Source organism: Hymenobacter aerilatus (assembly GCF_022921095.1).
GTDB classification, from domain to species: Bacteria; Bacteroidota; Bacteroidia; order Cytophagales; family Hymenobacteraceae; genus Hymenobacter; species Hymenobacter aerilatus.
Genome location: NZ_CP095053.1, coordinates 4,927,713 through 4,985,383 on the forward strand (window position 1 = coordinate 4,927,713; position 57,671 = coordinate 4,985,383).

Here is a 57,671-nt window from a genome sequence, read left to right on the forward strand (position 1 = left end):
GAACTTGCTGCACTGGCAGCGCCGCAACTCCCGCGCAGGCAGTGGCACGCGCACCTTGCAATTTGCGCCGCTGAGCTTCGACGTGTCGTTTCAGGAAATCATGACGACGCTCACCACGGGCGGGACGCTGGTGCTGGTAACCAACGAGTTGCGGCTGGATTTTGAGCGATTACTGTCTTTTATTCAGAAACAGGGTATCAACCGGCTGTTCCTACCCTTTGTGGCGTTGCAATACTTGGTGGAGGCTGCCACGCACACCAAGCAGTTTCCGGCGTGCATACAGGAGGTGATGACGGCCGGAGAACAGCTGAAATGCACACCGCAGCTGGTGAAGTTCTTCGAAGCTCTACCCGATTGCACGCTTTACAATCAGTATGGCCCCACGGAGTGTCACGTTATTATCACGCAGCTTCAGCTGAGCGGGCCTCCTGCTACATGGCCAGCACTGCCTACCATTGGTCGGCCCATTGATAACGTCCGCATCCTACTCACCGATGAGGCACTCCGGACAGTGCCTGATGGAGAGGTAGGCGAAATCTGTGTAACCGGCAATTGCCTGGCTGAAGGCTACCTGCATCAGCCTGCCCTGACGGCCGAAAAGTTTGTGGCCTGCACCGACGAAGCCGGCCAACCCATGCGCCTCTACCATACCGGCGACCTGGGACGCTACCTACCCGATGGCACCATCGAATTCTTGGGTCGCCGCGACGACCAGGTGAAAATTCGCGGGCACCGTATCGAGCTGGGCGAGGTGGAAGTAGCGTTGAATAGTATCGAAGGCGTGCAGCAAGCCGTGGTAGTAGCCCGCGAAACCACGGAGGGGTACAAGCAACTCGTAGCCTACCTTGTGGCAACTGGAGCCGACGAGCCTACCGCCGCCGTGCGGGCAGCCCTGGAGCAGCAACTACCCGACTACATGGTGCCCGCAGCTTTTGTGTGGCTGCGGGAGCTACCCCGCACCACCAGCGGCAAAGTAGACAAGAAGGCCCTGCCCGCGCCCGGCAGCGGGCGGCCCGCGCTGGCAGCTTTGTACCGCAAGCCCGCCACACCCGCCGAGAAGAATATTGCGGCTACCTGGAGTGAGCTGCTGCATATAGAGCCCGTTGGGGCCGACGACAATTTCTTTGAGCTGGGTGGTAATTCGCTGTTGGCGCAGAAAACGGTGGCGTTGCTGCGGCAGCGCTTTCACTACCAAGTACCCATCACGCGGCTGTACCAGCACCCTACGGTTGCCGGGCTAGCTCGCTTCCTCACACCCCAAGCTAAGGCCGCACCGGTGGCTGCCACTGCGCCTAGCGCACTACCTGCTGCCACCGAGCAGCCCGACGTAGCTGTAATCGGCATGGCCGGGCGCTTCCCGGGCGCTAACACCATAGCCGAGCTGTGGGACGTGCTGCGAGAGGGTAGGGAAACCATTCGGTTTTTCACCGAGGAAGAGTTGGACGCCAGCATTCCAAACGAAATGCGCCACGACCCTACTTACGTGCGGGCGCGGGGTATCATCGAAGAGCCGGGACAGTTTGATGCGGCTTTCTTTGGTGTTTCGCCCAAGCTGGCGCAGGTGCTAGACCCTCAACAGCGGCTATTTCTGGAAATTGCTTGGGAAGCGCTGGAACAAGCCGGCTATCCGCCCGCCACGCACGGGGCTAAGGTAGGGGTATACGCCGGCGTAGGCACCAATACGTACCTGCTGCACAACGTGCTCGGCAATGCAGCCGTGATGGAACAGGTGGGTGCCTTTCAGGTGATGACGGCCAACGAGAAGGATTATGTGGCTTCCCGTACTGCCTACCAGCTCAACCTGCAAGGACCGGCCGTGAGCGTGCACTCGGCGTGCTCTACTTCGCTGCTAGCTATTGCGGAGGCGGTGAAGAGTATTCGGGCGGGGCAGTGCGAGCTGGCACTGGCTGGCGGCGCTAGCATCACGTCGCCTACACGCAGCGGCCACCGCTACCAAGAGGGTGCCATGCTCAGCTCGGATGGTCACTGCCGCTCCTTCGACGCACAAGGCAAGGGCACGGTGTTTAGCGACGGGGCCGGTGTGGTACTGCTGAAGAGCCTAGCGGCCGCCCAGCGCGACGGCGACACCATTTATGCCGTTATCAAAGGCATTGGCGTTAATAATGATGGGTCGGCTAAGGGCAGCTTCACGGCTCCCAATGCCGAGGGACAGGCGCAGGCCATTCGGGCAGCCTTGCACAATGCCGGCGTAGACCCTGCTACCATCAGCTACGTGGAGGCCCACGGCACCGCTACCCCCCTCGGCGACCCAATTGAACTGGAAGGCTTGTCGATGGCTTTCGGGCCACAGGCGCAAAACCAGTTCTGTGCGATAGGCTCCATTAAAAGCAACATGGGCCACCTCACGGCGGCGGCGGGCGTGGCGGGCTTCATCAAAACGGCGCTGGCCCTGCACTACCGACAATTGCCACCTTCGTTGCACTTTGAGCAGGCCAACCCCAGTATCGACTTCGCCAACAGTCCATTCTTCGTGAACACCACGCTTCGGGATTGGACCGCTTCTACTGTGCGCCGGGCCGGCATCAGCTCGTTTGGGGTAGGGGGTACCAATGTGCACGTGGTAGTAGAAGAAGCGCCCGTGACAGAACCGCTACCCACCTCTGCCCGCCCGGTGCAGCTGCTGGCGTGGTCGGCCAAAACGGCGACTAGCCGTGAGAGCTACGCGGGCCAGTTGGCCCACTACCTGGAGCGGGATGCAGCCGAACTGGCCGACGTAGCTTACACGCTACACACCGTCCGCACCGACTTCGCGCAGCGTCGTTTTGTGGTAGCCTCTACCCCCGCCGAAGCCCGCACGGCGCTGCAAGACGCAAGCAAGGTAGGCCAAGCCAATACGCTGCAAGCAGCACCCGGCGAATTGGTTTTCCTGTTTCCGGGCCAAGGAGCGCAATACCTAGGCATGGGCCAGACGCTCTACGCCGAGGAGCCCGCCTACCGGCAGGCCGTAGACGAATGCGCCACGTTGCTGCTGCCGTATCTGGCGCTGGACATCCGCACGGTGCTGTACGCCGTGCCCGGCGCCGCGGCCGAAGCGCAGTTGCGCCAGACGTGCTACACCCAGCCTGCCCTGTTCGTGACGGAATATGCGCTGGCCCGGCTTTGGATGAGTTGGGGCATAGTGCCCTCAGTGTTGTGCGGCCATAGCATCGGCGAGTTTGTAGCGGCGCACTTAGCGGGCGTGTTTTCGCTGGCTGATGCGCTGCGGCTGGTGGCCGTGCGCGGGCAGTTAGTGGGCGCGTTGCCGGACGGCAGTATGCTGGCTGTGCGCCACGGCGCCGCCGAGGTAGAAAGTCTGTTACCTGAGTCGCTGTCGATAGCCGCCGTGAACAGTCGCGCCTTGTGTGTGGTGGCTGGGCCAGAAGCAGCCGTTGCGGCCTTTGCCGAAACACTGGCCGCCCGCCAGGTTCCGTGTCGTCTGTTGGCTACCAGCCACGCGTTTCACTCGGCCATGATGGAGCCGGCCGTGGCTGACTTTCAGCAAGTGGTATCTACGGTGACACTGCATCGGCCACAAAAACCAGTGGTATCCACCGTGAGCGGTACTTGGCTGACCGATGCCCAAGCCACCGACCCCATCTACTGGGCCAAGCACCTGCGCCTACCCGTGCAGTTTGCCGATGCCCTGGATACACTGCTAGCGCTGGGTAATCCGTTGTTGCTGGAGGTAGGACCCGGCAGCACCGCCACCACGCTGGCCCGCCAGCAGGCTGGCACCCGCACCGTAGTGGCCCTGCCAGGGCTGCCGCCTACCCAAGGTAGCCAGACCGACGTGCACGCTGTGCTTCAGACCCTAGGGCAACTCTGGCTGCACGGCGCCACGCCCGACTGGACCGCCTTCTATGCCGGCCAGAACCGGCGCAAAGTGCCCTTGCCTACCTATGTCTTCGACCGGCAACTGCACTGGCTGGAGCCCCCCGTAACGGTACCAGTTGCTACCCAGCTAGCTATGGCCCCGCCATCTATCCCAATTACCACCAGTGTTGCCCCCGCCGCTGCTCTCTCCACTCAGCCTATGCGACTACCTATACTTCTGCAAAAGATTACCGATATTCTAGAAAACGCTTCTGGCATTGAGATGAGCGGTACCACGCCCGACCAGACCTTCTTAGAAATAGGGCTCGACTCGTTGTTGCTTACGCAAGTGGCTCTCACGCTGCGCAAGGAATTCGACCTACTGATTACCTTCCGCCAACTCAACGAAGCTTACGCTACCCCCGCCGCACTGGCCGCCTACCTCGATCAGGCATTGCCCGCCGAGCGCTACCAGCCAGTGGCGGTGCCAGCACCTTCTACAACATCAGCACCCCTACCCTTTGCGCCGGTGTCGGCTCCTGTTGCGGCACCCGTACCAATGGCGGCACACGTCGCGGTAGCCAGCCCCGATTCAGCGTTGGGGTTGATATCCCAGCAGCTGCAGCTACTGGCTCGGCAAATTGCTTTGCTGCAAGGCACCCCCGAGCCACCAGTAGCAACACCCGCACCAGTGGCCCTACCCGCACCGGTACCCGCGCCCACTGCACCTGCGCCAGTTGCTTCGGCGGCGGCCGAGCTAACGCTGGAGGAGCAGGCGGAGCTGAAGAAGCCGTTTGGCGCTACGGCACGCATCGAACGGCAGGCCACCGGCCTCAGCCAGTCGCAGCAAAGCTTTCTGCACCAGTTCACGCAACGCTACAATCAAAAAACGGCCGGCAGCAAAGCCTACGCCCAGCAGCACCGCACCCACATGGCCGATCCGCGCGTAGTATCCGGCTTCCGGCCACTAACCAAAGAGCTGGTTTACCCACTCGTGGTAAATAAATCCAAGGGTAGCCGGCTGTGGGATATTGATGGCAACGAGTACATCGACGTACTCAACGGCTTCGGCTCCACCATGCTCGGCTACCAGCCCGACAGCATCAAGCAGGCTCTGCACGAGCAGGTGGAGCGCGGCTACGAGATAGGCCCGCAGCACGTGTTGGCCGGCGAGGTCAGCCAGTTGATTTGCGAGTTCACCGGCTTCGACCGGGCTGCCTTGTGCAACACCGGCTCGGAGGCCGTGCTGGGCGCCATGCGCATTGCGCGCACCGTTACGGGCCGCTCGCTCATTGTAGCCTTCTCGGGCTCCTACCACGGTATTGCCGACGAAGTGCTGGTACGTGGTACCAAAAAGCTGAAGTCGTTTCCGGCAGCATCGGGTATCATGCCCGAAGCTGTGCAAAATATGCTGATTCTGGACTACGGTACCGAGGAAAGCCTGCGCATCATCCGGGAGCGGGCCCACGAGCTAGCCGCGGTGTTGGTAGAGCCCGTGCAGAGCCGCCGGCCCGAGTTTCGGCCCATCGCCTTCCTGCGGGAAGTGCGCGCCATCACGGCTGCCGCCGATGTAGCGCTGATTTTCGACGAAGTAATTACTGGTTTCCGGATGCATCCCGGTGGCGCGCAGGCCCTGTTCGGCATCAAAGCCGACTTGGCTACTTACGGCAAAGTAGTAGGCGGCGGCCTACCCATTGGGGCCATTGCGGGCCGCCGAGAACTGATGGATGCCTTGGACGGCGGCTTCTGGCAGTACGGCGACGATTCGTTCCCAACTGTAGGTGTTACGTACTTCGCCGGCACCTTTGTGCGCCACCCGCTGGCGTTGGCGGCCGCCAAGGCATCGTTGCACTACATGAAAGAGCAAGGCCCCGCATTGCAGCAGCGCCTCACGGCGAAAGCCGAGCGCCTGGCAGGGGCTCTGAACCCCGAGCTGGAGCGCCGACAGTTGCCTTTCTTCGTGGCGCATTTCGGCTCGCTCTGGAAGATAAAGTTTCACGAAGAAATACCCTACGCAGAGCTGCTTTTTACGCTGCTACGTGAGAAAGGCGTGCACATCTGGGATGGTTTTCCCTGCTTCATGACCGAAGCGCACACCACAGAAGAGGTAGACCGCGTGGTAGCCCTGTGCCTGAAGAGCATTGATGAGCTAGTAGCGGCCGGCTTCCTACCGGCCAGCCCGGCCCACGTGGTAGCGCCTGCCCCGGCAGGTACCACGCGCGCGCTCAACCAGCCCCCCGTATCTGGTGCCCGCCTGGGCCGCGACCAGCTAGGCAACCCGGCGTGGTTCATCTCCGACCCCGAACAGCCCGACCATTACCTGCAAATCAACTTAAACTGATTTCCGATGGTGCAAATCTCTACTCTTGTTGCTCCCGCTAAGTCGGTTCCAGAAGCCCCCGCATTCAACCCGTTCGCGGGGCCGGAAATGGTACGGGTAGTGCCCATCACGGAGGCGCAAGCAGAAATCTGGGTCGCTTGCATAGTAGGTGGCGACGACGCCAGCCGCGCCTACAACGAGTCGGTATCGTTGCGGCTCACGGGCGTGCTCGATCGGGCGGCGCTACGTCAAGCCCTGCACCAACTGGTGCGCCGGCACGAGGCGCTGCGCTCGGCCTTCAGCGCCGATGGCCAGTATATGTGCGTGTTCCGTGAGGTGCCCATTGAGTTATCTTTTCAAAATGTGGCCCACCACACCGCTGCCGAGCAGATCGAGCTGGTAGCGGCCTACGTACGGCAGGACGCTCGGCATTTGTTTGATCTGCTGGATGGCCCTCTCCTGAAAGCCGGACTGCTACAGCTGGCCCCCGCTGAGCACGAGCTGGTGCTCACGGCCCACCATATCATTTGCGATGGGTGGTCGTTGGCTATTTTGTTGCAGGAGCTGGGGCATCTCTATTCTGCCCACGTGCAGGGTTTGTTTCCAGACCTGCCCGCGGCTCCGCTGTTCAGCGACTATGCCGATGAGCAACTGCTGTTTAATCGAAGTGCAGATTATCAGGCTGTGGAGTCGTATTGGCTGGGGCAGTACGCCGACGTGGTGCCTGCCGTGACCCTACCCACCGATGCACCCCGCCCCACTACGCGCACCTACAAAAGCAGCCGCGCCGATTACCCCCTGGCTCCAGACCTGGTAGCCGGGTTGAAAGCCCTGGGCCAGCGCCACGGGTGCAGCTTCGTGACGACGCTGCTGGCGGCTTTCGAAGTGTGGCTGCACCGCCAAACCGGCCAGCAAGACCTGGTAGTAGGGCTGCCCGCCGCCGGACAAGCGCTGCTGGAAAAGCAGAACCTAATAGGGCACTGCGTGAATCTGCTGCCGCTCCGCAGCCATCCTACCCCCACGGCCCAGTTCACCGACTATCTCCAACAGCGCAAAATGGCCCTGTTCGATGCTTACGAGCAGCAGCAACTCACCTTTGGTAGTCTACTCAAGAAGCTCAATATCCCGCGCAATCTGGGCCGCATACCGCTGGTGCCGGTGATGTTCAACGTGGATCTGGGCATGGCCAACGGCGTGCAATTCCAGGGCCTGAACTACACACTGCGCAGCAATCCCCGGGTGTACGAGGCGTTTGAGCTGTTTCTGAATATCAGCGGCACCGAGCAGGCCTTGGTGCTAGAGTGGTCGTACAATACCACGCTGTTTGAGGCGGCTACTATTGCCCGCATGATGACGGAGTTTGAGGAGCTGGTACAGGCCATCGTTCAGAACCCTACCATGCCTCTGGGCAGGCCGGCGCCCGCCAGCACAGTGTCGGATGCGGCTTACCGGCAGTTGAATGCTACCGCGCAGCCCTACCCCAGCGAGGCTACGCTGTTTCAGTTGATTACCGCGCAGGCCCAGGCCACGCCCCAACAAACCGCTATTCGCTTTGGCGATACGGAGGTATCGTACGCGGCACTATTGCGCCGCGCAGAGCAGGTGGCCGGCTACCTCATGGCCCAGGGGGTATGCACTGGTGATGTGGTAGGCCTAGCCGTAGAACGCTCGCCTGAGCTACTGGTGGCCCTGTTGGCTATTATGCGGTGCGGGGCCGCTTACGTTTCGCTCGATGTGGCCTACCCCGCCGAGCGGTTGGCCTTTATGCTCACGGACTCGGGAGCGGCATTTGTGCTCACGGCGGGTAGCGTTGTGCTGGATTTAGCAACTTCGGCCACCGTATTGCGGCTGGAGGATGCTGATACCAGTCGGACGCCGCTGCCTGCTCTGGACTTACCCAGCGATACGCTGCTCTATATTCTCTACACCTCTGGTTCCACTGGCCGGCCCAAAGGAGTAGCTGTTACGCACCGCAACGTGGTCAACTTCCTGCTCAGCATGCAGCAGCAGCCGGGCATCACGGCCGCCGATACGTTGCTGGCGCTCACCACCATCTCCTTCGATATTGCGGGGCTGGAGCTGTTCCTGCCGCTCATCAGTGGCGCCACCATCTTGCTGGCAGACACCGAAACCGCCCGCGACGGTCGTGCTCTACTTCAGCTCATGCAAACAGCCGGTGTTACGCTGATGCAAGCTACCCCCGCCACTTGGCGCATGGTATTGGAGGCCGGTTGGGAGCAGCCCCTACCCCTCACGGCCCTGTGTGGGGGCGAAGCACTATTGCCAGAGCTGGCGGCCCGCCTGGCAGCGAAGTGCCAGGCAGTTTGGAACATGTATGGCCCTACCGAAACCACCATCTGGTCGTCGGTGCAGCAGGTGACAGGCTCGGAAGAGGTAATTACCATTGGGAGGCCCATTGCTAACACGCAATTTTATGTGCTAGATGAGCAACAGCAATTGGTGCCGGCCGGGGAGGTAGGCGAGCTGTGCATTGCCGGCGACGGCGTAGCCTGCGGCTACTGGCACCGCCCTGATTTAACGGCTGAACGCTTTATCGCGGACCCGTTTGCGGCTACCCCCGGCGCCCTCCTGTACCGCACCGGCGACCTGGGCTGCCTGCTGCCTACCGGCGAGTTGCAATGCCTGGGCCGACTGGATCAGCAGGTGAAAATCCGCGGCTACCGCATCGAGCTGGGTGAGATTGAGCAGTTGCTTCTTTCCTGCCCCGATGTGCAGGCCGCTGCTATAGTTGCCCAAGGAGCACGCCCCGGCGACGAGCGGCTGGTAGCGTACGTGGTACCCAAAGGTGCAGCGGATAGTCGGCGTGCCTCGGCTGCGCAGCTTGCCACCTGGAAGCAGCTTCTGGCTACTCGCCTACCCGCCTACATGGTGCCCGACGCCTACGTGACGCTGCCCGCCCTACCCCTAACGCTCAACAGCAAAGTAGATCGCAAAGCCCTGGCGCAGTTTGCGCCTGAAATGCCTTATCTGCCAGTATCCACGGCCCCGCGCACGGCTATGGAAAAGCGCATTGCTGATATTTGGCAAACCTGCTTAGGCCTGGAGCAGGTTGATATTTTTGCCGACTTCTTCGCGCTGGGTGGGCACTCCCTGCTGGCGGTACGCGTGATGGCTGCCATCGAAAAAGAAACCGGCCAGCGCCTACCCCTGGCTACCCTCTTCGAGCACTCCACAGTAGAGAAGCTGGCCCGGCTATTGGAGTACGACAGCCAATTTATCACTTGGGATTCGCTGGTACCCATCAAGTCACAGGGCTCCAAAACGCCGCTCTACCTTGTGCACGGCGCCGGCCTGAACGTGCTGCTGTACCAGGCCATGAGCAGATACATGGACCCCGAGCAGCCTATTTACGGTCTGCAAGCCTGCGGCCTCAATGGTGCCGACAAACCCCTCGAAACCATTGAGGAAATAGCGGCGCACTACATCAAATGCATCGAGAAGACAAACCCGAACGGGCCTTATGCGCTGGCTGGCTATTCCTTTGGGGGTATCATCGCGTATGAAATGGCGCGCCAGTTGCTGGCCTGCGGCAAAGAGGTGCGGTTTCTGGGGCTATTTGATACCTATGCACACGAAGGGGAGGTGCCAGCTTCTCAGACGGGCAGGGCAGTGCGTAACCTAAAGCTATTTGCTATGAAGTGGCTCTATTTCTTGGTACTGCTGAAAAACAGCCCGCGTCCCACCATCCGCTACAAAATGATGTCGCTGCACAACAGTTGGCAGAGACTAACGAAGCGTAAGGAGGAAGAAACAAAAGAAGCCGCTGCAGTAGGGCGAGCCAACGACAAAGCGTATTACGCTTACAAACTGCTACCAGAGAATATCAAGATTGACCTGTTCCGGGTGAAAGAAAAGACCCATTACATGGAAGACTTCGAGTTTCTGGGCTGGAAACCTTACGCGCAGCAGGGTATCCGCATTCACGAGGTAGAAAGCGACCATAATTACCTGTTCTCACCCCCACACGATAAAACGCTGGCCGCCACCCTGCAAGCCGCGCTAGACAATGGCGTCCGGTAGGCTTGTGCTGCTAGGGTAGGGATATTATCCGGGTTTGCAAAATGATTGCTTGACAACGCTTTATGCAAGTGGATGCCTACCATATTTCCGTCAACTGCACAACGATTGCCCGCACAGAATGGCAATGTGCGGCGCCGCTGCCTTCCGTAGCTGCGCCTATGGTTTTCAGAGTGCAGCTAGCCGACTATGTGGAAGTAGCTAACTGCCTGGGAAACTATGTGCAGGCGGATGAGCAACGGCGGGCAGCCTCCTATTATCACGCCAGGCACGCCGAGCGGTTTTTGCTGGGTCGTGCTACCCTACGCTTGGTGTTGGGCTACCTGACTGGGACGCCAGCCGACGCTATAGCACTAGCTACCAGTCAAGTCGGCAAACTATACTGCGCCAACGCCCCGGACTGGCATTTTTCTATTTCGTACGACGACGCGTGGTTGGTACTGGCCTTTGCCAGGGTAGAGGTGGGAGTAGATATCGAAAAAATAAAGCCGGAGTTTGCCTACGCCGACGTAGCAGCAAGTTGCTTTTCTGAGGCAGAGCAGCAATATGTTACCGCCGCCGAAGACCCCGCGGCGGCTTTCTTTCAGTCCTGGACCCGAAAAGAAGCAATGGTCAAAGCACTGGGCATAGGTATTGATGACAATTTCGGCGGCCTACCTGCTTTGGATGGCAGGCATACCATACCGCAGGCACAGGCGCAGCAGCAGACCGATTGGGTATTGGCCAGCTTCACAATCGATGCGCAACACATCGGGACACTGGCTTACCCTAACAAGGCTATGGCAATACATCCTATTTTTTGCCATTTACAACCGCTATGGTACCAAGCAGCTGTGAATAGCAAAACTGATCTTTTCGGGTAGCGTAGTTCGCAGAAAACATCTACCCAACAGACAACAGAACAGCCCCGCCGACACCAGTGCCGACGGGGCTGTTCTGTTATGCAATACGCTAAGGCTACAGCGCTTGAGACGACACAGCACGTAAAGCGTTGATACGGCCATGACCATAATAAGGGTCGCGGCCGGGCTTGCCCAGGTCGTCGGCCGAAGCGCGCAAAACGGCCTTCACGCGTGCTGGGTCCATTTGGCCGCCGTTTTTACCAATGACGAGGGCCGCTACGCCCGTAGCATGAGGAGCCGCCATGCTGGTGCCCGCCATCCAGGTGTAGCCACCGTTTTTGGCCGTGCTCAGCACCATATCAAGCGCCCATACGTACTGGCGCACGCCTCTGAAGACCACCAACTCGTTGCCGGGGTAGGCGAAGTCGCCGCCGGGAGCGGCAAAGTCGACGGCCGATGTGCCGTAGTTGGAGTACGAAGCAAACCGGTCTAGATTGGTGGTAAGCGGATTCAACGCCCAACCCATCGGACCAGTAGACGAAATGGAGATAACGCCCGTCGCATCGGCCGGAATGTGCACCAGCGACTGGTCTTTATTGCCGTTGTTGGCGTCGTTGCCTGCTGAGGCAATAACGGTAACCCCCTGCTTAGCAGCGTAGCCTGTTACCTTGCTAATGGCCACTAGCAACTCCTGCGTGCCTTTGGCATCGTGCTCAATGAAGTCATCCGATGGGTCGTTTGGCGTACCGTTGTCGTTCAGGAATTTGCCGTTGCGTGGAATGGCCGCGCCCAGGCTCAGGTTTATCACCTTGGCATTGTTCTGCACGGCATATATAATCCCGTTCATCATCCAGGAAAACGAGCCCGAGCCACTGTCGCGCAGTACTTTTACCAGCAGCAGCTTGGCTTTGGGGGCTACCCCAACCACCCCAATGTTGTTGTCGGCCGCTGCAATGGTGCCGGCAGTGTGGGTGCCGTGGCTGGAGCCGGCGCCACGAAATTGGGCCGCCTCACCGGGCACAAATGAAATACTGCCTACGATATTAGGCTGCAGGTCGGGATGAGTCAGATCGAAGCCACTGTCGAGGTCGGCTACTACCACGCCCTCGCCTTGGGCGCCGGTATTCCAGGCCTGGGGTACTTGAATGGCTGTGTGGCCCCATTGTAGCGGGAAAAACGGGTTGCTGTCGCCAGTGCTGGGCGGATTTACGTTGTTGGCAGCCACATCGGCCGAGCGCTGCTGCGGATCGAATGCCTGATAGGTGAAGTCGCGCACCACGGAGCGCACGCCGGCAATTTTGGCGGCTTTAGCTGCAAAGCCAGGGTCGTCGGAGGTGGCTACGGCAATACCTGCCTCACCCAGCAGCGAGGTAATGGTACCATTGGCCGAAGCAGTTTTGGCAGTGATGTCGCCGGGCAGTTGGTCACCGGAGGCAATGATAATGTACTGTTTAGAATCCAGCGTAACCGTTGGGCCGTCTTGTTTGGCCTGTTGGGAAGAAGTCGCGCTGAGGTTCTCGGTAGGCGTCAGGTCTTCTTTGGCGCATCCAAAGGTGAAGAGCAAGCCCAGGCTAACGAGTGGAAAGAGTTTGTGGGTAAAGGGTGTGGTATGCATAAAGGAAGGTAAGAGTGGATAGTAAGGACTCTGCAGCCACTTTTTGCTAGCGGTTGCAAAACACAATAGAGCTATTTCTATGCTTTATAGCTAATTAATTCGAGAAAAAGTATAAAAATATTGTTATAATTAAAATATAGATATCACTATGCAAATAGCTAGTAATACGCTAAGTGTCTAATATTAAACGCGCTTAGTATAGATTACTATAGCAATCTGACTTTTTGGTTTTAGGATGGGTACAGAATAGCCATATAATACAGCGGGAATGAGGAATGTTCAGCGCTATTAGAGGAAGCAGCAAGGTGCCTGTTGTAAGTAGATGTAGGGCTATATAGAAAAAGCCACTCATCCAGTAGGATAAGTGGCTTTTATATAATGAGCGAGAAACGAGGTTCGAACTCGCGACCCTCAGCTTGGGAAGCTGATGCTCTACCAACTGAGCTACTCTCGCTGAGAGACTTGGTAAGACAAAAATACACCGTAGAAACCATTTTCCAACTCTTGCGCGTATGGGTTTCTATAGGTAGCTCATTTTGGTGGGCATTTTTCTGGTTTCTGGCCGCTTCCCTATTTTCTTCTCTATGGCTGCAACGCCCAATTCCCGCTCCGGTGGTACTATTCATTTGCTGGTTGGTGGCGTACTGCTGATTGTAGAGCTGTACTTGCTTTTCGGTCGCTACACCGAATGGCAGGCGGGTAATTTCAATACCTTCGGGTTTGTGATAAACATTGCCCTGCTAATTCTGGCAGGCTATTTTCTGCGAGCCGGGTGGGAAATGCGACGCGGCAAAAATGATCTGTTGGATTGAGTTCTGTTGCGCCAAAACTACTAGGAGTGCTAGCCTTGCTGCTGGCAGCTGCCCTACTGGTGAGCGTGGCAACGAGCACCAGCACCTATCTGATGGCCCCGCCCGCAGCGCCTACCACTAGCCTGGCTACCGGCAATACTATGGGCTACCTGCTGGCGTCGGCATTGGCAGGGGTAGTAGCTTTGTGGCTCGGAAGATGGGGCATTCGTCGCCTGCGTCATTGATTTCACTGAAGTTATGTCTACACCTCTTCGCATCGTAGCAGCTAAGCGCACCCCCGGCGTAGCTGCAGAACTGGCAGCCTTGGGCCGCCAGACGTTTTACGAAACGTTTGCCGCCGACAATACGCCCGCCGACATGGAGGCTTACCTGGCAGCCACCTTCGGGACGGAGCAGCAGCTGCGCGAGCTGCAAGACCCACATGTTATTTTCCTGCTGGCCCGAATGCAGCAAGAGCTGGTGGGCTATGCCATGCTGCGCCTGCAGTCGGACCTGGGACTAGAGCCAGGCAAATCTGCTGATAACCGCCTGGAAATAGTCCGCCTCTACGTGCGCGAGGATTGGGTAGGCACTGGTCTAGGCGCTTCTCTGATGCGCCGGACGCTGGAAGAAGCCCGCACACACAAGTGCCGGGCCTTAGTGCTAGGCGTGTGGGAGCAAAATACGCGTGCTATTGCCTTCTACCAGCGGTTTGGCTTCAAAGCAATAGGCCAACATGCCTTCACGCTGGGCTCCGACGTGCAAACCGATCTAATTCTGCGTAAAGGGCTATGAAGATGGCTGGATACGATGCGTTTAGCGGCAACGTTACCTTTGTAGCGTGAATAGTCTTATCAAAAGCATCCCCATCCTGAAAATAACCATGCCTGCTGCTTGGCTGGAAGCGCTATACAGGGTAGGGCTGCTGAGCATGGTGCTGCTACTGAGTGCGTGCTCCGGCCAACCTGAAAAAGCCAGCCTACCTGTGCTAACGGGGCATTTCGAAGGGCCAGTCACCTACCAGGGTACCGATTTGCGGGTGGTACTGGACATACGCGAAACAACGCCGGGGCAGCTTCAGGCCGACATGCACTTTCCCGAAATTCCCGGTATCAGCTTTCCTGTGGCCAACTTGCGCTATCAGGAGCCGCAACTGCATTTTGAGCAACAACCCGGGCAACCGGGCAGCATCACGGTGAATGCCGTGCGTGAGGGCGACTTTCTACGAGGTATTTTCACCTGGGACACCATTCAGACACAGTTTGTGTGGGTACGACGCGGACAAGCCGCGGCCCGGCCCTACCGCGAGCAATCGGTACGGCTGCCGGGGCTGGCGGCCACCAGCATGGCATCGTTGCTAATTCCGCAGGATACAGCGCAACGCTACCCGGCAGTGGTGCTGCTACCCGACCAGGCCACAGCCGGCGCCGCTGCCACCCGCGCCGACCTGCTGGCGCGACACGGGTTTGCAGTGCTGCTGCTACCGGCCGTAGCCACCGACTCGGCCACCGCCGCCGACTCATTAGCCTACCATACGGCCAGCGCCGGGCTGGCAGCCTGTCGCACTGAAAGCAGCATCGACACGGCCCGCGTGGGCTTGTGGGTGCGTGGCGCCAATGCCGCGCTGGCCACTCGAGCAGCCCTACAGGCACAGCCCAACTGCCGATTTACCGTGCTGGAAGGTGTTCCTGTGCAAACGCGTGCTCAGGCGCAGCCTTATCAACTGCTGGGTCGGAAAATGCCCGTGTTAGGCATCTATGGTGCGGCCGATACTACCCTCAACGTGCAGGGGAGTGTACGCTACCTGCGGCCAGCGCTCAGAGGACGGGCCAGTACCGTACGGCTCTACCCCAAAGCCAACCGCAACCTGACGGTGGTAGGCTATACCACTGCCCAGGGCCAATGGCAGTGGCCCCAGCCTGCCCCCAATTTCGTAAATGACCTGCTGACGTGGTTGCGGCAGCAAACTGTACAGTAAGCGCGCAGGCTACTCAGCGGGTAACAGAATACGTTTTCCGCTGCGTCCCTACCCCCGTTATCTTCACCGATTGCCAACCCGCAGGCAGCGTGGTCTTACGTTGCTCAATGCCTCTGGGCGTAATCTCCAAGCCACCGAAACCCATCAGCACGGCTTGCAGCACTCCGCCTGCGCCCGTAGCAAAGTAGGGATTGGTACCGCCTTTTGTTTCGGCAATCACGCGGAACGGCGGCAGCAGATTAGGCTGATAGGCATCCTGAAAGAAGTGCTGCGCCTTGGCCGCGTCGCCTAAGCGGGCGTAGAGTAGCGCAAAGATGCCCTGCGTCATGGCGGGGGTGCCTTCGTTGGGTACGCGGGTGGAGTAGTAGTCGAGGTCTTTCTTGATCTGCTCCGGCGCGGTGATGATGTTCAGGGGGTAGGCCAGCAGGTTCACATCCGCCTGCTTAATCCCCTCGCCTTGGTAGGCAGCGTGCTCCTGGGTCACGCCACTGGGTAGGCGTAGGATGGGAATGTTTTGGGCCACGTGTGCCCAATCAGGGTTGGCGGGTAGGCCTAGTAGCTTGGCAGCAGCCATAGCATTCTGCAGATTCACCTTGGCTGCGGCGTTGGTGAAGGCGTTGTTATCCACGTTTTCGGCCCACTCGTCGGCGGCTACCACATTCTTGATGTCATAGTGACCGGGGCCATTTCGCTCCACCCGGCTAGCCCAGAAATCGGCAGTGGCTTGCAAGATGGGCCATCCTTTTTCGCGTAGCCAGGCTTTGTCCTGCGTCACGCAGTAATATTGCCAGGCAGCCAGCGCCACATCAGCCGAGATGTGATGCTCAAACGGCCCGCTCAGCGCCCACACAGGCGTTTCTTCCACCCCCGAGTCGGCACTTTCCCACGGAAACATAGCGCCTTGGTAGCCATGAGCAAAGGCATTGCGCCGAGCTGCTTCCAACCGGTTGAACCGATACTCTACCAGAGACTTCGCAATTTCGGGGTGCAATACCAGTAGGGCCGGAAACATCCACAAATCGGTATCCCAGAACACGTGCCCATTGTAGCCCAAACCCGAAAGGCCCATCGGCGAGGGTGAGAAATCGGTGCCAGCCCGCGAAAAGCTGTAGAGGTGGTAGAGCATGCTGTGCACGTCTTGCTGGGCCTGGGCATCTCCGGTAATCTGGATGTCGCTCTGCCACAGGTCTTGCCATGCTTTGTTATGAAATGCCAATAAACGCTCCTTGCCTTCGAGCCGGGCAAATACCGTGAGGCGCTCCACTTGGTTGAGTGGGTCGGCATCGTGGGCCGAGGTGAGGGTAGCGCCCGTTACGCCATAGGTGTATGCCTGCCCCGCCTTCAGGGTCTTGCTGAACTTCATCAAGTGCATATTGCTGTCCCACATCTCATGAATGACGCGCGGCTCCTGCCCATGCGGCTCTGAAAACAAAAAGCTGGTACTAGCACACAATTGCAACTTGCCGGTAGGGCTGCGGGCCGTAGACGTAAGCAAGCTGATGGTGACGTGCGGCCGGTCGATTTCATTGTAGTAGTTCTGCACCTCGCGCAAGGCGTCGGGGGCTTCCATCACGCTGGCGGCTGTGAGGCTGAGGTCTTTGCGGGCCGTGATGGTCACGTCCATCAGCACGCAGTAGGGGAGGTGGCGCAGCGCTCGGTAGGTGTAGCTGATGGTGGCCTTATCGCCATAGTCGAAGGTGGTGGTGAGTGAGGCGCCCCGCATATCGAGCTGCTGCCGGAAGTTGCGGGCATCAGCGGCGCTCAGCCGTCGTCCGTCAATTTCCAGGTACATGTTCAATAGGTTGAAGCCATTGAGGAAATTGCTGACCCTACCCCGTCCGTACTGGTCATAGGCGCCAGCCAATACCACGCTTTTCACCTTAAACGGCTCCGGCGACGATACTACGCCCAGCATCCCGTTGGCCACCGTCACGCCGTAATAGGTAGCGGGGTCTACTTTATCAGCCATAATGATCCACGGGTCGGGAGTGGTTTGGGCGGTGGCTGGGGATAAGCTAAGAAAACCTAGTAGTAGAGCTGCGAAATAAGCTGGTAGAGAATGGCACATGGGTGGGACAGAGAAGCGAGGAATGAATACCAGCTACACAATAAAACGTCATGCCGAGCGAGTCGGAAGCTTCGGGTGCTGCTATAGTCCTGTAGGGGTAGCACAGCAGGCCAAAGGATTCAGCTCGTTCGGCATGACGTTTTATCATGCAGTACCTAATACGGGTTAATAACCAGGGTTTTGCGTGATGTTGGCGTTGATGTCGACCTGAGACTTAGGAATAGGATAGATCAGGTACTTCGGGTCGCTCTGCGGCTTATCTTTGCGGGCTTGCAAAAACTTACCGAACCGAATCATATCCTGCCGCCGCCACGACTCGCCATACAGCTCCCGGCCGCGCTCTGCGAGGAGCATATCGAGCGTGAGCGTAGTGAAGGCGCTGGCGCCGCGGCCTGGGTCAGTGCGAATGGAGTTGACAATGGCCAGGGCCGTGCCGCCATATGGACCGGCAGAGGTAGGCGTGCCGCCCCGTAAGATGGCTTCCGCCTTCATCAGGAGCACATCGGCCAGCCGGAAAGTCACGTGGTCGTTCTCGCACCCGTTGCCGCCCTTGGCCTCGCTCACATAGTCGACGGGGTATTTGATGGGCCGAATGCCTTTTGATTCCAGATCAGCCCCCGTTTCGAAGAGGTTGATATCTTGCGTGAAGGACAAAGGCGCTCCGCTTCTGGTCGTGACAGGCGCGCCGGTGATGAGGTTGTATTGCTGACCAACCAGGAAGCCCACATTGATCCGGTTGCCGGGGTTGGCGGGGCCGCCATCGGTCTTGTAGGCCACACCCCGACGCTTGTCGTTGGCTTCAAACAAGCTGTAGAACTCGGCAGTGGTAGCTGGCCCGTTGTACCCGTTGACGGGAGCCATGTTGTAGTGCGACACGAACTTCCAGAAGTCGCGCGTAGGACCGGCGTTGCCAAACGTATTCTCCTGTGTGAAGATGTTCTCGCGGCCGATTACCGTGTTGTTAGGAGCAAAGTTATCGAAGACACTAGGGGCGAATGAGTACTTGCCGCTGCTGATTACCTCATCGGCCAGCTTGATCACCTGGTTCATATCCGCGGCGCTGAAGGTAGGCGCCTGGCGGTTGGCGTATACGCCCTTGTTGAGGTAGCACTTCATCAGCAGCACCCGAGCGGCATCCTTGTTAGCGCGGCCAGCCGGCCCGTCGGGGAGGTCTTTCTGGATGGCGTTAATCTCGCTCACAATGAAATCCAGCGCCTCGGTGCCCTTGCGCACTCGCGCCAGCGTGCCTAGGTTCTCGCCTGGGTCGCGATACAGCACTTGGTCGTAGAGGTCGAGTAGCAGGTAGGTAGCCCAGGCCCGAATGAACCGGGACTCGGCCTGCTGCTGCGCACTGGGGCTAAAGCGCAACAGGTCGGTAGATGAATAAATAATGCCTTCGAGCTGCGTGAAGGTGTCGCGCACCCGCTCGTTGTTGGGCGTCCAAGTGTGATTGTATAGCTCCCGCCACTTGCCGTTGTCGTCCCAGTCTGGTCCGCGGGTAGGCATAATCCGGGCATCAGTCGAAACTTCCTCTAGCGCAAACACACTCACGCAACCCTGGATGGGGCCACGCTGGGCGTTGTATACGCCTGTGAGCAGAGCAGCGGGGTCACCCACCGGAATTTGAGAATCGCTCAGTTGGCCTGCCAGCCTTTCACTGACGTCACAGCTATTAGCCAGCTGAAGCACGGCCAGTAAAGCAGCCGCACGCGCAAACGTATGGTAAGTCATGGTATGTAGAAACTAAGGGATTACAGAGAGAAGTTGACGCCGAACGTGAAAGTGCGGGCGCTGGGGTAGGGGAGGTAGTCGATGCCCACGGAGGGCACCTGGTTGGCCCCACGCTTGATGGTGTTAATCTCGGGGTCGAAGCCGTCGTATTTGGTGATGACGAACAGGTTTTGACCCGTAGCGTACACGCGGGCACCCTTAAATACTGAACCAATGTTGCCGAAGGAGTAGGCCAGCGTCAGGTTAGACATTTTCAGGTAGTTACCCTTCTCGAGGTAGCGGGTAGTGGCGGCCGAGGGGTTGCCGATAGACTCCTTCACCGGATTCTCAAAGGTGGAAAGCGCAATGTTCTTGCCGGCGCCAATCTGACCCACGTTACCTACTGCATTGAGCGTGTTGTTGTAGATGTACTGTCCAAAGGCACCGGTCATGTTGGCTACCAGCGAGAGTTTGCCGTACCGCACGTTGGCGCCCAGGCCCAGCAGCGTTTTGGGGTTAGGGCTACCGGCGTAGGCAATCGGACCAGGTGCGTTGGAAAGGCCTTGCTCATTTAGGCCAGTGTATTGGGGTAGGAAGAACGCGTTGATGGGGTAGCCGCTGGTAATCAGCTGCGCCAATACACCCGACAAGCCCTGGCCGTTAATGGCGCCAGTGGTGATGTCGGCCGTTCGCAGGTCCTTCACTTCGTTATGAATAAAAGTGGCGTTGGCATTCAATCCCACGTCTACTTTCTCGTTGGTTACGATAGTAGTATTCAGTGCCAGCTCTACCCCTTTGTTAACGATTTTACCGTCGAGGTTGGTCCAGCGAATGGCCTGCACTGGCGGCGCAGGTTGGCCGGGTAGCTGCGGAAACAGAAGGTCGGTAGTGGTTTTGTAGAAATAGTCGGCCGTGAGAGTTACGCGGTTGTTGAACATACCCACGTCAATACCAGCATTGTACTGAGCGTCCGATTGCCATTTCAGATCCGGGTTGGCATCGTTCAGCGGAGCCTGCTCCCCTAGATTGTTGAAGGTGTAGCGTCCCTGCGCCGAACCAGCCGGAAATTCCTGGTTGCCGGTGCGTCCGTAGCCGGCCCGTAGTTTCAACTGCGTGAGGCGCTCAGTTGGGAAGAAGGATTCCTGGCTCAAGTCCCAGGCAATGGCGAAGGAAGGGAAATAGCCTACCTTATTGTTTGGCCCAAACTTGCTGCTTTCGTCGCGACGCAGCGTACCCGTCAATACATAGCGGTCCTTATAGTTCAGGATAGCCCGGCCAAAGACAGATTGCAGCTGCGAAGATGGATCAACGAAAGAAGAGACCAAGCGCGACCCGGCAGACGAGCTTTGAATGTAGTTTGTGTAATCGAGGCCATAGTTGCCAAAACCGCCCTGCGCAGGGTTGCCGTAGGCATTCAAATTAGAGCCCTGGTTTGCAAACTTGGTGTATTCGTAGCCTAGGAGCGCATTGATATTCAATCCATCCTTCACTTGTTTGTTGAAAGTGAGGGTATGCGCGATTTGCTGGGTGGTCAACTCATTCTGGCCGATGCTGGCAAAGCCTTGGTCTTGAATACCAGGGTAGTTAATCAGGCGCTGGTCAATGGAAGTACGCCGCTCACCGGTGTTGTAGTTGACGCTGATCAGCATCCGGTACTGCAGCCAGTCCGTGAACTTGTAATACGGTGCGGCACTGGCCAGAATGGTCGTTACACGCGAGCGGTCGTTGTAATATTCCTGGCTGGCTACTGGGTTTACCACGTCGCCGGGCTGCACGAACAACGTACCATCAGGGTTGCGCAGGGGCTGGGTAGGGTTCCACTGCAGCGCCTGCCCAATCAGGCTACCCCGGAAACCAGCATCGGTGGTGATGTTGGCTAGTTCTTCGCGGAATTGGCTGGTGGCAATGTTTACATCAAGGCCAAGCTTTTTGCTTTCTAGGAATTGGAAGTTGGTAGATAGGTTGGCGCTGTACTTTTTAAACCCTGTCTTCTTTACAATGCCATCCTGGTCGAGGTAGCCGATAGAGAGACGGTAGCGACCGGTTTCGCCGCCGCCGCTCATGGCTACGTTGTAGTTCTGGAGGTAGCCCGTGCGCAAAATCTCCTTGAGCGCATCCACGTCGCCCCCTTTATCGTTGGCGGCCGGCGCGCCATAGTAGCCTATGGCCTCACGATACTGGCTAGCATTGAGGAAATCGGGGCGGCGCAGCAGGGTAGAGAAGCCGTTGGAGATGCCTACGTTCAGGACCGGGGCACCGGTTTTGCCTTTTTTGGTAGTGATGAGCACCACGCCATACGCCGCCCGCGAGCCATAAATGGCCGTAGCTGAGGCGTCTTTCAACACCGTCACCGCCTCCACGTCGTCGGGGTTGAGGAAGTTGAGCGGGTTGCTATCTGCGCCTGCGCCCACATCGGTAGAAGCCACCAAGCCCGGCCGGGCCGTACGGCCATCGAGCGGCACGCCATCTACCACATACAGGGGCTGGCCAGTGCCCGTCACGGCCGAGTTGCCGCGAATACGCACAGTAGCTGGTCCGCCGGGCTGGCCGCTATTGTTGCTCACTTGCACACCCGATACCCGGCCCTGAATCAATTGGTCGGGGGAGGTGAAGGTGCCGCGGTTGAATTCTTTCTCGGTTAGGGTAGTCACCGAGCCGGTCACGTCCTCCTTGCGGGCCGTGCCGTAGCCTACCACTACTACATCGCCCAAGGCTTTGGAGTCTTCCTGCAGGGTAACGGAAATGCTAGACTTGCCGGTAATGTCGACGCGCTGGGAGGTGTAGCCCACCGACGAAACCGATAGAGTAGTGGTAGCTGCTGGCACTTGCAATTCAAATGAGCCGTCGGAACCGGAACTGGTCCCAACGGTAGTGCCGGGAATAATAATTGTGACGCCGGGCAGGCCAGTGGAATTGGCGTCTATTACCTTACCCGTGATAGTCCGGTTGGCTTGCGCCTGGCCGAAATGCGGAAGAAAAACGAACAGAGTCGCCAAAACAATCAGTAGCGCCACGTGCCGGGAAAAGCGGCTACTCGGTTGCCGAACCAAAACTGGTACAGGCAAATGATACCACGCGTATTCGTTGTGCATATAGTGAAAGAATGAAGTGTGGGAATTTTGACCGAAAACGTTTGAAATATATAGAAATCGATTGCATAAAACCTTTCCGTGGCTATATAATTTTTAATCTTTTTTAATGTGCGCTAACAAGATGCTCATTCGGTAAGCCGGTGAGTACGAGCGATAAGCAAAAGGCTAATAGAAATCGAAGACTACAGTATGTAGTCGGGAAAGAGAAAATGCGCTCTGTTGAGCTTGAAAAAGCATTTTTGCCCGCTGTGCCGGGCTAGTTGCACTAGTAGACCGTTGAATGGTTTGGATCAACGCTGAGAAGCTCGTGCGCAAGTGTACTTGCGCACGAGCTTCTCTTAGCGGCAAGCTCTTCAATAGTGCAGCAATAGAATGTGCTAGATTAGCAGCAGACCCTTCTCCCGCAACAGTTGCCAAGTAGGCGACTGTAGGAAAGCTTCGAACGACTGACCAGCAGTAGCCGGGAAGGAGGCAGCAGCTTCCTTGAGCAGCAGCTTAGTGTCGTAGTCGGTGGTAAGGCGGGTGAGCAGCTGGTGTAGCCAGGAACCAAGGGTAGGACTAGTCTTCAACTCAAAATCCTCGGCTTGCTCATAGAACGTGAGCACAGCGCGTGCTCCTTTTTTACCGGCTTCTTGGCGTAGTTCGGGCGCATTGCCTAGCCAAAACAGCCGGTTGTTTTGCCGGGCAAAATCCGGCTTACCTTCCTCTTGTAGCGCCTGCTGAATGAGGTGGCGCGACACAGTAGGGCGAGGCGTTTTAAAATCGAACCAAAATTGTAGCGGTTCTTGCAGGGCCACGCCGTGCATGTAGTTGTAGAGTGCCTTAGCCAGACCAGGACCAAACCGTTCGTGGTCGGTGCCAGTGGGGTCGTCGTGCCAGAGGTCGTTCCAGGCAAAGGTGCCCGGCTCGGGACCGATGGCAGCTACCTGATACTTCGCTGGGTTCTTCCCTACCGGCGAGTGCGCCGTCATCGAAAAGCGGTGCCAATAGCCACTTTGCACAATGCCTGCCCCAAACAACTGCCGTACTACCTCCAAAGAGTCTACCGTTTCCTGTGCTGACTGGGTAGGGAAACCGTACATCAGGTAGGCGTGTACCATAATGCCGGCCTGCGTGAAGCCGTCTGTCACGCGGGCTACTTGAGCAATAGTGACGCCCTTTTCCATGAGGGCCAGCAGGCGGTCGGAGGCTACCTCTAGGCCACCACTCACGGCAATGCAGCCCGAAGCGGCTAGCAAGCGGCATAAATCGGGCGAGAAGGTTTTCTCGAAGCGAATATTACCCCACCACGTAATACTCACGCGGCGGCGTAGCAGCTCCACCGCTAGGTCGCGCAGGGCCAGGGGCGGGGCGGCTTCATCCACGAAGTGAAACCCTGTTTGACCAGTCTGAGCAATAATCTGCTCGATGCGGTCTACCAGTAGGGTAGCCGGTGCGGTTTCGTAGCGGCTGATGTAGTCCAGCGTCACGTCGCAGAAAGAGCAGCGCTTCCAATAGCAGCCGTGGGCAATGGTCAGCTTGTTCCAGCGCCCATCGCTCCAAAGGCGGTGCATGGGATTTAGCACTTCAATTACCGACAGATACTCGGTGAGTGGCAAATCGGAGTAGTCAGGCGTGCCTACCTCGGGGTGCGGAATGTCGGGGAAGGGTTGGTTGACGTACTCTACCTCCCCAGCCGCATTGCGCAGAAAAGTGCGCTGGAAGGGTAGGGGAGAGTCTAGGCCGTCATGCTGGGCCTGTCGAAGCATCTCTATTGCTTCGTTGTTAGACGCAGAAATTGCTAACGGTAGAGATGCTTCAACAAGCTCAGCATGACGGCCTTTTTGACTCAAATATTCCAACAACCGCAGCCACGGCCCTTCGCCATCGTCGAGCGTGAGGTAATCGATATAATCAAAAAAGCGTGGCTCTTTCAGCTGGCGCAGTTCCGTGTTGGGGTAGCCACCGCCCATCAGAGTTTTGATGCGCGGGCGGAGCTGCTTGGCACGGCCCGCCAGCCGCAGCGCCCCGTAGAGGTTGCCCGGAAACGGCACCGAAAACCCTACCACGTCCGGTTCCACGCGGGCCACTAGGGCATCCAGCAGTTCCTCCAGCATCTGATCCAGCAGGTTGGGTGCGGCTTGCAGGGCCTCGTGCAGCGGATCGAACGAGGTGGCCGACATACCCAGCTTCTCAGCATAGCGCGAAAAGCCAAACTGTGGCCCTACCGTCTCTTTGATTAGGTCGCCCAGGTCTTCGAGGTAGAGCGTAGCCAAGTGGCGGGCCTGGTCGGTGAGGCCCATCGTACCGAAGGCACTTTCCAAGTCGGCTACGTTGTCGAAGCGGCTGGCTTCGGGGAGGTAGCGGGCGTGGCAGATGCGCGGTGCCAGGGTAGTATCCTTGTTTTGCAGAAAGCGAATGACCGGACCAATGGTAGTCAGGTAGCTGCGTTGCAGACGTACCATGCGTCGGGCGTTGTCGCTCAACTCGAAGCCACCTTGCTCAATAGCCGCAAACACACGCCGCAAGCCTTCCTGCGAAAACAGCTTCAGCACTAGGTCTAGCCCTAAGTCAGCTTGCGTGACCTGGTAGCCGCGCCCCGTCAGAAAGCCTTTGATGTAGGCGGTGGCCGGGTAGGGCGTATTCAGCTGCGTGAGCGGCGGGGTGATGAGCAGGATGCGGGGACTAGACACGGCGACAACAACCGCCAACCGGCGGTAAAGGTGCCCGCAAAGGTACGGCGCGCTACGTTGTTTTAGCCCGTTGCCGTTGGTGAGCGGTGACACCCAAAACAAAACCGGCGGGATAGAAGAACATAGCTCCTACCCCGCCGGTTTTGTACGGATAGTTCTGTATTACCCCAGCTTATCCAGTGATAAGCGCTTAGGCATCAGGTCGCGGCGGAATTCGCTTACGGAGCGGCCCGTCACTTGGCGGAACTGGTTGCTCAGGTGCTGGCCGGAACTGTAGCGCATCTGGTCGGCAATTTCGCTAAGGGTTAGCTCGCCGTAGCTCAGCATTTCCTTCACACGCTCAATCTTGAGGCGAATCAGGTATTTCTCAATAGTGAGGTTGGCGGTGCGCGAGAAAACTTTGCTTAGGTGCGAGTAGGTAGCGGCAAAGCGTTCCGTCAGGAAGGCCGAGGTGGTAAGGGGCATCCGGGCAGTGCGCAGGTGCTCTAGATACTCCGTCAGAGAAGTCTTGATTTGCTCGGTGAGTTGTTCGGCGCGGCCGGTCAACACGTCAAATCCGGCTTCTTGCAGGATGGGCGCCACGGCGGTAGGGTCAGCGGGGGTAGTGCGGTCTAGCTGAGCCTGGCCCAGCGTTACTTCAGTGGGCCGGTAGCCGGCCTGTTCCAACACGGTGCGCACGGCGTCGATGCACCGGGGGCACACCATGTTTTTGATGTGTAAGAGTGTGGTTTTCACGGGTGTCGTTTTTGGCTGGATCGAGAGGCAGTTCGGGTAGGTGTACGCGCAGACGAAGGTGAGGTTGAGGCAGATGAACGACGCGAAGACGTTTTTGTGAACGAGTCGGAAACCCACTCCTTGCCAAACCAACTGCGGGCAGCCCAGTTCACGAACGGTACAACGCCCAGAAAAGTGACTGCCAACAGCCAGAAAAATACGAAAAAGGCGGAAAATAGTCTGGCGAAAAAATGATTTTTCACGCCGAATGTGTAGCTGATCAGCAGCAGGGCCAATAGCAGACTCGCGCCAGCTAAAATGCCCGCTTGACGTCGCAAACGTGGAAAATCAAAGGTAGAAGAGGAAGTACGGGCCATAAGTGCAGCGCAACGGACTACAAATATATCATTACCTGCGTGTTCTGGCGGCAGATGAAAACCGCAGGGGCCTTCCGCCGTACCATTAATTTCTCCTCGCTGATTTTTCGCTTTCCCTACCTCATGAAAACTCTTTCGACCCTGCGCCTACTGGCCGCCTCGTTATTTGTTTCTTCGGCTACCCTGCTAGGTGCATGCAGCACTGGCACCGACAACGCCGATACCAATGTAGAAACCGGCACCACCAAAGACTTTGGCATGTCTGAGGCTACCCCAGGTCGTGACTTGGACACTGCATCTTCTACCAACGCCATACCCGATACCGCCGGCCAGAAAACCATCGAGCAGCAGTACGATAAAAACCTGCACGCCACCGACCACAACCACGACGGCAAAGCTGACTAAGGAACTGGCAGAATTGATTTTACCACAACGGCCCCGTACAGTGCACTGTGCGGGGCCGTTGTGGTAGTTTGTTTTCGGGGTAGCTCGGAAGGAAAGGTTAGCGGTTGTAGAACACAAAGCTGTTAGCGCTGGTCCCGATAGTAAAGGAGTCGATAACCTGGCCAGTAGTCTGATAGCGGAAGAAGCGGGCCGTGCCTGTAAAGTTTTCCGGTGAGCCATAGATGAGGCCCGTACGTGGGTCTACATCGAGGCTATAGAAACCACCCCGGCGCTGAAACAGGGGCGTAGTGGGCAGGGCTGTATCAGTGATGTTCATGCGGTAAACGCCCGACTGGCGGCGGAAAAATAGCTGGTCTTTGGCGCCGTTGGTGCGAAGGCCGCCCGCCTGCTGGCCCGCTGCGAAGCGCAAGGTAGCCGTCACGGCGTTAGTGTTCGGATCGATGCGCACGATGCTGCTGGGTACAGTCACGATGGGCGTGTAGTCCGGCGCTGGGCCGTAAGTGCTTTTACCAGAGCATAGCACCCAAAGGGCGTTGTTCTTATCTACTACCATGCTGGCTGGGCTATCAGCTACAGTGATGGTGGCTTCCACTGAATCCACTCGGGTATTGATGACGCTAATGGTATTGCCGCCGTTGTTTGATACGAAAAGCTTATTACCCACAGCCACTACTTGCTCGGGCTGTACACCTACTGAAACGGTTTTGGTGACAGTATTCGTCGCCAGATCAATGACTGACACCCGACCTGTGCTACCGTATTTCACCGTTTGCGATACATAGCCTTTATTGTTGTTCGCGGCAAAATAGCGGGGTAGGGTAAGTATGTCTTCATTGCCAGCAGCATTCCTAAACTTCGAAATTTCGGCTTTGCTATTAAAATTAGGCAGGTTCACTACCTCGATCTTATTACTGTTATTCACCACGATATACCCCGTGTTGCCTACTACTGTCATCGATTGGGCTACATCACCCAGGATGCGGTTGTTCACCGAGCGAAACAAAGCAGAGTTAGTAATAGCACCCGCGTCGCTGTTGAAGCCGACCACCTCGGCATTAGACCGATTAAAATTGCCTTCCTGCACAATAAATACGTCGCTGCCAGCCGGCGAGGCGTCGTTGTCGTTGTCTGGATCGCAGCTCCAAAGGGTTAGGCCGCTAGCCAGAATAAGGGCTGTGCGTGCACTGAAGGAAAGAAAACGTTGTGTCATGTAAGAAAGAAAAGTGTGAAAAGCAGGATTAGCGCCAACTCACGCGCAGGCTCAGCACGCCGTTGCGCGGGGGCATAGCGCGCGCTTCGTAGCTGTTATAGGTGAGATTGGTAAGGTTAAAGCCCTGCACCAGCGCGGTTAGGCTCCAAGTGTTGCGGGTGGTGAAGGTGTAGCCCAACGACCCACTCAGCAGGAAATAGGAGGGTAGGAAGGTGGTAGCTGAGGCGTCGGTGTAACGGAAGCTGGTGAAGGTGCTCTGCGTGAGCAGTTGCCAACCACGCCAACTCTGGCGCGTGGTGAAAGCCACCGTGTGCAACGGGACATAGGGCAGCTGCACGCCCACCGGGTCGGGGTCGAATGCGTAGCCGCCTACCTTCCGCGACTGGGTGTAGGCGTAGGCCGCCCGCGCCGTGAGGGCGTAGCGCCCCGGCTGCCAGCCCAGTTCCGTGCTCAACTCTAACCCCTGCGCCCGCACCCGGCGCAGGTTGCGCGGCGACCAATAGCTCACCGTATCGCCAGGAAGCCACTGCACCCAGTTGCGCACTTGCTGGCGGTAGGCCGTCAGCTCCGTGAGTAACGAGAGGGTAGGCGTAGGCTTGAAGGTATGTTGTGCACCACCCTCGTAGCCTAAGCTGGTTTCGGGCAGTAGGTTGGGGTTGCCGCCGGGGCGCCAGTACCGCTCGTTGAGGGTAGGCACGCGGTAGCTACGAGCGGCGCTACCCTTCAGCACCAGCGTGTGCGTGCCTTGTTGCCATACCTGCCACTCGCCGCCCAGGATAGGGGCCAGTGGCGGCCGCCGGCCCGGAATGAACGCCTGCCTGATGTTAGCCGTGAGACGCAAGGTAGGCGCAGGGTCGTAGCGCACCAGGGCATAGCCGGAGAAACGGTTTTCTGTGAGGTCCTGACCGTAGCCATCCACGCGGGCCGCAAAGTGTTGGGCTTCTCCGCCTACCCGTACACTCAGGTTAGAACGAAGTTGGATGCTGTGGTCGGCCTGCGCCTGGCTGGTGCGCACCCGCGAGTTGCTTTGGGCTACCGTGTTGCTGCGGTAGTTCAGAATGTCCTCAAACCAGGCCACGCGCACGCCCGTTTCGTGGCGACTGGTCACGTGGCGGTAGCCAGCCAGCAGGCGGCGGCTTTGGTCGCGCTCCTGGGCGTTGTCGTTGGCAGCGCCGATGGCAGGCTGAATGCGGCGGTCGGCATCTGTGAGCCACACAGCGCCCATTAGCTCGCCATGCTGGCCTAGGCGCAGGGTGGCATCCTGGGTGAGGCTCCATTGCCGGTAGGCAGCGTTGGTCTGCCGGCGTTCTACCAGCCCATCAATGGTGCGCTCCTGATAGGGAAAATCGTTTTGCGCCTCGCGGTAGGAAGCAGCCGTGCGCAAGGCTAGTTTCTCATTGCTGAAACTGTTCTCTACGCTGCCCGCCCGGAGGCCATAGTTGCCGGCATCGGCCTGCGCCTGCCCGCGCCACCCCGCGCCCCACTGCACCGGCGACGATAGCAGCACCGTGCCGCCTAGTGCACCATTGCCGTACACCGCACTGGCCGGGCCAGGCTGCACTGTGATGCTGGTAGCACCATTCACAGGCAGTAGGGCAAAGTCGGCCTCACCCAGGGTAGGCAGGTTGATGTTGAAACCGTTCCAGAGCACGGCCGTGTGGCGGGCCGAAGTGCCGCGCAGCGTAATAGACGACAGCTGCCCCGGTCCATAGTTCTTCAGATAGATAGGCGTGAGTCGACTCAGGGCCTCGGCCAGCGTGCCGGCCGGCAGTTGATTCACGGCCACCGAATCGAGGGTAGTGCGGCGGCTGCCTACAGCATAGCGGCTCAGACGAGCGGCTTCTACCATAGCCGCAGGCAATAGATGCGGCGCAGCAACGCTAGTGTCAGCAGGGGCACGTTGAGCTTGGGCCACTGCGGCTGGCAATAGGCTTGCTACTACCGCTAGCACGCGTAGCGCACGGGCAAGTCTAGGAGAAGTAGCGCGTAAGAAACGTATCCGAACCAAAATTTCCGGGGTAGGAAAAGTCAGTTCAAAACTCCGCTACGAGCCGAAACCCGCCGCGTAGCCGAGGCCGAAAACAGGAAAAACCGGTTGGCCGAAGCCGCCCGCTGCATTCGTTCTCCGCCTTTCCACCGAAGGCGCTGAACATGGGAAATGTAGTGGCAGGTCTCCTGGCTTGCTTCGGGCACGTCGCCTTCCCATTTCTCTGGCAGGTTTCGGTGCGAAACCTGCTTTCCTCGAAACAGTGGCAGCTGCGTGACGAGCCCTTTCTTGAAGCGTACAGTTGCGGGGACAGCTCCGGCCTCGAACCGGATTCCCTTTTCAGCCTCGCCCCGCACTTGGGGTCCGGCCACCGCTACGCTGCAAAGATACTGTCTGAACCACGGATTCGCTCGGATTTTCTGGATTACACGAATTTTGTGGATGGGTGTGTGAAAAGGTATCTGTCATCCCGAGCCTGCAAAGAATCTTTTCACGATATCACGATTCGTTGTGGCGACTGTCGTTCAGGCATAAGAAGGTCCTTCGCTGTGCTCATGATGACAGAGTTTATAGCAGGGTGGAAAACCCTCGCCTACAAAATCCGTGTAATCCGAAAAATCCGAGCGAATCCGTGGTTCAGACAATTCCCGCCGCCTTTTTCCAGCGCCCCGATCCCACCCAAATTGCCCGCGAGCTGCTAGGGAAATATGTCTTTTCCCGCATAGATGATGAATTGACGGGTGGCCGCATTGTCGAAACCGAAGCATATTCCCATGAAGGGGACAACTCCCTGACGATGCACCTGAAGCGGCGCGGCCAACACGGACAGGCGCTGTATGAACTGGGAGGCCGCGCCTACCTCTACACCGTGTACCAGCGGCACACCCTGTTCAACATCGTTACCAACGCCGCCGATGTGCCCAATACCGTCCTGATTCGTGCCATCGAGCCCACCGCAGGCATCGATACGATGCTACGACGACGCGGTTTAGAGTCCATAGCTCGCAACCTAACGGCCGGCCCCGGCTTGCTCACACAAGCGCTGGGCGTTACGCCCGCTCTCACTGGCACCGATTTGCAGGGGAATGTGCTTTGGCTGGAAGACCATGGTGAAGATGTCCCCGACGCACAGGTGCGCGCCAGCGCTAGGGTAGGGCTGGCCTACGCCGGCGCGGAAGCAGCCAGCCTACCCTGGCGCTTCCGTATCAAGGATAGCCAGTGGACCAGCCCGGCAAAGTAGTAGAGTAGGCTATGCCGATTGGACTGCTGCTACTAGCTCCCCACTCCAGCGCTTCACTTTTTCACACACCAGCACCATCAGGCGGCCACGCAAATCGGTAGTGGCGAACAGGTAGAGGTGCCCACCCTCCCGGATACCGGTGCGTTGCCGGAACACAGCTACTGTGTCGGGGAAGTTGCGTGTTGTCACATGGGCGCGCCCCTCGGAACCAAGATAGGGTAGGAGGGCATCGGCATCGTAGCGCTCCACAGCTTGTATGCGGAAGATACGGCCAGGAAAATCGGCACGTAGCGCGTCGGAAGTGTAAAGGTGGCTGTGTTGGTGCAGCTTCAATAGCTCGAAGGCATTGCCAATGCTACGAAAGGCACCCGCTTTCAGAATAGCCGCATTGGGTTCGTACAGGTACTGCTCGGCTTGGGGCTCGGCATAGCGCGACACAGCGCGGGCCTCGCGGGCCCGGTTCAGGCGAAACTCCTGCTGCTCGCCAGTGCGGGTCAGGTTCACGGCGTAGCGCTCGGGGTCCACGGCGGGTTCTCCTCCCAGCTCATATAGCACCTCCTTGCACTCATTGTCCACAGCCAGTACCCACAAGCGACGCACGTGCTTCAACTCCTGAATAGCCAACTCAATATCAAGCATAGGCGAGGTCTTGAGCAGAATGCGCGGAGCCTTATGCAATAGTAAGGGTAGGATGCGCAGCACATCCGGCTCGCAATCCTGCAACCGAAAAATCTTGCGCGAAGCTGTGTCGCGGCGGGCTGGGTCGAGGTAGAGCCAGTCGAACGTTTCGGGTGTGCTTTTCAGAAAGGCCAGAGCATCCGTGGCGTGGTAGTGCACATTCTGTATGCCCAGCTGGTTTAGGTTGTACTGTACTACCTGAACCAGCTGCGGATTGCGCTCCACATAGTGCACCTCCGCCACGCGGCTGGCGAAGTAGCAGGTATCTACGCCAAAGCCACCTGTTAGGTCGGCCAAGCGCTGGCCGCTTACCAGCTCGGCTTTAAACGCAGCCGTACGATCCGACGACGCCTGCTCTACGGAGAGAGCAGGCGGAAAAATCAATTCGGGGTTTTCGGCCCAGGCAGGCAGCTTGGTGCGAGCCTTTTGGCGGGCCTGAATCTGGCGGACCAGCTCGGGGACGGGGAGCCCCGGAAAGCGGCGGGCCTGCAACGCCAGCTGGGCCGGGTCGTGGTGCAGGTGGTCGGCTACGTACTGCCGAGCCGCCGCGGGCAACGGATATTCCATGCCCCTATCTACGCAAAAAGCGGCGAATTAGTGCAACTGCCAGCTCAAAGCCAGCAAAGGCCGACCAGTGGCGGTGGCGCTCATGCCAACTGTAGTAGGACGATAGCGCTGCCATAGTGCGCCGTGTCGTGCTGCCGGCAACATACTATTGTGCGTTTCTACTGCCCGAATTAAATGCGTATTGGTATGGCGCGTGATGAGTACGTTGGCCAATAAGCTGAAGGCAGCTACACCCACGGCTACCTTCTGCGTGTTGTTGAAGTACTGCCGCTCGTCGCCAGCCAATACTTGCTGACCATACAACGCCACAGAGCTCACAAACACCAGTCGCTCGGCCAAATGCAGCGACTTCTGCCGCCGGTAGTCGTTCAGAAAGCTCAGCGCCTCGGTATTGTCAGCCAAATAGGGACGTAGCTTCTGCCCAAAATAACCCGCGTTACGGTAGTTGGTGCTGGTGTCGGTAGCAAAATAAAAGTTGGTCTGCGGTCCATTCAATCCGCGGTCCTTATCCTCAGGACTCAGGCGGATAAATTGTCCCATAGGAGTAAGTGCCTGTTGAGCTTGAGCTCCAATGTATATAGTAAAAATACCAAAAATGGTTAGCGCAAATGCGCGAAAAAATGAGGGGAAGAAAGGGCGCATACCAGCAAAAAAAACCAAAAAAATATGAGAGCCAGAAGAGAAAATAAGAGTGCTGGGCCAACAAAATGCAGCCAGAAGACGTTCTGAGGCACTACATCTTTTTTTCTTCACAAATTCTTCATCAATGAAGCCATTCGTAAAAACGCTGCGTCGGAGTCTCTTGTGGGCTGTTTTACCAGCTGCCCTAACCCTTTCTTTTACAAGTTGCAGCGACGATAACAATGATAGCAACAATCCCGCCGAAGCACGTGTGATGGCCTATCATGCAGCCCCTTATGCCAACGCCGAAGTAGATCTGTTAGTAGATGGCGCCAAGGTGGAGGACATAGAATACGGTGACGAGAGCGACTACCTCAACGTAGCGGCCGGAACCCGTGCGGTGGAAGTGCGCCTCAAGTCCAGCCAGGTAGCTGTAGCCAACACTTCGCTCAACGCGGAAAGTGGTAAGCGTTACTCGCTGTTTGCGTATAGCGCCTCTACTACCCAAACCAGCCTGCTAACCATCCCGGATGACTATACGACTCCTGCCAGTGGCAATGCACTGGTACGCTTCGTAAACCTGGGTTACAACGCTCCTGCCCTCACCCTCACTCGGCAGGGAAGTGGCGCTACGCCTATCTCTACCGGGGTAGCCAAGTTGGCTAACGGTGGCTTTGTTTCAGTACCAGCCGGTGCTATTACGTTTGAAGTGCGCGAAACAACAACTGCGCAATCCACCGTGCTTAGCCAAACGGCTAATCTGGAATCAGGTAAAGTATATAACGTATTAGTATATGGCGTATACGGTGGCACTACTGGTGCTACGGGCCTCAAGTTAGACGTTGAAGACCTAGACTAGAAGTATCCTACCCTAGCCATACACGGCCCGGTTAGCACAGCTAGCTGGGCCGTTTTGCGTAACCACATCTATGAAGTTGTTGCAATGCACTGCTACAGAATGCTGTAGCTAAAGGCCTAGTTGCGCTCTGGGGACTTGAAGGGAATAGAGGGGGGTAGGGTACAGTCCCTAGTAGTTCCTACTAATTCCCCAACAACTTGGCTACCTTTGTAGTTGAATTGCTAAACTACCTGCACCATGCTCGACACGAACCCAACGACGACTTACGTCCCTTATAAAGTAAAAGACATTTCCCTGGCCGAGTGGGGCCGGAAGGAAATTCGGTTGGCCGAAGCTGAAATGCCGGGGCTAATGGCATTGCGCGAAGAGTATGGCCCTTCGCAGCCGCTGAAAGGCGCCCGCATTGCCGGCTGCTTGCACATGACTATCCAAACGGCTGTACTCATCGAGACCCTGATTGCGCTGGGTGCTGATGTTACGTGGTCGTCGTGCAATATCTTTTCTACCCAAGACCACGCCGCGGCAGCCATTGCCGCTGCCGGTATCCCGGTGTATGCTTGGAAAGGCATGAATGAGGAGGAGTTCAACTGGTGCATCGAGCAGACGCTGTACTTCGGTGAGGACCGTCAGCCCCTGAACATGATTCTGGACGACGGCGGCGACCTAACCAACATGGTGCTGAACCAGTACCCTGAGCTAGCAGCCGGTGTCAAAGGCATTTCGGAAGAAACTACCACGGGTGTGCTGCGCCTGTTGGACCGTGTGAAAGCTGGTACTCTACCCATCCCCGCCTTCAACATCAATGACTCGGTTACCAAATCGAAATTTGATAATAAGTACGGCTGCAAAGAGTCGGCTGTAGATGCTATCCGCCGGGCTACCGATGTGATGATGGCTGGCAAGGTAGCGGTAGTAGCTGGCTACGGCGACGTAGGAAAAGGCACTGCTGCTTCACTGCGCGGCGCTGGCGCCCGCGTAATTGTCACGGAAATCGACCCCATCTGCGCCCTGCAAGCCGCCATGGATGGCTACGCTGTGAAGAAGATGGTGGATGCCGCGCCCCAAGCCGACATCATTGTGACGGCTACCGGCAACTGCGACATTATCACAGAGGAAATCTTCCGCTCGCTCAAGGATAAGGCTATCGTCTGCAACATCGGCCACTTCGACGATGAGATTGACATGGCATGGCTGAACAAGAACTACGGCAACACCAAAGACACCGTGAAGCCACAAGTAGACCTCTACACTATCGACGGCAAAGAGGTAATCATTCTGGCTGAAGGCCGCTTGGTGAACCTGGGCTGCGCTACGGGCCACCCCTCGTTCGTAATGTCAAACTCCTTCACCAACCAAACGCTGGCCCAGATTGAGCTGTGGACCAACGCCGATGCCTACGAAAACAAAGTATATACCCTACCCAAGCACCTCGACGAGAAAGTAGCCCGCCTGCACCTCGCCAAGATTGGGGTAGAGTTGGATGAGCTGCGTCCTAAGCAGGCCCAGTACATCGGGGTAGAGGTAGAAGGCCCGTTCAAGTCGGATCTGTACCGTTACTAAGAAATTAGGACCTATTAAAAAAGGCCGCTCAGCATTGTGCTGAGCGGCCTTTTGTTTTATCCTTTCTTGCTTCTGGTGCTAGGTACATAACCATAATATTCCTCCGTGGTAGTATACAGTTTCATTCCTAATAGCTTCCAATCATGTAAAACTATTGTATGGTAGTAAACATTTGGGTATGAAAATGTGGCGCTACCCATAATAGGCCGCCATTCGTGCCCCAGCAGTAGGCCGGAGGTGGTAACGTGGAGGCCAGTGGGTTGCACAGTACCTTGGTCTTTTTTGCCCTCAACTAAAAAAAAATAGCTTGTTAATCGAATTCAGTTGGGTGTATCTGTAGTTGCTCCAGTTACTAGACTGAGAAGGCCTGTTGCTAGTAGCCAGCAAATTTTCTGATACGTCAGGGTTGCTATTGGAGCTACTTCTGAAAGCCGATAAGCTTAATAGAAACAGCGTTGCTAACCCGATACCAATCTGCCGCCGCAGCACGGATAATACTTTGATCCAGGCGTAGATGATGAGAATAAGTAAAATGACGTTGAGAGCGGTCCAAGCTATAGTTTCCATAAGTGTCAAACGAAAAATAGTTATTATTAAATATAGAGAATGAATAGTTCTGATTGGCGCGTAAACATCTAAAAAACAATATTTTATACATGATTTTAAATACCAATTCGGTCCCGGTGCAGTGCACCGGGACCGAATTGGTATTTAAAATCATAGGAGAATTATACAGGCACCCCTAGACGCTCACGTACTACGGGCGCTACTTCCTTGCCGAATAGCTCCGTAGAACGCATTACCTGCTCGTGCGCCATGCCTTCAAGCATTAACTGGCCGAGGAACCGCGTGTTGCCGAAAAGCTGACTGATGTAGAGTAGCTTGTCGATAATCTCCTGTGGACTGCCTACTAGTAATGGCCCCTGCGGCCCGCGCAAATAGTCGAACTGCGCCCGCGACATGGGCGACCAACCTCGTTCGCGGCCAATGCGATTCATTACGGTAGCGTAGGCCGGGAAAAACTCATCAGCAGCCTGTTGAGAATTTTTGGCTACGTGAAAGTGGCAATTAAGGCAGAGAGGCAGGGTATCCGGGTCGTGGCCGGCCTCTTGGGCCGCACGACGGTAGAGGTCGGCAAAGGCCACATACTGGGCCGGGGCGCCCCCTAAAATAGCAATGGTAAGGCCCAAGCCTAGCGTGCCGGCTCGTTGGGCCGAGGCTGGCGTACCGCCTACCCCAATCCAGATAGGTAGGCGCGGTTGCACCGGGCGCGGGTACACACCCTTCTGCGTAAAGCTAGGTCGGTGCTTGCCCTGCCAGCTTACAATTTCCTGCTCATTGATTTTCAGTAGAAGCTCCAGCTTCTCGGCATACAGCGCATCGTAGTGCTTCAGATCATACCCGAAAAGCGGAAACGACTCAATGAAGGAGCCGCGTCCCGCAATAATCTCGGCCCGACCATTTGAGATAAGGTCGACGGTAGCAAAGTTTTGGAAGGTGCGTACCGGATCGGCCGAGCTAAGCACTGTGACGGCACTAGCCAGCCGGATACGCTGGGTAGTGGCCGCCACAGCCGCCAGCACCACTTCCGGCGCTGATACCACATAATCGGGGCGGTGATGCTCGCCTACGGCCAGCACATCCAGCCCTACCTCGTCGGCCTGCCGGCCCAAGGCTAGCAGTTCCTGCATGCGTTGTTGGGCGGCGTAGTCCTGGCCGGCTACGTGAGCGGGGGCCACCTCGCCAAAAGAGCTGATGCCTAGTTCCATAAAGTCAGGTAAGCAGTGGATATAGAAGCAGCAAGCTTATAAGCACCTCAAATGTTTTTGGCGCATAAGCCTTTCGTTTAGTCGAGAAAACATGTATCCGTCAGCTCCTCGCTGATTTTCCACAGCTGATGAGCATGTTCTACAGTATTGAAGGCATGCTTCACGGCTTTGGTTTGCTTCTTTTCATAGTAGCCACCGCTGATGTCGGCCACCGACGGATCGGAAGCTAGAAAGACGCTGGTCTGGGCGCCTTGCTCCGACGAAATCATAAACGGACGGGCCACCAGCATAGCCACGGCCATGAGACCAGTACTGTCGCCGCCGAAGCTGCTGGCCACCGCGCCGGGGTGCAGCGCATTGGTCGTCACATTACGGCTGCCATGGCTGCGTAGCCGCCGCGCCAACTCCTGCGTGAACATGATATTGTACAGCTTCGTGTTGCTGTAAACCCGCAGCGCATTAAAATGCTGCTCTGATTGAAAGTCGTTTAGATCTGGCTTAGCAAAATGGTAGGCCTCCGACGCTACGTTTACGATACGCGCAACAGGACTTTCCTGCAACATGGGGAGTAGCAAACTGGTCAGCAAAAAAGGACCTAGGTGGTTTACTGCTACCCCCATCTCGTACCCCTGCGCAGAGGTTTCTCGCTCTTTTTTTGGCAATACTCCCGCGTTGTTTACCAGCACATCGAGGCGAGGGTAGGTGGCTTTGAACTGCGCGGCAGCTTTGCGCACCTGATCTAGGTCAGACAGATCAGCCAGCAGAATGCCTACCCGGTCGTGGCCCGCGGCGGCTACTACGTCGCGCCGCGCTTGCTCGGCTTTGTCGGGGTTGCGGGCTAGGAGCACTACATAGGCACCCTGTTTGGCGAGTTCCTGCGCCGTAATCTGTCCAATACCGGAGGTAGCCCCCGTTACGAGAATGGTTTTATCTTGTAAGCTGGTCATGAAGCGAAGAGAATAGAAGCGTGAGAGTCTGTGCAGCAGTGTACGCGCGGCCGGTTGCTATCGATTAGGTTTGCTGCGAAAACCTGTTGTGCTTCGCCCACGAGCCGGGGCTATTTCCGATATTTGCGCTGCGTATGTCCATTCTGCTCTCGGTTGTCATCATCACCTTCAACGAAGAGGCCATCATTGCCCGCTGCTTAGCAGCAGTGCAGGGTGTAGCCGATGAGGTAGTGGTGGTCGACTCCTACTCTACTGATCGCACCGTGGCTATTTGCGAGGCGCACGGAGCACGGGTGATACAGCACGCATTTGCTGGCTACGTGGCACAGAAGAACTACGCTACCGCCCAGGCCCAGTACAACCACGTCTTGCAACTGGACGCTGATGAGGTACTAACCGACGAGCTGCGCCAAAGTATCCAGCAAGTCAAAGCCAACTGGTCGGCAGCAGCGGGCTTCATGCTCAAGCGCCTCACCAATTATTGCGGCACCTGGGTGCGTCATGGTGGCTGGTACCCCGACCGCAAGCTACGCCTCTACGACCGGCGTCTGGGTAGTTGGACGGGCTTGCTACTACACGAGCAGTATAATGTAGCGCCTAACCAAGCCATAGGAGAGCTAACGGGAGACTTACTACACTACTCCTATACCTCAGTGGAGCAGCATGTGGCGCAGCTAAACCGCTTCACGAGTATTGCGGCCGAAGAGCTGGCCTTGCGCGGCAAAACCCGCGTTACGCCATTTCATCTAGTGCTGAAGCCCATCTGGAAATTTGTACACGGTTACTTTTTACAATTGGGACTGTTGGATGGATTTGCTGGGTTGAGCATTGCCACTATTTCGGCGTGGGGCGTATTTCTGAAATTTGCCAAGCTGCGTACGCGCGCTTCTATCCATGAAAACCTTCCTCATTAGCCGCACCGATGCCATTGGCGATGTGGTGCTCACGCTGCCCGTAGCAGGCTGGCTAAAGCAGGCTTTTCCAGAGTGCCGGGTAATACTACTAGGCCGCACTTACACGCAAGCCGTAGCCGACGCCTGCCCTTGGGTGGATGCGTTCCTCAACTTCGACGAGCTATTGGCCCTTCCAATGTCCGGGCAAATCCAGCAACTCCGGCAGGTGCAGGCTGATGTGGTACTACACGTCTTTCCAAATAAGGTAATAGCCCAACTGGCCCGACTGGCCAGCATCCCAGTGCGGATAGGTACCCGCAATCGGTGGTTTCATTGGTTGACGTGTACGAAGCTGGTAGCGCTGAGCCGCCGCAACTCAACGCTGCACGAGGCGCAGCTGAATTTGCATCTGCTGCTCCCCCTGGGCTACCTTCCCGATTCGCCTTTGAGTAGGGTAGGGGAGTGGGTGCGCTTGCGGCCGCAGGTAGCGCTGCCTGAGGCCCTTCAAGAATCGTTACAGGCACGTCGGCCGAACCAGCTGAATATTATCCTGCACCCGCGTAGCCGTGGTAGCGCCCGCGAGTGGGGGCTACCGCATTTCGGTGAATTAGCCCGGCTACTACACGCGGCAGGACATCGGGTATGGGTAACCGGTACGGCCGCCGAAGGGGCTGAGCTGACCGAGTGGTTGCAACAGCATCGGCGTTACCTGGCGGCCGACTTGACGGGTCAGCTCAGCTTGCCGCAGTTCATTGCTTTCATCGCTGCCGCCGATGGGCTGGTGGCGGGTAGCACGGGGCCTCTGCATCTTGCTGCGGCATTGGGTCGTCATGCGTTAGGACTCTACCCTCCCATCCGGCCTATGCACCCCGGCCGCTGGGCCCCCCTGGGGGCACGCGCCGAGTATCTAGTACTAGACCGTCCCAATTGTGCCGACTGTCGTCACCAGCCTGCCGCTTGTACCTGCATCAAAGCACTATTGCCACTACAAGTAATGGGTAGGGTAGTAGAGTGGCAGCCTCACCCAACGACTACATCAACTTTGTAAGCATTTGCTGCGTTATTTGCAGACTTATGCGCGTACCGGCACTGCCACAATTGAAACAGTTATATCAGCAGGGGCTTCTCTCACAGTACTTATTGCTTCTGGCGTGTTTAGCCGGCGTATCCGGATTATTGGCTTCCCGGGCACTGGTTGCACTTAGTCCGCTTATAGGCATCGCAGCGGTGCTAGCCAATCCTACCCTGCGAATGGCTATTCCGGTGTGGCTGCGCAACCGAAGTGCTTGGTGGTTGGCGTTGCTCTATGCGTTGCTTCTGCTTAGTGGCTTCTACACCAGTGCCTGGACAATCTGGCGCCACGAGTTGTACCGTAAGCTGCCTTTCTTGGCAGTGCCGTTGGCTTTTGCGCTGGCCACACCGCTCAGCTCACGGCAGCGTTATTGGATAGGAGTATTTTTTACGCTGGGGGTTACCGCCGTTGGAATAGCTACAGCCGGGCGCTACTGGCTTTCTCCTGGTGCTAGCAGCGAGGAGCTACGCGAAGCAACCAACCTGCAATCCGTAACAGGTATTTTTCACATTCATTTTGGGGTGATGCTAGCTATGGCTTGTGCTTTCAGCGCAGTGCTAGCCCAACGCGCCTATACACCAAGCGGCCGTTGGCTGCTGTGGGGTGGTACCATTGTAAGTGCTTTCATTCTGCACGCCTTAGTATACCGCACCGGCCTGTTAGCTTTCTATGCTATATTATCTTTCAACGCGCTGCGTCTGCTGGCTACCCGACGCTGGTGGAAAATAGGTCTTCTGCTACTCGTTGTGCTGGCAACGGCGCCGGTGGTAGCCTACCATTCCATTCCATCCGTATCTCGCCAAGTGACAGAAAGCCGATACGATATAGCAATGTTTTACGAGCAACGCGATATCAACGACTACTCCCTCGCGAAGCGCTTGGCTGCCTGGCAGACAGCCAGCGTAATAGCCCGCAACAATCCGTGGCTCGGAGTAGGCGCGGCCGACGCCACCGACGAGATGATGGCGCAATACAGTTGGCATTCATTTGGCCTGACTCCACTCAACCGCGTCATGGTGCACAACCAGTATCTGCATTTTCTCTTGGCCAGTGGCTTGGTAGGCCTGGGCTTGTGGTTGCTGGTATTGCTGGCTCCATTGGCGCAACCTGCCCTACGGCACAATCCGTACGTGTATAATTTCCTGCTAATTCAGGGCGTTGCCATGCTGGTCGATTCTTTGTTGGAAGTTCAGACCAGTTTCAACCTCTTTGTGTTTTGCTACGGCTTTCTGTTGGTAGCCACAGAGCGCCAGAGGGCAGATTTAACAAAATAATGACCTCCGCGAGAAGGTTATTCCATCCATTTGTTTTCTGTCTGCGTACTTTTTCTGCATTTTAAGCCGTAATTTTTCAGTCTAATGAGCGACTCTCCTGAACGTGTACCTAAGTTGAGCAAAGAAGAGAAAGACCGCCGGTTTCAGGCTGAACTGATGCCCGTAATCGACTCTTTGTACAATTTTGCCTACCGTCTGACGCTTGACGAAGACGACGCAAACGACCTCGTCCAAGAGACCTATTTAAAGGCCTACCGTTTCTTCGAGTACTTCGAGCCGGGAACCAACGCCAAAGCGTGGCTGTTCCGCATCCTGAAAAACTCGTTCATCAACGACTTTCGAAAAAAGAGTAAGCAGCCCGCCAAGGTCGACTACAACGAAATTGAGGGTTACTACAATTCGGAAGATGTGGAGGCCGAGGGCGACGCGGGTAGCACCTCGTCGGACATGCGGCAGCAAGCCGTGCGTGACCTCATCGGGGATGAGGTAGCCCGCGCGCTCAACTCGCTGCCCGTGGACTTTCGTACCGTCATTATCCTCTGCGACCTGGAAGGGTTTACGTATGAGGAAATGGCCAAAGTACTGGACATTCCTATCGGAACAGTTCGGTCACGCTTGCACCGTGCCCGAAACTTCCTGAAGGAAAAACTTGAAAAATATGCCGAAACAATGGGCTATGGCAACTCCAACGATGCGGCAGATGAAGACATTGAAGATAACCCCTCTGAATAACCTTTCTGGCACTGTTATGAAACCAACTGCTACGCCCCTACCCTCTGCCCAGGCCACTGCTCCTGATGGCCTTGATTGCGAACGTGTAAACACGATTCTAGATCAGATTATTGTAGGCAATGACCCTAGCGTGGAGGATGAAGAGTACTTCATCAGTCACGCCGAAGACTGCTCTCCTTGCTTCGACAGCATTGAAAAACAGCACATCTTCGTTGATTTTCTGGCGCAGCATGTGGGTCGTAAAGGTGCTCCTTCTTCGCTTCCGGAAACAATTATGAACCGTTTGCAAGCGAAAATGGTCTAATTTTGCCCGATGCAGGGTAAAATTATTGTCTTTTCAGCGCCGTCCGGAGCCGGTAAAACGACTATCGTTCACCGGCTCATGGATAGGATTCCGGAGCTAAGTTTCTCCATTTCAGCGTGTACGCGCGACCGGCGTGGCCGTACCGAAGCCAACGGTAAGGATTACCACTTCATTTCCGTAACAGAGTTTCAGGAGAAAATCCGCCACGATGAATTTGTGGAGTGGGAGGAAGTGTATGAAGGCGCCTTTTACGGTACGCTGAAATCAGAAATTGAGCGCATTTGGTCCGCTGGCCGTCATGCCATTTTGGATGTAGACGTAAAGGGCGGGCTTAGCATCAAAGAGTTCTATAAAGATCGGGCGCTGGCCATCTTCGTGAAACCACCTTCTGTAGAAGTACTAGAAGCTCGTTTGCGGGGACGTGCTACCGACTCGGCCGCCAGCATCTCCAGTCGGTTGTATAAGGCTGAGTTTGAGCTAACGTTTGAAGACCGGTTCGACGTAACAGTTGTCAACGACGATTTGGACGAGGCGACAAACGAAGCTGAGCGACTGGTGCGTAGCTTCATTACCAGTTCTTCCGACGTACTGTGAGTGCTATTGCTCCGAAGGTAGGCTTGCTGTTTGGTTCCTTCAATCCTATTCATACCGGGCATCTCATTCTGGCGCATTTCATGGCCACGCATACCGACTTGGACGCTGTGTGGTTGATTGTGTCTCCGCAGAGCCCTTTTAAGGTAGGGCAGGAGCTACTGCCAGAGCAGGCCCGATACGAATTGGTAGAAGCAGCTATTGCCGACAATGGCCAATTGCAGGTATTAGACGTGGAGTTTGCTATGTCTAAGCCCAATTATACCATTGACACACTGGAAGAACTGCATCAACGCTACCCCCAGCATCAGTTCGTGTTGCTTATGGGAGAAGATAATCTGCCCGGCCTACCCCGCTGGAAAGCCGCCGACCGCATCATGGTAGAATACGAAATCTATGTGTATCCGCGTCCGGGTATTGAGGCAACGGTGGTAGCTGGTCCAGCCAATGTGCGTATTGTGGATGCACCATTGCTGGACATCTCAGCTACTTTTGTGCGTGATTGTGTACGCACCGGTAAATCCATCCGTTATTTAGTACCTGCTGAAGTAGAGAAGCGTATTCAGCAAAAAGGCTATTGGAAAGAATAAAAGTAGAAAACGCAAAATTGTTTTTGAACGCAAAAGCCCCCGCACTACTTGGTGCGGGGGCTTTTGTATTAGATTAGCGACATCCTCAGATAGTCATAATCTCCGCTTCTTTCTTGCTTACGAGTTCGTCTACCCGCACAATATAAGAATCAGTCGCCTTCTGGACTTTTGCCTCGGCGTCTTTAATAGCATCTTCCGAAGCTCCTTCTTTTAGCAGTTTCCGCAGTGAGTCATTCACATCTTTGCGAATGCCCCGGATGCGTACCTTGCCACTCTCCGATTCGTTTTTCACTTGCTTCACCAAGTCGCGGCGGCGTTCCTGCGTCATAGGCGGAATGTTGAGTCGCACGCCTTCTGCATCTGACTGTGGGTTCAAACCCAAGTCACTGTTTTTAATGGCTTTGGCTACCTCACTAATCATGTTTTTTTCCCATGGCTTAATGAAAAGCGTACGGGCATCCGGCGTCGAAATATTGGCTACCTGCGCCACGGGGGTAGGTGTGCCATAATAGTCTACCCGCAGCGAATCGAGCATGGCCGGGCTTGCTTTACCTGCCCGAATGCGGCTTAATTCCACGCCGGTATGTTCCAGGGCTTTACCCATCGATTCTTCGGCTTCGCTTAGGTAAAACTGAATTTCTTCGTCCATTGGTTAAGAGAGTTAAATTGAAAGGTTAAAGCTAACGGTTCTGATACGCTAGGAAACAGCACTAGCAAAACCGCTTGTGTTTAACAAAAATACGCAAGGTTACAGGGTAGACTGCAATGCACTATCCTCCTTATTCTGTACAGGGCTGGGGCCTTCCATGGTTACCAAGGTGCCTACTGTATCGCCTTCAAGAAGCCGTTGTAGGTTACCGGTCTTATTCATATCAAATACGATAATGGGTAGGTTATTTTCCTTACATAGCGTGAAGGCTGTCATATCCATTACGTTCAGATTTTTCGCCATCACCTCCTCAAAGGTGATTTCTGGATAGCGCACAGCTGTCGGATCTTTTTCTGGGTCGGCGGTATAAATGCCGTCTACGCGGGTACCTTTCAGTACCACATCTGCTTCTATCTCAATGGCGCGCAGTGAGGCAGCAGAGTCTGTCGTGAAATAAGGGGAGCCGATACCTGCCCCGAAAATCACTACCCTACCTTTCTCCAAATGGCGCATTGCCCGCCGCCGTAGGTAGGGCTCACATACTTGTTGAATGGTGAGTCCCGAAAGCAGGCGGGTACTTACATCTAGCTTTTCCAGCGCGCTTTGCAGAGCCATGGAGTTGATAACGGTAGCTAGCATACCCATGTAGTCCCCTTGCACTCGGTCGAGGCCAAAGGCAGCGGCCTGCACCCCCCGGAAAATGTTGCCCCCGCCAATTACTACGGCCACCTGCGTGCCCGTGGCCGCTACAGCTTTTATTTCTTCGGCATACTGCATGAGGCGCACGGCGTCGATACCGTACTGTTGCTCCCCCATCAGGGCCTCGCCGCTCAGTTTCAGCAGGATTCGGTTGTACTTCAAAACGAGGAAATGTTAAGATTAAAAAACGAGTGGTCAACGGACTACCTCCGCTGACCACTGTATTATGAGAATTGAATCAATACTTGGCCCTTCGTCACATTATCGCGCATCTGCACTTTTATGGCCGTTACTGTGCCGTCACTAGGAGACTTCAGAATGTTTTCCATTTTCATAGCTTCCAGTACTAATAATGGGTCTCCTTTCTGTACAGTTTGTCCAGGTGCTACGCGCACGTCTACAATCAGACCTGGCATGGGAGCCTTCAGCTCATTTATTTTATGGCTAGCAGCTGAGCCCATTCCTAGCTTATCAAGGAGTAGATCAAAGCGGTCTTTGGCCTGTATATCTACCACTTGCCCGTTCAATTGTAAGCGAAGTGTCTTAGTAGCATAGTCTGCTTCCAATACTTCCGTAACAAAAGAACTGCCTCGGTACAAAATATGGTATCGTTGTTGGCCGAGAGCTACAATGTCCCAAATAAAAGGCTCGCCATTCAACATACTATTGCCATTGGCACGAAAATCAACTTCCCAAATTTGAGTGGGACTGGTTTGTACCTGTAGCATAAAAAGAGGAAAGAATAGGACGGTCTAAAGGGGCTTAAAGATAGGTCAAATTTGAAATAAATCCAGAAACTGAGGTCTTATACCCTCCTTTGATTACTTACATGAAGTACCGGATTCTTGGTTTGCTCAGTGCGGCGCTGCTTCATAGCAGCTTTGCTTTGGCCCAAACGGGCAAAGCTGGAAAATCAGATACCGATAAGAGCGGCACACGTCATAAAGCGCCAGTTGCCAACGAGGTTCCGGCTACCCCACCCAAGCAGGACATCGTTATTATTCCTTCGTGGTTGCCCCCAGAAAACCCGGTGCAGCCAGCAGCTACAGTTGTTACTAATGTGCTGGATACGAAATTAGATGTGCGTTTTGATTGGGTGAAACAATGGGTGCTAGGCACCGCTACCCTCACGTTACGCCCACACTTCTACCCCCAGAACCAAGTAGTACTCGACGCAAAGGGTTTCGATATTAAATCGGTGCGGTTGCTGGTGAACGGTAAGGAGAAAAACCTTACGTACACCTACGACAAGCAGAAGCTGGCGATTACGCTGGACCGTAACTACCCGCGTACAGAAGCTTATCAAGTACGAATTACTTACACTGCTAAGCCCAATGAGCTGCCAGCCAGCGGCAGCGCAGCTATTACCAGTAACAAGGGGCTCTATTTCATTAATCCACTCGGTACTGACAAGACCAAACCACGACAGATCTGGACGCAGGGCGAAACAGAAGCAAACTCGGCGTGGTTTCCAACCATCGATAAACCCAACCAGCGCATGACGCAAGAAATTGCGTTGACCGTGGAAGAGAAGTTCCGTACTATATCTAATGGATTACTGATTTCATCCCGAAAAAACGCAGACGGAACGCGCACGGATATTTGGAAACAGGCCCTGCCTGCGGCCCCCTACCTTACCATGCTGGTCGTAGGAGAGTTTGCGGTTATTAGTGACACATGGCGAGGGAAGGCCGTTGAGTATTTTGTAGATCCACCCTATAGCACCACAGCAAAGGCAGTTTTCGGCCATACGCCAGAAATGCTAGAGTTTTTCTCTACAAGGTTGGGGGTAGAGTTTCCGTGGGAGAAATACGCCCAAGTAGCTGTACACGACTTTGTGTCAGGAGCAATGGAAAATACCACTGCCTCTACGTTTCAGGATAAGTTAACCCAATTCACACCGCGCGAGCTGCTGGATCTTAGCTATGAGTCAGAGTCAGTAGTAGCTCATGAGTTATTCCATCAGTGGTTTGGCGATTACGTAACCAGCGAGTCGTGGTCCAACCTACCCCTCAATGAAGCTTTCGCTGATTATTCGGAATTTTTGTGGGCCGAGCATAAATACGGTCCGGCTGAAGCCGCTTTAGTCCAGCAAAAAGCACTGACAGCTTATTTGGAGGAGGCACAAACCAAACGTGAGCCCTTAATTCGGTACCGCTATGCCGACCGTGAGGATATGTTCGATCGGCATTCCTACAGTAAAGGAGGACGGGTGCTACATATGCTTCGGCAATATGTAGGCGACGAAGCCTTCTTTGTCGCGCTCAATCGTTACTTAGTTCGCAATAAGCTGTCATCTGTAGAAATAGCGGAGCTTCGGCTTGCTTTCGAGGAAGTGACAGGCGAAGATTTGACGTGGTTTTTCGATCAATGGTTTCTGAAACGAGGGCATCCAGAGTTGAAGATCACCCATTCCTACGCCGGAAACCAAGTAGCTCTGCGTGTACGGCAAATGCAGGATTCTACTTTCTCACCCATTTATCAGTTGCCAGTTACAGTTACTACTTGGGTTAACAACCAACCGGTTAATCATCGCATCGTCGTTACCAAAGCCGATCAAACTTTCTCTCTACCGGTTAGCCAGCGTCCTGCCCTAGTAAAATTTGATGCTGCCGGGCAGCTGTTGGCTGAACTCGAGGAAGAGCGTTCCACTGAAGAACTGCTATATCAGTTCTACCATGCACAAAACTTCTTACAGAAGTACGAAGCTATTATGTTACTGCGGGGCAAAACAATGGATCTTCCTGTAAGTGCTATGCTACGCAATGCATTAAGCGACGACTTTTGGGCCGTACGACAGACAGCAGTAGAGGCACTACGGCGTTATAAAGGCTCAGAAGGTACCGCTGTGCGAAAAGATCTGCAGAGAGTAGCCACTGATGATTCTAAAACCCGAGTAAGAGCTGCTGCTATTAGCTCTCTGTCTGCTTTCCCAAATGAAGATTATGGTCAGCTTTATACGAGTGCGCTTGCAGATAGCTCTTATATAGTAGCTAGTGCTGCCGTTAATGCTTTGGCTAAGGCTCCTACCGTAACCTCATTAAAAGAAATTATAAGACTTCAGGAGACTAAAAATGCAGCGCTTATCGACGCAGTATCTAACTATTTCGCTCTTAACGGCACAGCAGATCAATACGAATGGTTTTTGCGTCGCAGCAATGATGTGCGCAACGAGGCGCTCTATCAATTCCTCCAAAACTTTGCTACCCTGATGTTACGCATGCCCCCAGTCGAACGTGACAAAGGCATTGCCCGCCTCGAAACAATCGCCCGTTCCTACCCCAATCAATATGCAAAACTTGGTGCTTATAAGGGGTTGAGTATGTTAGTGTCGAGCAGTCCCGGTGTAAAACTCACCTTACAAGATATCCGCAGCCGAGAAAAGGATAAAAACTTGGCTACAATCTACACTATGCTACAATAATTTTTTGAGTTTTTGTCTCGCCATGATTTTGAGGGCATCTAATACAAAATCAAAGATTTAACCTCCTTGTGGAAAAAGAAGGAGGTACTAGTGTCAAAAAAATATTAACTCTTTCTGACGCCAAGCCTTGACTTACATCAGAAACCCATTAATTTTGCAACTCCTTTTGAAAGCTACCGCACAATGGTAGAGTCAAAGGGGAGAAAATAGCTCAAGCGGAGCGTTTTTAACTGGGGGTATCGCATAGCGGCAATTGCGGGTGACTGTAACTCACCTCCTTCGGGTTCATAGGTTCGAGTCCTGTTACCCCCACAGTAAAATTGTGATTTAGTACCTGAGTGAATCCTCAGGTACTATTTCTTCAGTTTGCCTTCTATGCGGGAGTAGCTCAGTTGGTAGAGCGGCAGCCTTCCAAGCTGCAGGTCGCGGGTTCGAACCTCGTCTCCCGCTCTTTCTTAGGTTCCAAAATAGCATTAGCCGTTTTAGCTCAGTGGTAGAGCACTTCCTTGGTAAGGAAGAGGTCATGGGTTCAAATCCCATAAATGGCTCAGAATTACGAGTACCAGCTGTGCAGCTTGCTGTTAGTTGGCGCTATGGATAGAGCAAAGCGACGTGCAGTCCCTACTAAACGGAGCTGTGTTTCGCTTTCTTTGAGTATAGCTTCACCACGTTTTTCCCCACTTCACTACAAAATTCCTCTAATCTCTTTACAATGGCTAAAGAAAATTTTGATCGTTCCAAACCGCACGTGAACATCGGTACGATCGGGCACGTCGACCACGGCAAAACTACCCTGACTGCTGCTATCACGACGGTACTGGCGAACAAAGGTCTAGCCGCTAAGCGTGACTTCTCGTCGATCGACAACGCTCCTGAAGAAAAAGAGCGTGGTATCACGATCAACACTGCCCACGTAGAGTACGCTACCGAAAATCGTCACTATGCTCACGTTGACTGCCCAGGTCACGCTGACTACGTGAAGAACATGGTAACGGGTGCTGCCCAAATGGATGGTGCTATCCTCGTAGTAGCTGCTACCGACGGTCCGATGCCCCAAACCCGTGAGCACATCCTGCTGGCTCGCCAGGTAGGTGTACCGCAGTTGGTGGTATTCATGAACAAAGTAGACATGGTGGATGACCCTGAGCTCCTCGAGCTGGTGGAAATGGAAATCCGTGAGCTGCTGTCGTTCTATGACTTCGACGGTGACAACATTCCTGTAATCCAAGGTTCTGCATTGGGTGGCTTGAACGGCGACGCCAACTGGGTTCCTAAGATTGAGGAACTGATGGCTGCTGTTGACTCGTATATTCCGATTCCTGCTCGTCTGACTGACCTTCCCTTCCTGATGCCTGTAGAGGACGTATTCTCTATCACGGGTCGTGGTACAGTTGCTACTGGTCGTATCGAGCGCGGTATCATCAACTCGGGTGAGCAAGTTGATATCCTCGGCATGGGTGCTGAAGGTCTGAAATCGACTGTGACTGGGGTTGAGATGTTCCGCAAGATTCTGGACCGTGGCGAAGCCGGTGACAACGTAGGTCTGCTGCTCCGCGGTATTGAGAAAGAAGCCATCCGTCGTGGTATGGTTATCTGCAAACCCGGTTCAGTAACTCCTCACAAAAAGTTCAAGGCTGAGGTTTACGTTTTGTCGAAAGAGGAAGGTGGTCGTCACACCCCATTCTTCAACAACTATCGTCCTCAGTTTTACCTGCGCACCACTGACGTAACGGGTATTATTACCCTGCCAGAAGGTGTTGAAATGGTAATGCCTGGCGATAACATCACTATCACGGTTGAACTGATCAACAAGGTAGCGATGGAAAAAGGTCTGCGTTTCGCTATCCGCGAAGGTGGCCGTACGGTAGGTGCTGGTCAGGTGACCGAAATCCTCGACTAATCTCAAAGTCAAAACAATCCGCCTCTGATTTTTTCGGGGGCGGATTTGTTTTGTCTATAGATTGCTGTACATTTGCACTCCCAATTGAAACGAAAGTTTGCTGGGAAATATTCTACGGGCGTAGTTCAAGGGTAGAATAGAGGTCTCCAAAACCTTTGATGGGAGTTCGAATCTCTCCGCCCGTGCTTTACTTGGTCATTAGACCGCATCTATTTCAGCCAAACCCGGTCCTAACCATGAGCAAGCTGACAAAATATTTTAGCGATACCACGGAGGAAATGCGTTACAAAGTGACGTGGCCAACTTCGTCAGAATTACAGAAGAGCGCTGGTTTGGTGTTGATTGGTTCGCTGGTATTTGCTGCTGTCGTTGGTATCATGGATATCATTTTTAAAACGGGACTGGAAGCATTTTACAACTCATTCCGTTAATAATTAGAAGAGATGGGAGAGTTGAAGTGGTATGTAGTACGCTCAGTTAGCGGCCAAGAAAAGAAAGCCAAAACCTATCTTGAAACAGAGATAGGACGCCATGGTCTATCTGACTTAGTGCCTGAAGTATTGATTCCAGCGGAGAAGGTTTACGAGATGCGCAACGGGAAAAAACGTGTACGCGAGCGTAATTTCTTTCCTGGGTACATTCTGATTCATGCTGACTTATCACATGGTGAAGTAGACCATATTATCACTAGTACACCTGGTGTAATTGGCTTTCTAAGTGAGAATGAAGGAAAGAATACGACTGGGAAACCAGTACCTCTGCGTATGTCAGAGGTGAACCGCATCCTCGGTATTGTAGACGAGACAGAAGAGCAAACAGCTACGTTAGAAACGCCATTCATTGTAGGAGATTTGGTGAAAATTATTGACACCAATTTCAATGGTTTCTCAGGTACTGTTTCTGAGGTATTCGAAGAGCGGAAGAAGCTTAACGTTATCGTGAAGATATTTGGTCGTAGCACTCCCATGGAACTAAGCTACACACAAGTTGAGAAAGAGTCTTAGGACTAATATACAAATAGAACACGTCGCTGGTTATTCGCTCCGACCAGCGGTGCTTCCACTAGGAGCACTTTTCAACTGACGTTTCGCGTGTGTTACCACGCAAGGAACGGAAGCCTTTTTAAACTAAATGGCCAAGGAAATTAGAGGTTATCTGAAACTTCAGATAAAGGGAGGCGCTGCAAACCCTGCACCGCCGGTAGGACCTGCACTTGGTAGCAAAGGCCTTAACATCATGGAGTTCTGCAAGCAATTCAATGCGCGGACTCAGGATAAGGCTGGCCAAGTTTGTCCGGTACTGATTACCATGTACACCGATAAGTCATTCGACTTCGTGGTGAAAACACCACCGGTGCCCGTACTGCTAATGGACGCTGCAAAGCTCCAGAGCGGTTCGAAAGAGCCTAACCGTAACAAGGTAGGCTCGGTGTCGTGGGACCAAGTTCGCACCATTGCCGAAACCAAAATGCCTGATCTGAATGCTTTCGAAGTGGAAGCAGCTATGCGTCAGGTAGCCGGCACGGCTCGCAGCATGGGTATCACCATTAAAGGGGATTCTCCTTTCGCTAACTAATTAAACGAAGTAGAATCAACATGGCACAAGTTAGCAAAAAGCGCAAGGAAGCCCTTGCTAAGCACGACCTGACGCAGGTTCGTAATCTAGTAGAAGCTGCTAAAGTGGTAAAGGATATCACCTATACCAAATTCGACGCTTCTGTTGATATCGATGTTCGTCTAGGCGTTGACCCCCGTAAAGCTGACCAAATGGTGCGTGGTGTAGCCACGTTGCCTCACGGTACAGGCAAAACTGTTCGTGTACTAGCCCTAGTAACTCCTGACAAGGAAGCTGAAGCTACGGCTGCTGGTGCTGATTTCGTTGGTCTTGACGATTATATCTCGAAAATCGAGAAAGGTTGGACGGATATCGATGTTATTATCACCATGCCTGCTGTAATGGCTAAGGTTGGTCGTCTAGGCCGGGTATTGGGTCCACGTGGCCTGATGCCAAACCCTAAGTCGGGTACGGTTACGACCGATGTAGCAAAGGCAGTACAAGAAGTGAAGGCTGGTAAAATCGACTTTAAAGTTGACAAGACTGGTATCATTCACTGCTCAGTAGGTAAGGTGTCGTTTGATGATCAGAAGCTAGCTGAAAATGCTATTGAGGTTATTCAAACGTTGCAGCGCCTGAAGCCGTCTTCGGCTAAGGGAACTTATATTAAGAGCATCACGCTGTCGAGCACGATGAGCCCAGCCGTTCCGGTTGATACTTCGGTTACTTCCGCTTAAACTACAATCAAAACGATATGACCCGGGAAGAAAAACAAGCCCTCGTCGACGAGTTGAGCGAGAAGTTTCAATCGCACAACGCGTTTTACATTGCCGATGCTTCGGGAATGTCGGTGGCAAAAATCAACGAGTTCCGTCGCCTGTGCTTCACGCGCGGTCTGGAATATAAGGTCTATAAGAATACGTTCATCCGTAAAGCCCTCGATACTCTCGGCGGTGACACTGCGGAAATGGATGTAGCTCTGAAGGGCCAGTCGGGCGTGCTGTTCTCGAAAGAGGCTGGTAATGCTCCTGGTAAATTGCTGAAGGACTTCTACAAGGCGCAAAACTACGGTAAAAATGTAGAGCCGAAGCCCGCTTTGAAAGGCGCTTACATTGATGCAAGCATTTACATCGGTGCTAACCAGTTAGATACGCTTTCGACGCTGAAGGGCAAAAACGAGCTTATCGGTGAGGTTATCGGCCTTCTGCAATCGCCTGCCAAAAATGTTATTTCTGCTCTGTCGAGCGGTGGCAATATTCTGGCTGGTCTACTCAAGACGCTTTCCGAAAAAGAAGAGGTTGCAGGCTAACCGCTGCTCATCTTTTTCACTTTCAATTTATAATTCAACAACTCTTTTTTAACAATCTACAGAAATGGCAGATTTGAAAGCATTCGCTGAGCAGCTCGTTAGCCTGACGGTGAAAGAAGTAAACGAACTGGCTACTATCCTGAAAGACGAGTACGGCATCGAGCCTGCTGCTGCTGCTCCCGTAGCTGTAGCTGGTGGTGGCGCTGCTGCTGCTGAAGCTCCTGAAGAGAAAACGTCGTTTGACGTAATCCTGAAAGCTGCTGGTGGTCAGAAACTGGCTGTTGTGAAGCTGGTGAAAGACCTGACTGGTCTAGGCTTGAAAGAAGCCAAAGAACTGGTTGATGGTGCTCCTAAGCCTTTGAAAGAAGGCGTAGCTAAAGACGAAGCCGATTCGCTGAAGAAGCAACTAGAGGAAGCTGGCGCTGAAGTAGAAGTTAAGTAATTCTGCTGCCTAGCATCTTACCTCACAAATAAGGATAGGCCTGGCAACTAAGCCAGGTCTTTTCCTGTTTGTAGGTAACAAACTTTACTAAAGCCCTTCTACGCGCCGCTTTGCGGCTTTTCGTGGCTAAACGCATAGGGCTGTAGTTGAGTTATCAAGTGCCCTCTCAGTGTCCATTTTATAAACCCCTACCCATTGGCTACACCGAAAGAAACGGCTTTGCAGAAAGCCTACGAGCGGATCAACTTCGCCAAGATTAAAAAGGTTATTGAGTATCCGGACTTCTTGGACGTGCAGTTGCAGTCGTTCCAAGATTTCTTCCAGTTGGAGACGGCCGCCGAGAACCGGACCGATGAAGGGTTGTTCAAGGTGTTCGCGGAGAACTTTCCTATCTCGGACTCGCGCGAGAACTTCGTTCTGGAGTTTATTGATTATCACATTGACCCGCCGAAGTACTCGGTGGATGAATGTATTGACCGTGGCCTAACTTATTCGGTGCCACTGAAAGCAAAGTTGCGTCTTATCTGCAATGATACGGACAACGAAGATTTTGAGACAATTGAGCAGGAAGTGTTTTTGGGAAATATCCCATACATGACTGAAAAAGGCTCGTTTGTTATCAATGGCGCAGAGCGTGTAATTGTATCTCAGTTGCACCGCTCACCGGGCGTGTTCTTTGCGCAAAGCAAGCATACTAACGGCACGAAGCTATATTCTGCTCGTATCATTCCGTTTAAAGGTTCGTGGATTGAGTTTGCCACGGACGTGAACAACGTAATGTATGCGTATATCGACCGGAAGAAGAAATTCCCGGTTACTACCCTATTGCGTGCTATCGGCTATGGTACGGACAAAGACATTCTAGATCTATTCGGATTGTCGGAGGAGGTAAAAGCTGATAAGAAGATCCTGAAGAAAGCTGTAGGTCGTAAGCTGGCCGCTCGGGTACTCCGCACTTGGACAGAAGACTTCGTAGATGAAGATACCGGTGAGGTAGTATCTATCGACCGGAACGAGGTATTGTTGGAGCGTGACTCGACTATTGAAGACGAGGATATTGACACCATCATCAACTCAGGCACAAAGTCGGTTATCCTGCACCGCGAGAACGTGAATATTGCGGACTACGCAATTATTTATAATACGCTGCAAAAAGACAACTCCAACTCGGAGAAGGAAGCTGTAGAGCAAATTTATCGTCAGCTCCGTAACACGGAGGCGCCTGATGAAGAGACGGCTCGCGACATCATCCAAAAACTGTTCTTCTCGGACAAGCGTTACGACCTTGGTGACGTAGGTCGTTACCGTATCAACAAGAAGCTAGGTATCGATACCAATTGGGAAGCTCGTGTGCTGACCAACGAGGATATCGTACTCATCGTGAAATACCTGATCGGGCTGATCAACTCGAAGGCCATTGTCGATGACATTGACCACTTGAGCAACCGCCGGGTACGTACGGTAGGGGAGCAGCTCTATGCCCAGTTCGGGGTAGGCTTGGCCCGTATGGCGCGTACTATCAAGGAGCGCATGAACGTGCGTGATAACGAAGACTTCAAGCCGGTTGATCTAATCAACGCCCGGACTTTGTCGTCGGTTATCAACTCGTTTTTCGGTACCAACCAGCTGTCGCAGTTTATGGACCAAACCAACCCACTGGCTGAGGTGACGCACAAGCGTCGCGTATCGGCACTGGGGCCAGGAGGTCTGTCGCGGGAGCGTGCTGGTTTCGAAGTACGTGACGTACACTACACACACTATGGTCGTTTGTGCACCATTGAGACGCCAGAAGGTCCGAACATCGGTCTGATTTCGTCGCTATGTGTGCACGCTCGCGTAAACTCGATGGGCTTCATTGAGACGCCCTACCGTACGGTAGAGAGCGGTAAGGTCGACATGACTGAGAACGTGAAGTATCTGACGGCTGAGGAAGAGGATACCCACCACATTGCGCAGGCAAACGCCCGTTTGGATGATTCGGGTAACTTCGTAAACGAGCTGGTGAAAGGCCGTTTCGAGGGTGACTTCCCGGTAGTGGGTCCTGACGAGTATAGCTACATGGACGTAGCACCAAACCAGATTGTATCGGTAGCTGCTTCGCTGATTCCTTTCCTCGAACACGACGATGCTAACCGTGCCCTGATGGGTTCGAACATGCAACGTCAGGCTGTACCTCTGCTGAAAGCGACTGCACCTATCGTTGGTACAGGTCTGGAAGGCCGTGTGGCAATCGATTCGCGGACGCTGGTAGTAGCCGAAGGTGATGGGGTAATCGATTATGTAGATGCAAATAAGATTATTGTAAAATATGATCTAACGGCTGATGACATTCTCGTGAGCTTCGATGCTGAGCGTATTACCTACGACTTGATCAAGTTCCGCCGTACAAACCAAGATACTTGCATCAACCTTTCACCTATTGTGAAGCGTGGTCAGCGCGTGAGCAAGGGTGAGCCACTATGTGAAGGCTATGGCACCAACAACGGTGAACTAGCCTTAGGACGCAACATGCAAGTGGCTTTCATGCCATGGCAGGGTTATAACTTCGAGGATGCCATTGTCATCTCGGAGCGGGTAGTACGCGACGATATCTTCACCTCGATTCACATTGAGGAGTTTGAGTTGGAGGTGCGTGAGACCAAGCGCGGCGAAGAAGAACTGACGTCGGAAATTCCGAACGTGAGCGAAGAAGCTGTGCGCAACCTTGATGACAACGGTATTATCCGTCTGGGCGCTGAGGTTCGTGAAGGCGACATCCTCATCGGTAAGATCACGCCGAAGGGCGAAACAGATCCTACCCCAGAAGAGAAGCTGCTCCGCGCCATTTTCGGTGACAAAGCCGGTGATGTGAAGGATGCCTCGCTTAAGGCGCCACCATCCCTGAACGGGGTAGTAATTGGCACGAAGCTGTTCTCGCGTCCGAAGAAAGACAAGAACCTGCGTGCCAAGTCGAAGAAGGAAGTGGAAGAGTTGAAAGACTCCTACGCGAAGGAGCTTCGTGGCGTGAAAGCGGTGATGATCGACAAACTGGTGCAACTGCTGGACGGCAAAACGTCCCAGGGCGTGAAGCACAAGTTTGGTGACGAAATCCTGACGAAGGGTGCCAAGTTTGGGAAGAAGAATATTACCGATGCTCTCTTTCCGGACAAGAACCCTTACAAGGACGAAAGCAATTACGCTGTGCCGGAGGAGGTGAACATGTTTAAAGACCTGATCTTGGAAGGCTGGACAGCCGACGAGAAGGTGAATAGCATGTTGGCTGAGCTAGTGAAAAACTATGCGAAGCGTCGCAATACTATCACAGCCCGCTTCAAGCGCGACCGATTCACGTTGGAGGTAGGCGACGAGTTGCCTGCTGGCATCGTGCAGTTGGCTAAGGTATACATCGCCAAAAAGCGTAAGCTGAAGGTAGGGGATAAGATGGCTGGTCGTCACGGTAACAAGGGTGTAGTAGCCCGTATCGTGCGCGACGAGGACATGCCTTTCCTACCCGATGGCACGCCAATGGACATTGTGCTGAACCCGCTAGGTGTACCAAGCCGCATGAACATTGGTCAGATCTACGAGACCGTACTAGGTTGGGCTGGTTTGAAAATGGGTCGCACCTATGCTACCCCAATTTTCGACGGTGCCACCGAGGACGAAGTAGCGAAAGAGCTGACTGAAGCGGGCCTACCTGACTGGGGCCGCGCTTACCTACATGATGGCCTGACCGGTGACCGGTTCGACCAGCCTGTAACGGTAGGTGTGATATACATGCTGAAGCTGGGTCACTTGGTTGACGATAAGATGCACGCTCGTTCCATCGGGCCGTACTCCCTTATCACGCAGCAGCCGCTCGGTGGTAAGGCGCAGTTTGGTGGTCAGCGCTTCGGTGAGATGGAAGTGTGGGCACTGGAGGCCTTCGGGGCATCCAACGTGCTACAGGAAATCCTCACCGTGAAGTCGGACGATGTGATTGGTCGTGCTAAAGCGTACGAAGCCATTGTAAAAGGTGACGTATTGCCCAAGCCAAATATTCCTGAATCATTCAACGTACTCATTCACGAGTTGCGTGGTCTGGCCTTGGAAATCACGCTTGACTAAATTTTGAAAATAGTGGCTGCTGATATTTCGGTATCGGCAGCCACTTTTCAAGTCAGCTAGAATAGTATAGAGTACCCGCGGTTCGGGAAGCCTATAACAGCTGCTGCCGGCGTTGTTCCGAGATATGGTCAGAACAACATTCATCCCCGGATACAGCTGGCTGCAATTCGATTCAGCTTTTGAATCAACCAACTAGTAAGACCTGGCGGAAAACTACTGCGCGGCGTACCTATCCGACCCACAGAGCACTTTTCGCAGAGTCGAACTGTTATGTTCTTT

The 57,671-nt window shown here is 54.9% G+C and carries 43 protein-coding genes, 5 tRNA genes and 1 riboswitch (1 of these 49 only partly in view); of the genes, 31 read left to right on the forward strand and 17 right to left on the reverse strand.

From position 1 onward, the window contains the following. The 3 genes from MUN82_RS20540 to MUN82_RS20550 all read left to right on the forward strand — a co-directional run. Positions 1–6,154, forward strand: the 3' portion of a protein-coding gene (locus MUN82_RS20540) for a polyketide synthase (RefSeq protein ID WP_245093456.1). 518 nt of this gene lie to the left of the window's left edge; only the last 6,154 of its 6,672 coding nucleotides appear in the window; the start codon falls outside the window, past its left edge; the stop codon is at positions 6,152–6,154. 6 nt (positions 6,155–6,160) lie between these two features. After that, entirely contained in the window at positions 6,161–10,174 is a 4,014-nt protein-coding gene (locus tag MUN82_RS20545; RefSeq protein WP_245093458.1) for a non-ribosomal peptide synthetase, read from the forward strand. Between the two features lie 158 nt (positions 10,175–10,332). Then, the gene (locus MUN82_RS20550) at positions 10,333–11,034 is read left to right on the forward strand and encodes a 4'-phosphopantetheinyl transferase family protein (protein ID WP_245093460.1); all 702 of its coding nucleotides are present in this window, start codon (positions 10,333–10,335) and stop codon (positions 11,032–11,034) included. A 94-nt stretch (positions 11,035–11,128) separates the two neighbouring features. Here the strand turns inward: MUN82_RS20550 and MUN82_RS20555 are convergent, their stop codons facing one another. Both MUN82_RS20555 and MUN82_RS20560 read right to left on the reverse strand, forming a co-directional pair. Next, positions 11,129–12,628 carry a S8 family peptidase gene (locus MUN82_RS20555; protein WP_245093462.1) on the reverse strand — a complete coding sequence of 500 codons (1,500 nt, stop codon included), beginning with the start codon at positions 12,626–12,628 and terminating at the stop codon, positions 11,129–11,131. Between the two features lie 381 nt (positions 12,629–13,009). Further along, positions 13,010–13,082, reverse strand: a tRNA-Gly gene (locus MUN82_RS20560). A gap of 130 nt (positions 13,083–13,212) precedes the next feature. Here MUN82_RS20560 and MUN82_RS20565 point away from each other — a divergent pair. The 4 genes from MUN82_RS20565 to MUN82_RS20580 are packed head-to-tail and all read left to right on the forward strand — an operon-like array spanning position 13,213 to position 15,397. Then, positions 13,213–13,440 carry a hypothetical protein gene (locus tag MUN82_RS20565; protein ID WP_245093464.1) on the forward strand — a complete coding sequence of 76 codons (228 nt, stop codon included), beginning with the start codon at positions 13,213–13,215 and terminating at the stop codon, positions 13,438–13,440. A gap of 26 nt (positions 13,441–13,466) precedes the next feature. Then, positions 13,467–13,664 (forward strand): hypothetical protein, encoded by a 198-nt coding sequence (locus MUN82_RS20570; protein ID WP_245093465.1) that lies wholly within the window; start codon positions 13,467–13,469, stop codon positions 13,662–13,664. Between the two features lie 13 nt (positions 13,665–13,677). Beyond that, on the forward strand, positions 13,678–14,214 hold the full coding sequence (locus MUN82_RS20575; RefSeq protein ID WP_245093466.1) for a GNAT family N-acetyltransferase: 537 nt from the start codon (positions 13,678–13,680) through the stop codon (positions 14,212–14,214). Positions 14,215–14,260: 46 nt separating this feature from the next. Further along, positions 14,261–15,397: a hypothetical protein gene (locus MUN82_RS20580; RefSeq protein ID WP_245093467.1), complete on the forward strand. Its 1,137-nt coding sequence runs from the start codon at positions 14,261–14,263 to the stop codon at positions 15,395–15,397. A 13-nt stretch (positions 15,398–15,410) separates the two neighbouring features. Here the strand turns inward: MUN82_RS20580 and MUN82_RS20585 are convergent, their stop codons facing one another. The 6 genes from MUN82_RS20585 to MUN82_RS20610 form a co-directional block, all read right to left on the reverse strand. Further along, on the reverse strand, positions 15,411–17,465 hold the full coding sequence (locus MUN82_RS20585; RefSeq protein ID WP_511184980.1) for a kojibiose hydrolase: 2,055 nt from the start codon (positions 17,463–17,465) through the stop codon (positions 15,411–15,413). 165 nt (positions 17,466–17,630) lie between these two features. Then, entirely contained in the window at positions 17,631–19,196 is a 1,566-nt protein-coding gene (locus MUN82_RS20590; protein WP_245093471.1) for a RagB/SusD family nutrient uptake outer membrane protein, read from the reverse strand. A 20-nt stretch (positions 19,197–19,216) separates the two neighbouring features. Next, positions 19,217–22,267, reverse strand: coding sequence for a SusC/RagA family TonB-linked outer membrane protein (locus MUN82_RS20595; protein ID WP_245093472.1), 3,051 nt, complete (start codon positions 22,265–22,267; stop codon positions 19,217–19,219). A 377-nt stretch (positions 22,268–22,644) separates the two neighbouring features. Further along, on the reverse strand, positions 22,645–24,939 hold the full coding sequence (locus MUN82_RS20600; protein WP_245093473.1) for a B12-binding domain-containing radical SAM protein: 2,295 nt from the start codon (positions 24,937–24,939) through the stop codon (positions 22,645–22,647). 162 nt (positions 24,940–25,101) lie between these two features. Continuing rightward, a complete protein-coding gene (locus MUN82_RS20605; RefSeq protein ID WP_187320339.1) occupies positions 25,102–25,674 on the reverse strand; it encodes an AraC family transcriptional regulator in 573 nt (190 codons plus the stop codon). Next, a complete protein-coding gene (locus MUN82_RS20610) occupies positions 25,671–26,030 on the reverse strand; it encodes a hypothetical protein (RefSeq protein ID WP_245093474.1) in 360 nt (119 codons plus the stop codon). Before MUN82_RS20610 ends, MUN82_RS20605 begins: the two co-directional genes overlap by 4 nt. Positions 26,031–26,153: 123 nt before the next feature. Here MUN82_RS20610 and MUN82_RS20615 point away from each other — a divergent pair, with 123 nt between their 5' ends. Beyond that, positions 26,154–26,435 (forward strand): hypothetical protein, encoded by a 282-nt coding sequence (locus tag MUN82_RS20615; protein ID WP_245093475.1) that lies wholly within the window; start codon positions 26,154–26,156, stop codon positions 26,433–26,435. A gap of 97 nt (positions 26,436–26,532) precedes the next feature. Here the strand turns inward: MUN82_RS20615 and MUN82_RS20620 are convergent, their stop codons facing one another. Both MUN82_RS20620 and MUN82_RS20625 read right to left on the reverse strand, forming a co-directional pair. Next, the gene (locus MUN82_RS20620) at positions 26,533–27,645 is read right to left on the reverse strand and encodes a YncE family protein (protein ID WP_245093476.1); all 1,113 of its coding nucleotides are present in this window, start codon (positions 27,643–27,645) and stop codon (positions 26,533–26,535) included. 28 nt (positions 27,646–27,673) lie between these two features. Further along, positions 27,674–29,494, reverse strand: coding sequence for a TonB-dependent receptor plug domain-containing protein (locus MUN82_RS20625; RefSeq protein WP_245093477.1), 1,821 nt, complete (start codon positions 29,492–29,494; stop codon positions 27,674–27,676). A gap of 299 nt (positions 29,495–29,793) precedes the next feature. Next, positions 29,794–30,022: riboswitch (cobalamin riboswitch) on the reverse strand. 241 nt (positions 30,023–30,263) lie between these two features. On the opposite strand from MUN82_RS20625, the gene MUN82_RS20630 reads away from it, so the two are divergent. Then, complete coding sequence (locus tag MUN82_RS20630) at positions 30,264–30,872, forward strand: DNA-3-methyladenine glycosylase (RefSeq protein WP_245093479.1); 609 nt, start codon at positions 30,264–30,266, stop codon at positions 30,870–30,872. 9 nt (positions 30,873–30,881) lie between these two features. Here the strand turns inward: MUN82_RS20630 and MUN82_RS20635 are convergent, their stop codons facing one another. Together MUN82_RS20635 and MUN82_RS20640 are read right to left on the reverse strand one after the other, a co-directional pair. Beyond that, positions 30,882–32,117: a class I SAM-dependent methyltransferase gene (locus tag MUN82_RS20635; RefSeq protein WP_245093481.1), complete on the reverse strand. Its 1,236-nt coding sequence runs from the start codon at positions 32,115–32,117 to the stop codon at positions 30,882–30,884. 27 nt (positions 32,118–32,144) lie between these two features. After that, positions 32,145–32,657: a hypothetical protein gene (locus tag MUN82_RS20640; protein WP_245093482.1), complete on the reverse strand. Its 513-nt coding sequence runs from the start codon at positions 32,655–32,657 to the stop codon at positions 32,145–32,147. Between the two features lie 226 nt (positions 32,658–32,883). Here MUN82_RS20640 and MUN82_RS20645 point away from each other — a divergent pair, with 226 nt between their 5' ends. Together MUN82_RS20645 and ahcY are read left to right on the forward strand one after the other, a co-directional pair. After that, entirely contained in the window at positions 32,884–33,597 is a 714-nt protein-coding gene (locus MUN82_RS20645) for a DUF4397 domain-containing protein (protein ID WP_245093483.1), read from the forward strand. 237 nt (positions 33,598–33,834) lie between these two features. After that, complete coding sequence (ahcY, locus tag MUN82_RS20650; protein ID WP_245093484.1) at positions 33,835–35,157, forward strand: adenosylhomocysteinase; 1,323 nt, start codon at positions 33,835–33,837, stop codon at positions 35,155–35,157. A 728-nt stretch (positions 35,158–35,885) separates the two neighbouring features. Here ahcY and MUN82_RS20655 read toward each other — a convergent pair. Both MUN82_RS20655 and MUN82_RS20660 read right to left on the reverse strand, forming a co-directional pair. Continuing rightward, positions 35,886–36,926 carry an LLM class flavin-dependent oxidoreductase gene (locus MUN82_RS20655; protein WP_245093485.1) on the reverse strand — a complete coding sequence of 347 codons (1,041 nt, stop codon included), beginning with the start codon at positions 36,924–36,926 and terminating at the stop codon, positions 35,886–35,888. Positions 36,927–37,003: 77 nt separating this feature from the next. Beyond that, positions 37,004–37,873: an SDR family oxidoreductase gene (locus MUN82_RS20660; RefSeq protein ID WP_262922831.1), complete on the reverse strand. Its 870-nt coding sequence runs from the start codon at positions 37,871–37,873 to the stop codon at positions 37,004–37,006. Between the two features lie 134 nt (positions 37,874–38,007). Here MUN82_RS20660 and MUN82_RS20670 point away from each other — a divergent pair, with 134 nt between their 5' ends. The 7 genes from MUN82_RS20670 (at position 38,008) to nadD (ending at position 43,329) form a co-directional block, all read left to right on the forward strand. After that, complete coding sequence (locus MUN82_RS20670; protein ID WP_245093486.1) at positions 38,008–38,787, forward strand: glycosyltransferase family 2 protein; 780 nt, start codon at positions 38,008–38,010, stop codon at positions 38,785–38,787. Further along, positions 38,768–39,814: a glycosyltransferase family 9 protein gene (locus MUN82_RS20675; protein WP_245093487.1), complete on the forward strand. Its 1,047-nt coding sequence runs from the start codon at positions 38,768–38,770 to the stop codon at positions 39,812–39,814. Before MUN82_RS20670 ends, MUN82_RS20675 begins: the two co-directional genes overlap by 20 nt. Positions 39,815–40,017: 203 nt before the next feature. After that, the gene (locus MUN82_RS20680) at positions 40,018–41,112 is read left to right on the forward strand and encodes an O-antigen ligase family protein (RefSeq protein ID WP_245093489.1); all 1,095 of its coding nucleotides are present in this window, start codon (positions 40,018–40,020) and stop codon (positions 41,110–41,112) included. Positions 41,113–41,196: 84 nt separating this feature from the next. After that, positions 41,197–41,844: a sigma-70 family RNA polymerase sigma factor gene (locus MUN82_RS20685; protein ID WP_245093491.1), complete on the forward strand. Its 648-nt coding sequence runs from the start codon at positions 41,197–41,199 to the stop codon at positions 41,842–41,844. Positions 41,845–41,860: 16 nt separating this feature from the next. Then, positions 41,861–42,148 (forward strand): hypothetical protein, encoded by a 288-nt coding sequence (locus tag MUN82_RS20690; RefSeq protein WP_245093493.1) that lies wholly within the window; start codon positions 41,861–41,863, stop codon positions 42,146–42,148. 9 nt (positions 42,149–42,157) lie between these two features. Next, positions 42,158–42,742, forward strand: coding sequence for a guanylate kinase (gene gmk, locus MUN82_RS20695; RefSeq protein ID WP_245093495.1), 585 nt, complete (start codon positions 42,158–42,160; stop codon positions 42,740–42,742). Beyond that, positions 42,739–43,329, forward strand: coding sequence for a nicotinate (nicotinamide) nucleotide adenylyltransferase (gene nadD, locus MUN82_RS20700; protein WP_245093497.1), 591 nt, complete (start codon positions 42,739–42,741; stop codon positions 43,327–43,329). Before gmk ends, nadD begins: the two co-directional genes overlap by 4 nt. 85 nt (positions 43,330–43,414) lie before the next feature. Here nadD and frr read toward each other — a convergent pair whose 3' ends face one another. From frr to MUN82_RS20715, 3 genes are all read right to left on the reverse strand, one after another. Next, a complete protein-coding gene (gene frr / locus MUN82_RS20705) occupies positions 43,415–43,978 on the reverse strand; it encodes a ribosome recycling factor (RefSeq protein WP_187320320.1) in 564 nt (187 codons plus the stop codon). Positions 43,979–44,077: 99 nt separating this feature from the next. Beyond that, positions 44,078–44,839, reverse strand: a complete 762-nt coding sequence (gene pyrH, locus MUN82_RS20710; protein ID WP_245093499.1) for a UMP kinase — start codon at positions 44,837–44,839, stop codon at positions 44,078–44,080. A gap of 62 nt (positions 44,840–44,901) precedes the next feature. Continuing rightward, entirely contained in the window at positions 44,902–45,405 is a 504-nt protein-coding gene (locus MUN82_RS20715) for an acyl-CoA carboxylase biotin carboxyl carrier protein subunit (protein ID WP_245093501.1), read from the reverse strand. 101 nt (positions 45,406–45,506) lie between these two features. Here MUN82_RS20715 and MUN82_RS20720 point away from each other — a divergent pair, with 101 nt between their 5' ends. The 13 genes from MUN82_RS20720 (at position 45,507) to rpoB (ending at position 57,392) form a co-directional block, all read left to right on the forward strand. Continuing rightward, positions 45,507–48,101 carry a M1 family metallopeptidase gene (locus tag MUN82_RS20720; protein WP_245093503.1) on the forward strand — a complete coding sequence of 865 codons (2,595 nt, stop codon included), beginning with the start codon at positions 45,507–45,509 and terminating at the stop codon, positions 48,099–48,101. 232 nt (positions 48,102–48,333) lie between these two features. Next, positions 48,334–48,413, forward strand: a tRNA-Tyr gene (locus tag MUN82_RS20725). Between the two features lie 65 nt (positions 48,414–48,478). After that, positions 48,479–48,551 (forward strand) — tRNA-Gly (locus tag MUN82_RS20730). 26 nt (positions 48,552–48,577) lie between these two features. Next, positions 48,578–48,649: transfer RNA gene (locus MUN82_RS20735), tRNA-Thr, on the forward strand. A gap of 164 nt (positions 48,650–48,813) precedes the next feature. Next, positions 48,814–50,001: an elongation factor Tu gene (tuf, locus tag MUN82_RS20740; RefSeq protein ID WP_149069446.1), complete on the forward strand. Its 1,188-nt coding sequence runs from the start codon at positions 48,814–48,816 to the stop codon at positions 49,999–50,001. A 114-nt stretch (positions 50,002–50,115) separates the two neighbouring features. Next, positions 50,116–50,186: transfer RNA gene (locus MUN82_RS20745), tRNA-Trp, on the forward strand. Between the two features lie 51 nt (positions 50,187–50,237). Next, positions 50,238–50,432, forward strand: a complete 195-nt coding sequence (gene secE, locus MUN82_RS20750; RefSeq protein WP_185281376.1) for a preprotein translocase subunit SecE — start codon at positions 50,238–50,240, stop codon at positions 50,430–50,432. 12 nt (positions 50,433–50,444) lie between these two features. Beyond that, positions 50,445–51,005, forward strand: a complete 561-nt coding sequence (gene nusG / locus MUN82_RS20755; RefSeq protein WP_245093505.1) for a transcription termination/antitermination protein NusG — start codon at positions 50,445–50,447, stop codon at positions 51,003–51,005. 127 nt (positions 51,006–51,132) lie between these two features. Then, a complete protein-coding gene (gene rplK / locus MUN82_RS20760; RefSeq protein ID WP_185281374.1) occupies positions 51,133–51,576 on the forward strand; it encodes a 50S ribosomal protein L11 in 444 nt (147 codons plus the stop codon). A gap of 20 nt (positions 51,577–51,596) precedes the next feature. After that, complete coding sequence (rplA, locus tag MUN82_RS20765) at positions 51,597–52,292, forward strand: 50S ribosomal protein L1 (RefSeq protein ID WP_185281373.1); 696 nt, start codon at positions 51,597–51,599, stop codon at positions 52,290–52,292. Between the two features lie 17 nt (positions 52,293–52,309). Further along, on the forward strand, positions 52,310–52,864 hold the full coding sequence (gene rplJ / locus MUN82_RS20770; protein WP_245093506.1) for a 50S ribosomal protein L10: 555 nt from the start codon (positions 52,310–52,312) through the stop codon (positions 52,862–52,864). A 64-nt stretch (positions 52,865–52,928) separates the two neighbouring features. Further along, positions 52,929–53,306: a 50S ribosomal protein L7/L12 gene (gene rplL, locus MUN82_RS20775; protein ID WP_187320314.1), complete on the forward strand. Its 378-nt coding sequence runs from the start codon at positions 52,929–52,931 to the stop codon at positions 53,304–53,306. 219 nt (positions 53,307–53,525) lie between these two features. Next, the gene (gene rpoB, locus MUN82_RS20780; RefSeq protein ID WP_245097616.1) at positions 53,526–57,392 is read left to right on the forward strand and encodes a DNA-directed RNA polymerase subunit beta; all 3,867 of its coding nucleotides are present in this window, start codon (positions 53,526–53,528) and stop codon (positions 57,390–57,392) included. Positions 57,393–57,671: the final 279 nt, after the last annotated feature.

Excerpts from the sequence above, each read along its gene's own strand:
- MUN82_RS20545 (WP_245093458.1), top strand. The coding sequence starts at position 6,161 with ATGGTGCAAATCTCTACTCTTGTTGCTCCCGCTAAGTCGGTTCCAGAA.
- MUN82_RS20550 (WP_245093460.1), top strand. The coding sequence starts at position 10,333 with ATGGTTTTCAGAGTGCAGCTAGCCGACTATGTGGAAGTAGCTAACTGC.
- MUN82_RS20555 (WP_245093462.1), bottom strand. The coding sequence starts at position 12,628 with ATGCATACCACACCCTTTACCCACAAACTCTTTCCACTCGTTAGCCTG.
- MUN82_RS20565 (WP_245093464.1), top strand. The coding sequence starts at position 13,213 with ATGGCTGCAACGCCCAATTCCCGCTCCGGTGGTACTATTCATTTGCTG.
- MUN82_RS20575 (WP_245093466.1), top strand. The coding sequence starts at position 13,678 with ATGTCTACACCTCTTCGCATCGTAGCAGCTAAGCGCACCCCCGGCGTA.
- MUN82_RS20585 (WP_511184980.1), bottom strand. The coding sequence starts at position 17,465 with ATGTGCCATTCTCTACCAGCTTATTTCGCAGCTCTACTACTAGGTTTT.
- MUN82_RS20590 (WP_245093471.1), bottom strand. The coding sequence starts at position 19,196 with ATGACTTACCATACGTTTGCGCGTGCGGCTGCTTTACTGGCCGTGCTT.
- MUN82_RS20595 (WP_245093472.1), bottom strand. The coding sequence starts at position 22,267 with ATGCACAACGAATACGCGTGGTATCATTTGCCTGTACCAGTTTTGGTT.
- MUN82_RS20610 (WP_245093474.1), bottom strand. The coding sequence starts at position 26,030 with ATGGCCCGTACTTCCTCTTCTACCTTTGATTTTCCACGTTTGCGACGT.
- MUN82_RS20615 (WP_245093475.1), top strand. The coding sequence starts at position 26,154 with ATGAAAACTCTTTCGACCCTGCGCCTACTGGCCGCCTCGTTATTTGTT.
- MUN82_RS20620 (WP_245093476.1), bottom strand. The coding sequence starts at position 27,645 with ATGACACAACGTTTTCTTTCCTTCAGTGCACGCACAGCCCTTATTCTG.
- MUN82_RS20625 (WP_245093477.1), bottom strand. The coding sequence starts at position 29,494 with ATGGTAGAAGCCGCTCGTCTGAGCCGCTATGCTGTAGGCAGCCGCCGC.
- MUN82_RS20635 (WP_245093481.1), bottom strand. The coding sequence starts at position 32,117 with ATGGAATATCCGTTGCCCGCGGCGGCTCGGCAGTACGTAGCCGACCAC.
- MUN82_RS20640 (WP_245093482.1), bottom strand. The coding sequence starts at position 32,657 with ATGGGACAATTTATCCGCCTGAGTCCTGAGGATAAGGACCGCGGATTG.
- MUN82_RS20645 (WP_245093483.1), top strand. The coding sequence starts at position 32,884 with ATGAAGCCATTCGTAAAAACGCTGCGTCGGAGTCTCTTGTGGGCTGTT.
- ahcY (WP_245093484.1), top strand. The coding sequence starts at position 33,835 with ATGCTCGACACGAACCCAACGACGACTTACGTCCCTTATAAAGTAAAA.
- MUN82_RS20655 (WP_245093485.1), bottom strand. The coding sequence starts at position 36,926 with ATGGAACTAGGCATCAGCTCTTTTGGCGAGGTGGCCCCCGCTCACGTA.
- MUN82_RS20660 (WP_262922831.1), bottom strand. The coding sequence starts at position 37,873 with ATGACCAGCTTACAAGATAAAACCATTCTCGTAACGGGGGCTACCTCC.
- MUN82_RS20670 (WP_245093486.1), top strand. The coding sequence starts at position 38,008 with ATGTCCATTCTGCTCTCGGTTGTCATCATCACCTTCAACGAAGAGGCC.
- MUN82_RS20675 (WP_245093487.1), top strand. The coding sequence starts at position 38,768 with ATGAAAACCTTCCTCATTAGCCGCACCGATGCCATTGGCGATGTGGTG.
- MUN82_RS20680 (WP_245093489.1), top strand. The coding sequence starts at position 40,018 with ATGGCTATTCCGGTGTGGCTGCGCAACCGAAGTGCTTGGTGGTTGGCG.
- MUN82_RS20685 (WP_245093491.1), top strand. The coding sequence starts at position 41,197 with ATGAGCGACTCTCCTGAACGTGTACCTAAGTTGAGCAAAGAAGAGAAA.
- MUN82_RS20690 (WP_245093493.1), top strand. The coding sequence starts at position 41,861 with ATGAAACCAACTGCTACGCCCCTACCCTCTGCCCAGGCCACTGCTCCT.
- gmk (WP_245093495.1), top strand. The coding sequence starts at position 42,158 with ATGCAGGGTAAAATTATTGTCTTTTCAGCGCCGTCCGGAGCCGGTAAA.
- frr (WP_187320320.1), bottom strand. The coding sequence starts at position 43,978 with ATGGACGAAGAAATTCAGTTTTACCTAAGCGAAGCCGAAGAATCGATG.
- MUN82_RS20715 (WP_245093501.1), bottom strand. The coding sequence starts at position 45,405 with ATGCTACAGGTACAAACCAGTCCCACTCAAATTTGGGAAGTTGATTTT.
- MUN82_RS20720 (WP_245093503.1), top strand. The coding sequence starts at position 45,507 with ATGAAGTACCGGATTCTTGGTTTGCTCAGTGCGGCGCTGCTTCATAGC.
- tuf (WP_149069446.1), top strand. The coding sequence starts at position 48,814 with ATGGCTAAAGAAAATTTTGATCGTTCCAAACCGCACGTGAACATCGGT.
- secE (WP_185281376.1), top strand. The coding sequence starts at position 50,238 with ATGAGCAAGCTGACAAAATATTTTAGCGATACCACGGAGGAAATGCGT.
- nusG (WP_245093505.1), top strand. The coding sequence starts at position 50,445 with ATGGGAGAGTTGAAGTGGTATGTAGTACGCTCAGTTAGCGGCCAAGAA.
- rplK (WP_185281374.1), top strand. The coding sequence starts at position 51,133 with ATGGCCAAGGAAATTAGAGGTTATCTGAAACTTCAGATAAAGGGAGGC.
- rplA (WP_185281373.1), top strand. The coding sequence starts at position 51,597 with ATGGCACAAGTTAGCAAAAAGCGCAAGGAAGCCCTTGCTAAGCACGAC.
- rplJ (WP_245093506.1), top strand. The coding sequence starts at position 52,310 with ATGACCCGGGAAGAAAAACAAGCCCTCGTCGACGAGTTGAGCGAGAAG.
- rplL (WP_187320314.1), top strand. The coding sequence starts at position 52,929 with ATGGCAGATTTGAAAGCATTCGCTGAGCAGCTCGTTAGCCTGACGGTG.